Origin of the sequence: Marinobacter sp., assembly GCF_046484525.1 — a bacterium.
Lineage (GTDB): Bacteria > Pseudomonadota > Gammaproteobacteria > Pseudomonadales > Oleiphilaceae > Marinobacter.
In genome coordinates, this window is the sequence record NZ_JAWOIS010000016.1 from 56,825 (window position 1) to 113,645 (window position 56,821).

52 protein-coding genes and 1 pseudogene (2 of these 53 cut by a window edge) are annotated in these 56,821 nt (G+C 58.4%); 38 read left to right on the forward strand and 15 right to left on the reverse strand.

What is annotated here, in order from left to right:
* The 4 genes in view from astA to R6W86_RS03785 are tightly spaced (at most 42 nt apart) and all read right to left on the reverse strand, a layout consistent with a single transcriptional unit that may run on beyond the window.
* On the reverse strand, positions 1-970 hold the 5' portion of the coding sequence (gene astA, locus R6W86_RS03770; RefSeq protein WP_410328052.1) for an arginine N-succinyltransferase. 59 nt of this gene lie to the left of the window's left edge; the window shows 970 of its 1,029 coding nt (coding positions 1-970); the start codon lies at positions 968-970; the stop codon falls past the left edge of the window.
* Positions 971-1,012: 42 nt separating this feature from the next.
* A complete protein-coding gene (locus R6W86_RS03775; RefSeq protein WP_410328053.1) occupies positions 1,013-2,032 on the reverse strand; it encodes an arginine N-succinyltransferase in 1,020 nt (339 codons plus the stop codon).
* A gap of 2 nt (positions 2,033-2,034) precedes the next feature.
* Positions 2,035-3,270 carry a hydrolase gene (locus R6W86_RS03780; RefSeq protein ID WP_410328054.1) on the reverse strand — a complete coding sequence of 412 codons (1,236 nt, stop codon included), beginning with the start codon at positions 3,268-3,270 and terminating at the stop codon, positions 2,035-2,037.
* Positions 3,271-3,272: 2 nt separating this feature from the next.
* The gene (locus tag R6W86_RS03785) at positions 3,273-4,487 is read right to left on the reverse strand and encodes an aspartate aminotransferase family protein (protein ID WP_410328055.1); all 1,215 of its coding nucleotides are present in this window, start codon (positions 4,485-4,487) and stop codon (positions 3,273-3,275) included.
* A 235-nt stretch (positions 4,488-4,722) separates the two neighbouring features.
* Here R6W86_RS03785 and R6W86_RS03790 point away from each other — a divergent pair, with 235 nt between their 5' ends.
* The 3 genes and pseudogenes from R6W86_RS03790 to R6W86_RS03800 all read left to right on the forward strand — a co-directional run.
* On the forward strand, positions 4,723-5,760 hold the full coding sequence (locus tag R6W86_RS03790; protein WP_410328124.1) for a GlxA family transcriptional regulator: 1,038 nt from the start codon (positions 4,723-4,725) through the stop codon (positions 5,758-5,760).
* Between the two features lie 149 nt (positions 5,761-5,909).
* Positions 5,910-10,712 carry an NAD-glutamate dehydrogenase gene (locus tag R6W86_RS03795; RefSeq protein WP_410328056.1) on the forward strand — a complete coding sequence of 1,601 codons (4,803 nt, stop codon included), beginning with the start codon at positions 5,910-5,912 and terminating at the stop codon, positions 10,710-10,712.
* A 109-nt stretch (positions 10,713-10,821) separates the two neighbouring features.
* Positions 10,822-10,977: pseudogene (locus R6W86_RS03800) on the forward strand (transposase); the annotation flags it as partial.
* Between the two features lie 166 nt (positions 10,978-11,143).
* Here the strand turns inward: R6W86_RS03800 and R6W86_RS03805 are convergent.
* Positions 11,144-12,577 carry a gamma-aminobutyraldehyde dehydrogenase gene (locus tag R6W86_RS03805; RefSeq protein WP_410328057.1) on the reverse strand — a complete coding sequence of 478 codons (1,434 nt, stop codon included), beginning with the start codon at positions 12,575-12,577 and terminating at the stop codon, positions 11,144-11,146.
* Positions 12,578-12,588: 11 nt separating this feature from the next.
* The gene (locus R6W86_RS03810; RefSeq protein WP_410328058.1) at positions 12,589-13,509 is read right to left on the reverse strand and encodes a LysR family transcriptional regulator; all 921 of its coding nucleotides are present in this window, start codon (positions 13,507-13,509) and stop codon (positions 12,589-12,591) included.
* Between the two features lie 241 nt (positions 13,510-13,750).
* Here R6W86_RS03810 and R6W86_RS03815 point away from each other — a divergent pair, with 241 nt between their 5' ends.
* From R6W86_RS03815 to nuoN, 19 genes are all read left to right on the forward strand, one after another.
* Positions 13,751-14,887 carry an ABC transporter substrate-binding protein gene (locus R6W86_RS03815; RefSeq protein ID WP_410328059.1) on the forward strand — a complete coding sequence of 379 codons (1,137 nt, stop codon included), beginning with the start codon at positions 13,751-13,753 and terminating at the stop codon, positions 14,885-14,887.
* 85 nt (positions 14,888-14,972) lie between these two features.
* A complete protein-coding gene (locus R6W86_RS03820) occupies positions 14,973-15,974 on the forward strand; it encodes an ABC transporter ATP-binding protein (protein ID WP_410328060.1) in 1,002 nt (333 codons plus the stop codon).
* Positions 15,971-16,903 (forward strand): ABC transporter permease, encoded by a 933-nt coding sequence (locus R6W86_RS03825; protein WP_410328061.1) that lies wholly within the window; start codon positions 15,971-15,973, stop codon positions 16,901-16,903. Before R6W86_RS03820 ends, R6W86_RS03825 begins: the two co-directional genes overlap by 4 nt.
* A complete protein-coding gene (locus tag R6W86_RS03830) occupies positions 16,893-17,675 on the forward strand; it encodes an ABC transporter permease (RefSeq protein ID WP_410328062.1) in 783 nt (260 codons plus the stop codon). The genes R6W86_RS03825 and R6W86_RS03830 overlap by 11 nt, the downstream gene beginning before the upstream one ends.
* A 31-nt stretch (positions 17,676-17,706) precedes the next feature.
* Positions 17,707-19,134: a gamma-aminobutyraldehyde dehydrogenase gene (locus R6W86_RS03835; RefSeq protein WP_410328125.1), complete on the forward strand. Its 1,428-nt coding sequence runs from the start codon at positions 17,707-17,709 to the stop codon at positions 19,132-19,134.
* 295 nt (positions 19,135-19,429) lie between these two features.
* The gene (locus tag R6W86_RS03840) at positions 19,430-19,669 is read left to right on the forward strand and encodes a hypothetical protein (protein WP_410328063.1); all 240 of its coding nucleotides are present in this window, start codon (positions 19,430-19,432) and stop codon (positions 19,667-19,669) included.
* Between the two features lie 68 nt (positions 19,670-19,737).
* Positions 19,738-20,148, forward strand: a complete 411-nt coding sequence (ndhC, locus tag R6W86_RS03845; protein ID WP_410328064.1) for an NADH-quinone oxidoreductase subunit A — start codon at positions 19,738-19,740, stop codon at positions 20,146-20,148.
* An 80-nt stretch (positions 20,149-20,228) separates the two neighbouring features.
* Complete coding sequence (locus R6W86_RS03850) at positions 20,229-20,906, forward strand: NuoB/complex I 20 kDa subunit family protein (protein WP_410328065.1); 678 nt, start codon at positions 20,229-20,231, stop codon at positions 20,904-20,906.
* Between the two features lie 49 nt (positions 20,907-20,955).
* Complete coding sequence (gene nuoC, locus R6W86_RS03855) at positions 20,956-22,716, forward strand: NADH-quinone oxidoreductase subunit C/D (RefSeq protein ID WP_410328066.1); 1,761 nt, start codon at positions 20,956-20,958, stop codon at positions 22,714-22,716.
* A complete protein-coding gene (gene nuoE, locus R6W86_RS03860) occupies positions 22,716-23,234 on the forward strand; it encodes an NADH-quinone oxidoreductase subunit NuoE (RefSeq protein ID WP_410328067.1) in 519 nt (172 codons plus the stop codon). Before nuoC ends, nuoE begins: the two co-directional genes overlap by 1 nt.
* Positions 23,231-24,601, forward strand: coding sequence for an NADH-quinone oxidoreductase subunit NuoF (nuoF, locus tag R6W86_RS03865; protein WP_410328068.1), 1,371 nt, complete (start codon positions 23,231-23,233; stop codon positions 24,599-24,601). Before nuoE ends, nuoF begins: the two co-directional genes overlap by 4 nt.
* A gap of 38 nt (positions 24,602-24,639) precedes the next feature.
* Positions 24,640-27,402 (forward strand): NADH-quinone oxidoreductase subunit NuoG, encoded by a 2,763-nt coding sequence (gene nuoG / locus R6W86_RS03870; RefSeq protein ID WP_410328069.1) that lies wholly within the window; start codon positions 24,640-24,642, stop codon positions 27,400-27,402.
* Positions 27,399-28,376, forward strand: a complete 978-nt coding sequence (gene nuoH, locus R6W86_RS03875) for an NADH-quinone oxidoreductase subunit NuoH (protein WP_410328070.1) — start codon at positions 27,399-27,401, stop codon at positions 28,374-28,376. The genes nuoG and nuoH overlap by 4 nt, the downstream gene beginning before the upstream one ends.
* A 19-nt stretch (positions 28,377-28,395) precedes the next feature.
* On the forward strand, positions 28,396-28,965 hold the full coding sequence (gene nuoI, locus R6W86_RS03880) for an NADH-quinone oxidoreductase subunit NuoI (protein ID WP_136630944.1): 570 nt from the start codon (positions 28,396-28,398) through the stop codon (positions 28,963-28,965).
* Between the two features lie 18 nt (positions 28,966-28,983).
* Complete coding sequence (gene nuoJ / locus R6W86_RS03885; RefSeq protein WP_410328071.1) at positions 28,984-29,502, forward strand: NADH-quinone oxidoreductase subunit J; 519 nt, start codon at positions 28,984-28,986, stop codon at positions 29,500-29,502.
* Entirely contained in the window at positions 29,502-29,810 is a 309-nt protein-coding gene (gene nuoK / locus R6W86_RS03890; RefSeq protein WP_410328072.1) for an NADH-quinone oxidoreductase subunit NuoK, read from the forward strand. The genes nuoJ and nuoK overlap by 1 nt, the downstream gene beginning before the upstream one ends.
* Positions 29,807-31,681: an NADH-quinone oxidoreductase subunit L gene (gene nuoL, locus R6W86_RS03895; RefSeq protein WP_410328073.1), complete on the forward strand. Its 1,875-nt coding sequence runs from the start codon at positions 29,807-29,809 to the stop codon at positions 31,679-31,681. Before nuoK ends, nuoL begins: the two co-directional genes overlap by 4 nt.
* The gene (nuoM, locus tag R6W86_RS03900) at positions 31,678-33,213 is read left to right on the forward strand and encodes an NADH-quinone oxidoreductase subunit M (RefSeq protein ID WP_410328074.1); all 1,536 of its coding nucleotides are present in this window, start codon (positions 31,678-31,680) and stop codon (positions 33,211-33,213) included. The genes nuoL and nuoM overlap by 4 nt, the downstream gene beginning before the upstream one ends.
* Positions 33,210-34,640, forward strand: a complete 1,431-nt coding sequence (gene nuoN, locus R6W86_RS03905; protein ID WP_410328126.1) for an NADH-quinone oxidoreductase subunit NuoN — start codon at positions 33,210-33,212, stop codon at positions 34,638-34,640. Before nuoM ends, nuoN begins: the two co-directional genes overlap by 4 nt.
* Here nuoN and R6W86_RS03910 read toward each other — a convergent pair.
* Complete coding sequence (locus tag R6W86_RS03910; RefSeq protein ID WP_410328075.1) at positions 34,637-35,947, reverse strand: NAD(P)/FAD-dependent oxidoreductase; 1,311 nt, start codon at positions 35,945-35,947, stop codon at positions 34,637-34,639. The two genes, nuoN and R6W86_RS03910, sit on opposite strands and share 4 nt — an antisense overlap.
* A gap of 240 nt (positions 35,948-36,187) precedes the next feature.
* Here R6W86_RS03910 and R6W86_RS03915 point away from each other — a divergent pair, with 240 nt between their 5' ends.
* Positions 36,188-36,748, forward strand: coding sequence for a TIGR00730 family Rossman fold protein (locus R6W86_RS03915; RefSeq protein ID WP_410328076.1), 561 nt, complete (start codon positions 36,188-36,190; stop codon positions 36,746-36,748).
* A 33-nt stretch (positions 36,749-36,781) separates the two neighbouring features.
* On the opposite strand, the gene R6W86_RS03920 is transcribed toward R6W86_RS03915, so the two are convergent.
* Together R6W86_RS03920 and R6W86_RS03925 are read right to left on the reverse strand one after the other, a co-directional pair.
* Positions 36,782-36,964, reverse strand: a complete 183-nt coding sequence (locus R6W86_RS03920; protein ID WP_410328077.1) for a hypothetical protein — start codon at positions 36,962-36,964, stop codon at positions 36,782-36,784.
* A gap of 90 nt (positions 36,965-37,054) precedes the next feature.
* Positions 37,055-37,549, reverse strand: a complete 495-nt coding sequence (locus tag R6W86_RS03925) for an ankyrin repeat domain-containing protein (protein WP_410328078.1) — start codon at positions 37,547-37,549, stop codon at positions 37,055-37,057.
* Between the two features lie 125 nt (positions 37,550-37,674).
* On the opposite strand from R6W86_RS03925, the gene R6W86_RS03930 reads away from it, so the two are divergent.
* Positions 37,675-38,298 (forward strand): YbhB/YbcL family Raf kinase inhibitor-like protein, encoded by a 624-nt coding sequence (locus R6W86_RS03930; RefSeq protein ID WP_410328079.1) that lies wholly within the window; start codon positions 37,675-37,677, stop codon positions 38,296-38,298.
* 185 nt (positions 38,299-38,483) lie between these two features.
* Here the strand turns inward: R6W86_RS03930 and R6W86_RS03935 are convergent, their stop codons facing one another.
* On the reverse strand, positions 38,484-39,086 hold the full coding sequence (locus R6W86_RS03935) for a TetR/AcrR family transcriptional regulator (protein WP_410328080.1): 603 nt from the start codon (positions 39,084-39,086) through the stop codon (positions 38,484-38,486).
* Positions 39,087-39,199: 113 nt separating this feature from the next.
* Between R6W86_RS03935 and R6W86_RS03940 the strand changes: the two genes are divergently transcribed.
* Positions 39,200-39,754, forward strand: a complete 555-nt coding sequence (locus tag R6W86_RS03940) for a carboxymuconolactone decarboxylase family protein (protein ID WP_410328081.1) — start codon at positions 39,200-39,202, stop codon at positions 39,752-39,754.
* A gap of 91 nt (positions 39,755-39,845) precedes the next feature.
* Complete coding sequence (locus tag R6W86_RS03945; protein ID WP_410328082.1) at positions 39,846-40,538, forward strand: TVP38/TMEM64 family protein; 693 nt, start codon at positions 39,846-39,848, stop codon at positions 40,536-40,538.
* A 53-nt stretch (positions 40,539-40,591) separates the two neighbouring features.
* On the opposite strand, the gene R6W86_RS03950 is transcribed toward R6W86_RS03945, so the two are convergent.
* Positions 40,592-40,750, reverse strand: a complete 159-nt coding sequence (locus R6W86_RS03950) for a hypothetical protein (RefSeq protein WP_410328083.1) — start codon at positions 40,748-40,750, stop codon at positions 40,592-40,594.
* A gap of 226 nt (positions 40,751-40,976) precedes the next feature.
* On the opposite strand from R6W86_RS03950, the gene R6W86_RS03955 reads away from it, so the two are divergent.
* From R6W86_RS03955 to R6W86_RS03965, 3 genes are all read left to right on the forward strand, one after another.
* Positions 40,977-41,936, forward strand: coding sequence for a sulfurtransferase (locus tag R6W86_RS03955; protein WP_410328084.1), 960 nt, complete (start codon positions 40,977-40,979; stop codon positions 41,934-41,936).
* A 23-nt stretch (positions 41,937-41,959) separates the two neighbouring features.
* Positions 41,960-43,174 carry a YeeE/YedE family protein gene (locus R6W86_RS03960; protein ID WP_410328085.1) on the forward strand — a complete coding sequence of 405 codons (1,215 nt, stop codon included), beginning with the start codon at positions 41,960-41,962 and terminating at the stop codon, positions 43,172-43,174.
* A 253-nt stretch (positions 43,175-43,427) separates the two neighbouring features.
* Positions 43,428-44,129: an SDR family NAD(P)-dependent oxidoreductase gene (locus R6W86_RS03965; RefSeq protein WP_410328086.1), complete on the forward strand. Its 702-nt coding sequence runs from the start codon at positions 43,428-43,430 to the stop codon at positions 44,127-44,129.
* A gap of 7 nt (positions 44,130-44,136) precedes the next feature.
* Here R6W86_RS03965 and R6W86_RS03970 read toward each other — a convergent pair whose 3' ends face one another.
* On the reverse strand, positions 44,137-45,312 hold the full coding sequence (locus R6W86_RS03970) for an ADP-ribosylglycohydrolase family protein (RefSeq protein WP_410328087.1): 1,176 nt from the start codon (positions 45,310-45,312) through the stop codon (positions 44,137-44,139).
* Between the two features lie 58 nt (positions 45,313-45,370).
* Complete coding sequence (locus tag R6W86_RS03975) at positions 45,371-46,123, reverse strand: YiiX/YebB-like N1pC/P60 family cysteine hydrolase (RefSeq protein ID WP_410328088.1); 753 nt, start codon at positions 46,121-46,123, stop codon at positions 45,371-45,373.
* 175 nt (positions 46,124-46,298) lie between these two features.
* Here R6W86_RS03975 and R6W86_RS03980 point away from each other — a divergent pair, with 175 nt between their 5' ends.
* Together R6W86_RS03980 and R6W86_RS03985 are read left to right on the forward strand one after the other, a co-directional pair.
* The gene (locus tag R6W86_RS03980; RefSeq protein ID WP_410328089.1) at positions 46,299-47,147 is read left to right on the forward strand and encodes a cytochrome c peroxidase; all 849 of its coding nucleotides are present in this window, start codon (positions 46,299-46,301) and stop codon (positions 47,145-47,147) included.
* Between the two features lie 120 nt (positions 47,148-47,267).
* Complete coding sequence (locus tag R6W86_RS03985; protein WP_410328127.1) at positions 47,268-47,645, forward strand: DUF6969 family protein; 378 nt, start codon at positions 47,268-47,270, stop codon at positions 47,643-47,645.
* Here the strand turns inward: R6W86_RS03985 and R6W86_RS03990 are convergent.
* Both R6W86_RS03990 and R6W86_RS03995 read right to left on the reverse strand, forming a co-directional pair.
* Positions 47,608-47,868 carry an anti-sigma factor family protein gene (locus tag R6W86_RS03990; RefSeq protein WP_410328090.1) on the reverse strand — a complete coding sequence of 87 codons (261 nt, stop codon included), beginning with the start codon at positions 47,866-47,868 and terminating at the stop codon, positions 47,608-47,610. The two genes, R6W86_RS03985 and R6W86_RS03990, sit on opposite strands and share 38 nt — an antisense overlap.
* Entirely contained in the window at positions 47,862-48,482 is a 621-nt protein-coding gene (locus R6W86_RS03995; protein ID WP_410328091.1) for an RNA polymerase sigma factor, read from the reverse strand. The genes R6W86_RS03990 and R6W86_RS03995 overlap by 7 nt, the downstream gene beginning before the upstream one ends.
* Before the next feature lie 188 nt (positions 48,483-48,670).
* Between R6W86_RS03995 and R6W86_RS04000 the strand changes: the two genes are divergently transcribed.
* The 7 genes from R6W86_RS04000 to R6W86_RS04030 form a co-directional block, all read left to right on the forward strand.
* Positions 48,671-50,869 (forward strand): FAD-dependent oxidoreductase, encoded by a 2,199-nt coding sequence (locus R6W86_RS04000; protein ID WP_410328092.1) that lies wholly within the window; start codon positions 48,671-48,673, stop codon positions 50,867-50,869.
* Between the two features lie 77 nt (positions 50,870-50,946).
* Entirely contained in the window at positions 50,947-51,918 is a 972-nt protein-coding gene (locus tag R6W86_RS04005) for a radical SAM protein (protein WP_410328093.1), read from the forward strand.
* 310 nt (positions 51,919-52,228) lie between these two features.
* A complete protein-coding gene (locus R6W86_RS04010; protein WP_410328094.1) occupies positions 52,229-53,632 on the forward strand; it encodes a sodium:solute symporter family transporter in 1,404 nt (467 codons plus the stop codon).
* Positions 53,633-53,635: 3 nt separating this feature from the next.
* Complete coding sequence (locus R6W86_RS04015; RefSeq protein ID WP_410328095.1) at positions 53,636-54,589, forward strand: hypothetical protein; 954 nt, start codon at positions 53,636-53,638, stop codon at positions 54,587-54,589.
* 149 nt (positions 54,590-54,738) lie between these two features.
* The gene (ectA, locus tag R6W86_RS04020; protein ID WP_091998752.1) at positions 54,739-55,254 is read left to right on the forward strand and encodes a diaminobutyrate acetyltransferase; all 516 of its coding nucleotides are present in this window, start codon (positions 54,739-54,741) and stop codon (positions 55,252-55,254) included.
* A 187-nt stretch (positions 55,255-55,441) separates the two neighbouring features.
* Positions 55,442-56,710, forward strand: a complete 1,269-nt coding sequence (gene ectB / locus R6W86_RS04025) for a diaminobutyrate--2-oxoglutarate transaminase (protein WP_410328096.1) — start codon at positions 55,442-55,444, stop codon at positions 56,708-56,710.
* A gap of 51 nt (positions 56,711-56,761) precedes the next feature.
* Positions 56,762-56,821: the start of an aspartate kinase gene (locus R6W86_RS04030; protein WP_410328097.1), read on the forward strand. The gene runs 1,392 nt beyond the window's last position; only the first 60 of its 1,452 coding nucleotides appear in the window; its start codon is at positions 56,762-56,764; the stop codon falls past the right edge of the window.

Below are 56,821 nucleotides of genomic sequence, written 5' to 3' on the forward strand. Positions count from 1 at the left end.
TCAACGCATCCAGCACGTCCTGAGGCAGGCCCACCAAATCATCGTCAAGGACAGCAATCTGGCTCAGGCAGCAGCGGAAATTCAGAAATTCGGTGTTGCTCACCAGGTAGAGCTCACCCTCCGGATCAACCTCGCTCAACCTGGCCCGTCGATGGCTGCTGTCGTTGATGGCCCTGATGTCATCCATTCTGGCAACCAGAGTTGGTCCGCCATCAAAAATGTCGATATATCCGGTGTAACGCAGGCCTTCTGCTTCCAGCAGCTTCCGGGCAGGCGTCGTTTCCGGATGGGTCTGCCCCATGGCATCCTGCGCCGCCTGTGGCAGCAAATTGGTGTAGATAGGGTTTTTGGGCATCAACTCGGCAATAAACACCTTGTCCATAGACGAAAGCTGATCCGCCTGAGCGAACTCCAGGGAGAAAAAGTGTTTTCCCAGGCCTTCCCAAAAGGGCGGCACACCCTGCTCGTCAGCATAGCCACGCATTTCAGCCAACATGAATTCGTTGAACCGTTCGGGGAACTCCGCCATGAACAGAAATCGGGATTTGGAAAGCAGCGCGCCGTTCTTGCCGTAGCGCCCCTCCGGAGCCAGGAACAGTGTGCACAGTTCCGAGTAGCCGGTGTGGTCGTTGCTCAGGGTGAGCGTGTTCACCAGATTCCGCACGCCTAGTTCACGGGACGAATGCAGCAAAGTGCCCATGTGGTAGTTGTACCAGGGCTCACTCACACCCACGGCGGCCTCGACCGCGCAAATGCCCTCAACCTTGCCGGTGGCGGTATCTTCCATAACAAACAGATAAAAAGCTTCGTCGGGAACCTCTCCCTCTTTCCAGGCCTCCAGGGCCGCTTCCATCTTGCGGGCCACTTGGGTGTCGTCATCCTGAAGGGACGTAAAGCCTTTACCGGTTTTACGGGCGAGTTCTCTCAGAGACGGATGATCTTCCGCTCTAATGGGGCGTACTGCCATCATATTGTTGTTACTCCAGATGTTCAGATAATAGAAGGCGTGGCCTTAATCAAGCCAATAGACCCGGGCCCTGCTGCCATCGGTAAGCCCCAGGGCTTCGGCTGCCGGGCGGTTCAATGTGGGCTCAGCCGGATTCAGCATCACTTTCAGGCAGCAGTAATCCTGCAGGCCATCATTGCTTACCAGTGCCGGCCGGCCATCCTCGGCGGTCATCGCCTCCTCGCGGACTGCCAGCGGCATCAGCCGGCTTTGCGTCATCACCTTCAGCATATGGGTGGGTGCTTCAAGGGTTGGGCCGGCATCGAAAATGTCGACGTAGTTACGGTAGGTAAAGCCCTGCTCCTCAAGCAGCTCCAATACTTCGGCCGCGTCTTTTCTCGGGCGCCCCAGAGCAGCCCTGGCGGTTTTTCCCAGTAATGGCAGATACACCGGATGCTGGGGCAACAGGTCTGCGATAAAGCTCTTGGAGTCGATACCGGTAAGATAAACCGCTTTACGTAACTCCATACTGAAGAAGTGACGCCCCAGGTTTTCCCAGAACGGAGACTTACCCTGGCCGTCCGTCACGCCCTGCAACTCGGCAATGAGTCGGGAAGCAAAACGTTCCGGGTGAGCTGCCATAAACATCAGGCGCGAAAGCGACAGCAACCTGAGGTTATCCGGGCTGCGGAAATCATCTTCAAGGAACAGGGTATAGAGCCGGGATGCACCGATGTAATCCTGGCAAAGGTGCAGTGCCGGAATGCGGTTGTGAATTTGCAGTTCGGCGGACGCCTGAACCACATCGCTGATGCGATAACTGTAGAACGGAGAACCTAATCCCACGGCCGCTTCGATACCAGCAATACCGACGATCGAGTGGGCCACCGTGTCTTCCAGCACGAAGTGGTAGCTCTCACTGCCAGGCTTTTCGACAGAGGCTTCCACCGAGCGGGTACTGCGACTGATCAACTCGCTCAGATGGTCGCGATTGGCGGGCAGCGTTGTCAGCCGGCCACCACAAACAACCGCCAGTCGTTCTATGCCCTGAAGGTCTGAGAAATTTACAGGCCTGAGTATCAACATGATCAATCCACTCCCAGCCAGTCCAGATCCGGGCTGGTTGCCAGTTCCATAAGCATAAGGGCACTCAGTTTGGCCCTCTGCACCAGGCTATCCACCTTCATGTATTCGTCTGAAGAGTGGATAGCGCCCCCTTGCACGCCAAGGGTGTCTATGTTCGGAATTCCGGCGGCCGCCAGATTATTGCCATCACAACAGCCGCCGGTGGGTTTGTGTTCAATACGCATACCCAGGCTGTCTCCGCATTGCCTGGCAAGTTCGAACAGCCGCAGATTGGCCTGGCTGAGTTGCTTGGGTTTGCGACCAAAACCTCCGTGCAGTTCGATGGAAAAACCGTCTTTTTCCGCAGTGGCGGCCAGCAGATGATCAAGCTGTGCCTGGCACCAGGCCTCATCTTCAGCGCGCTCCAACCGGATATTGAAACGGAACACACACAGATCCGGCACGATGTTCACTGGCCCGCCCCCTTCAATGTAGCCCGGATTGATGGTTACTCCATCTCTCTGGCCGTTCAGGCTGTCCAGGGCCGAGACAAAGTCTGCCATGGCCCGAATCGCATTGCGCCCGAAGTGATGCTCACGACCCGCGTGAGCCGCTCTGCCACGTACCACCACGCTGAAGTTGCCGCTGCCCTTGCGCTGCCCGGCCAGATTTCCGTCCGGAAAACTCGGCTCGTAGATCATGCCGAGGTGTACCCGTTCCGCTGCTTCGGTAATCAGCTTCGCTGATGATGGCGAGCCAATCTCTTCATCCGGGTTGAACAGGATTTCCCAGCCGATACGGTCGCTGAAGCTGCTTCGCTCCAGAGCCTCAAGAGCTGTCAGCATAACCACCAACCCACCTTTAAGATCAGCAACGCCCGGGCCATTCAGTGTGTTGTCATCCAGCCAGCTTACCTTCTGAAAACTGTGATCCTTCGGAAACACCGTATCCAGGTGGCCACACAGAAAGATCTGGAGCGGAGCCTCCGGGCGTTTGCGCACCCGGATCGCATTACCCAGCGGAAATTCTTCCACCTTTCCCTGGCCGGACACATGGCGATAAGACGCCACCGGCACCACTTCAACTTGCCCGCCCAGATGCTGGCAGTGTTCCGCCAGCATCTGGCCTACACGGTTTACGCCCTCGGCATTCAGTGAACCGGAATTGACCTCAGCCAGCGCAATCGTTTGCTGCAGCATGGCATCTTGCCTGGAGTCAATCCAATCGAGGCCTGGCTGGAACTTCGGATCAAAAACCATGTTCACTCCGACAGTTTCTTTTCAATGGCGGCATCAAGGCGTGCCATGGCCTGGCGAATTTCGTCTTCCGGAATGTTCAGTGCCGGTGCCATGCGCAACACGTCGGGGCCAGCCACCAGCACCAGAACACCCTCGCCCCGGGCCGCCGCCAGAAACTCGCCGGCTTTGCCGTGCCAGGCGTCAACCAGCTCAGCGCCAATCAGCAAGCCCTTGCCACGAATCTCTTTGAAGATATGGTGGCGAGCATTGATTTGTGCCAGCCCTTCTTCAAACAGTGCACGTTTACGCAAAACACCTTCCAGAACATCCGGACGGTTTACCTGATCAAGCACTGCTCCGGCGACCGCGCAGGCGAGCGGGTTACCACCGTAGGTGCTGCCGTGGGTTCCAATACCAAGACTGTCTGCAATCTTGCTGGTTGTCAGCATCGCACCTATCGGGAAACCACCGCCCAGAGCCTTGGCTGACGTGAGAATGTCAGGTACCATCGGCGTATCCATATAGGCGAACAGGTGGCCGGTTCGGCCAACGCCGGTTTGCACTTCATCAAACACCAGCAATGCGTTGTGCTGATCACAGAGTTCACGCACACCTTTCAGGAACTCGGGGTCGGCGGGAATAACACCACCCTCGCCCTGGATCGGCTCCAGAACCACGGCACAGGTATTGTCCGAAATCAGAGCCTTCAGTGAATCGAGGTTGTTGTATTCTGCATGGGTGATGCCGGCCGGCACCGGCTCAAAGCCCTGGCGGTACTTTGGCTGGCCGCCAACTGAAACCGTGAACAGAGTGCGACCGTGGAATGACTGGCGGAACGAGATGATTTCGTTCTTATGTTCGCCGTAGTGGTCGAAAGCGTATTTACGCACCAGCTTGAATGCGGCCTCGTTGGCTTCACCTCCTGAGTTACAGAAAAACACCCGCTCGGCAAAGGTGGCCTCAGTCAGTTGACGTGCCAGTTTCAACGCCGGCTCGTTGGTGAAGACATTGCTCAGATGCCAGAGATTGTCTGCCTGATTTTTGAGAGCATCGACCAAAGCAGGGTGACAATGCCCCAGCACGTTCACCGCAATACCGCCGGTTACATCCACATATTCCCGGCCGTCCTGATCCCAGATTCGGCTGCCCTCACCGCGAACCGGAATAATCGGCTGAGGATTGTAATTAGGTACCATTACGTCGTTAAAAAGTGCACGGGATAAGGGATTATTGTTCATACGTTTTTTCAACCTCTGTTCAATCCGGTTTGAGCCCGGCGTTGGGCTTCATTGTCTTCTTCAGTATCTGGGATAACCCGTTCGGGTAATTTCGAAAGTGCGACACCAAATTGCACTAAGCTGACCTGAGGGAGGTAAGAGAGGGGTGAAAATTTAAAAAAGCGTTTAGTCTTGCCGGTAACTTAAATAACCCGTGATGCCACCGTGAAAATGGATAGCTGAGCCAGTGAAGCTCATGGAAATTACCGGAAAATGCCAGAAAATCGGTTTTCTGCTAATGCCAAACTTCTCGCTGATTGCCTTTTCATCGGCGATTGAACCGCTGCGCATGGCAAACTGGATTACCGGCGCAGATCTCTACTCCAGCTGCCTGATCAGTCAGGATGGCAACGCAGTTATCAGCAGTGCCGGAGTATGTACCGAGGTTGAATACAGCCTGGAACAACTTCCCGTGCTGGATATTTTATTTGTCTGCGGGGCCAGCCCGATAGCGCGCACAGGAAACGAGACCATCATTGCCTGGCTGAGAAAGGAAAAGCGCTCCAGCCTTGCCATTGGCGGAATCGGCACAGGCTCTTATGTTCTTGCATGTGCAGGGCTTCTTAATAACCACCGGGCCACTATTCACTGGTGGGATATGGATAGCCTCAGAGAAGACTTCCCCCATATCCAGGTGACCAACAACCTGTTCGAAATTGATAACTCACGCTTTACCTGCAGTGGCGGCACTGCTGCCATGGATATGCTGCTATTCCTTATCGGCCAGCAGCAGGGTGCGGATCTGGCTGCAGCCATTTCCGAACAGTTTGTCTGCGAGCGTATACGTACCAGTCAGGATCAGCAGCGAGTACCGTTACGGGCCCGGATAGGTGCCAACCAACCCAAGCTCATTGAGGCGGTGCAGCTGATCGAGGCGAACATTGAAGAGCCTCTTTCCACCAGCGACCTGGCCCATCACGTTGGTGTTTCCCGGCGCCAACTGGAGCGACTATTCCGGCAACACCTGCAAACCATGCCCTCCCGATATTATCTTCAGGTGCGACTGGAAAAAGCCCGGCAGATTCTTCACCGCACCGACAAGCCGATTTTGCAGGTAGGCATAGAGTGTGGCTTTGCCAGTGCGTCCTACTTCAGCACCGCTTACCGTAACCATTACGGTATTACCCCCCGTGAAGAGCGCAAGCGCATGGTCGAAGATCCGCAGGAAACAAACGCCGGATCAGGTGCCCTGCTCCACCATTCACGACTGATGACGCCAGACGCCGACTTATAATCGCTGCAAAGGCGATGAACGCATTTTCAAAATTCAAGGTCGACTCTTTGCAATATTGTTTTCTGTCGCCGGCCTACATTATGGCGCTATAAGCCAACACCCGGCTTGCAGGGTGCCCCGCACAAAATACAGTTGGAGACACAAAGCAGATGACCATCCGCACCACCAAAAACAACATTCTCTCGCAACTCAAAGACCGCCTGTTCAGCGAGCTTGATCAGGACACGGCGGTCCGGATAAACGATTTCGCCCATAGCTTTTTCCATACATCACCGGCTTCCGATCTGGTGCAAACGCCTCTGGAGAGCCTTTACGGGATTACGTTATCCAGCTGGGAGTTTCTGCAAAGCTTTGATGGCACGACACCCAAGGTGAGGGTCTTCAACCCCAATCCGGAACAGCATGGCTGGCACAGCAACCACACGGTTATTCAGGTTCTCTTCAACGACATGCCGTTTTTGGTGGACTCTGTGCGGATGGAGCTTAACCGCCAGCAAGCCGGCATTCACGTAATTCACAGCGCGGTGCTCCGGAACCAACGGGAGAACGGCAAGCTTCAGGCCGCCGGCGGTGAGAAAAAGGCGGAATCGTGCATGTATGTCGAAATTGACCGCCACACCGATGACGACTGGATGAAACAGCAGGTCCGTTCACTGGCAGACGTACAGCTGCTGGTGGCTGCTGCCGTCAGCGACTACCCGGCCATGACCGATCGCACCGGTGAGCTTCAGGCCAGGTTAGCGAACCAGAAAGGACAGCAAGCGCAGGAGGCCGCCCGGTTTCTGGGCTGGCTTCTGGAGGACAACTTCACCTTTCTGGCCGCAGACGAGCTGGAATTCGATGATGTCAACGGGCAACTTACGGCACGCCGTATTCCCGGCCGCGAACTGGGCACCCTGAAGCGGGAATCATCAGCCATCCGCAAACAGGTTTTCAATGACCTGACTGAAAACGAACAGAGCGCCATGCGCGATACCAGCCCGCTGCAACTGGTCAAATACAGTAAAGCGGCCCGGGTACACCGCCCTGCTTACCTCGACACGGTGGTCGTCAAAAAATTCGATGCCGAAGGTCGGGTATGCGGCGAGCACCGGCTCTTTGGGCTCTACACAGCTCCGGTGTACACATCCGCACTGGATCGCATTCCGATGGTGAGCACCAAGTTCGGAAATGTGGTGGCCAACAGTGGCTTCAGCCGCCATGGTCACGCCGGCAAAGCCCTGATTCAGGTCCTTCATGAATTGCCCAGGGATGAAGTATTTCTGTCCAGCGAAAGCGAATTACTCGATCTGGCTTTAGGGGTCTTCAATCTTCAGGAGCGCCGGATGCCCAGTTTGCTGACCCGCAAGGACTCCTGTGGCAAGTTCCTGACCTTTCTGTATTTTCTACCCAGAGATAGTTTCAATACCGAGCAAAGGCTGCGGGTTCAGCGGTTGCTGGCAAAACACCTGAAGACTCAGGAAATCGAGTTTACGACGCATTACAGTGAATCAATTCTTACCCGCGTGTACTTTGTTGCCCGGGTAGACAGCCAGGTCATCAATCAAGTGGACTTCCAGGCCCTTGAGGACGAAGTTATCGCCATTTCCCGGTCCTGGAATGATGACCTGGCTCAGGCTTTGGTCACCACCTGTGGTGAAGAACACGGAAGCTCCCTGGCCAACCGGTTTCGCAACTCGTTTCCATCCGCCTACCAGCAGCACTTCACCCCAATGAGGGCTGTTGGCGATGTCCAGCGACTGGCAGAGCTGACAGACACCAATCCCATCGGCATCAGCTTCTATCATCTACTGGAAGAGCCAGGGAACATCCTGCATTTCAAACTCTTCAATGCCGGCGCACCACTGGTACTGTCAGATATAATCCCGGTTCTGGAACAGTTGGGCATGTGCGTTCTGGGTGAATACCCCTACCGGGTGCAGGATGAACACGGCAAGCAATACTGGATTCACGATTTCAATCTCCGCTATCAACATGCCGAAAACGTAGACCTGGACCAGGTCAGAACCCTGTTTCAGGACGCATTTACCGCCGTCTGGAATGGTCAGGCCGAGAGCGACTCCTTCAATCAGCTAGTGATCGGCGCCGGCCTGGATTGGCGGGAAATTGCTATGCTGCGCGGATATTCCCGTTATAATCAGCAGATCCGTTTCGGGTTCAGTCAATCCTTCATTGCCTCGGCTTTGGCCCGACACCTTCAGGTTACCCGCCTACTGGTAGCGTTGTTCCGTGCCCGCTTTGAACCCTCCCGGCAGAAACGCAAAGCCGCAGCGGTGTCGGAGCGCATAGAGGCCAGCATTCTTGAAGCGCTGGATAAAATCGAAAACCTCAACGACGATCAGGTGCTTCGGCGTTATCTGGAACTGATTCTGGCCACACTGCGAACCAGCTATTTCCAGCGGGATAAGCAGGGCTACCTGAAAGACTACGTGTCTTACAAGATCAATCCCCACGCCATCGCCGACATACCGCTGCCAAGGCCCATGTTTGAGGTATTCGTTTACTCTCCCCGGGTGGAAGGCGTGCATCTGCGCGGTGGCAAAGTGGCTCGCGGCGGCCTGCGCTGGTCTGACCGCCTGGAAGACTATCGCACCGAAGTTCTTGGCCTGGTGAAAGCCCAACAGGTCAAGAATGCCGTGATTGTTCCGGTTGGTGCCAAGGGCGGTTTTGTTGCCAAGCAACTGCCGGAAGGCGGCTCCCGTGAAGACATTCAGGCCGAGGGCATTGCCAGCTACAAGGTGTTTATTTCGGCATTGCTGGACATCACTGATAACCTTCAGGGTGGTGATGTGATTCCCCCGAAAGAGGTGGTACGCCATGACGGTGATGACCCCTATTTCGTTGTGGCCGCAGACAAAGGCACGGCTACCTTTTCGGACATTGCCAACAGCATTGCCGAAGAGCGCGGCTTCTGGCTGGGTGATGCCTTTGCATCCGGCGGTTCCCAGGGCTATGACCACAAGGGTATGGGCATCACGGCTCGTGGTGCCTGGGAATCGGTGAAACAACACTTCCGGGAGCTGGGCCTGAACACCCAGACCGAAGACTTCACGGTTGTAGGTATAGGCGATATGGCCGGCGATGTCTTTGGCAACGGTATGTTGCTGTCTGAGCATATCTGCCTGGTGGGTGCCTTCAATCACCTGCATATTTTGGTTGACCCCACGCCGGACGCCGCCGCCAGCTATCAGGAGCGAAAGCGCCTGTTCAGCCTGACCCGGTCCAGCTGGGAGGATTATAACCGCGAGCTGATTTCCAAAGGCGGTGGTATTTTCTCCCGCGCGGCCAAGTGGATAGAGCTGACACCGGAAATGCAGCACTGCTTCGAGATCAAGGCGGACCGGCTCTCGCCGAACGAACTGATTCAGGCGATGCTGAAAGCAAAAGTAGACCTGATCTGGAACGGCGGCATTGGCACCTACGTAAAAGCCTCTTCGGAAACCCATGCCGATGTGGGGGACAAGGCCAATGACAGCCTGCGCATTAATGGCTGTGAACTGCGCTGCCGGGTGCTGGGTGAAGGTGGCAACCTGGGCTTTACCCAGCTCGGCCGTATCGAATTCTGTCAGGCTGGCGGCAAAGCCAACACAGACTTCATCGATAACGCCGGTGGTGTGGACTGCTCGGATCACGAAGTAAACATCAAAATCCTGCTCAACGAGCTTGTTGCCCAGGGCGACATGACCATGAAGCAACGCAACAAGTTGCTGCGGAATATGACCGACAGTGTGGCGAAACTGGTACTGGCCAATAATTATGATCAGGCCCTGGCGATCAGCCTTGCCGAAAGCCATGCCCGTCGTGCCCCCAATGAATATGCCCGGCTAATCCAGCGCCTTGAACAGCAAGGCCGGCTGAACCGTTCTCTGGAATTCCTGCCGGACGATGAAGCCCTTACGGAACTTGAGGCAAAGGGCGCCAGCCTGACACGGCCGGAGCTGTCGGTGCTGATTTCCTATGCGAAAGCTGAAATCAAAGAGTCACTGATCGATTCCGACTTGATCAACGACCCGTATCTGCGACTGCAGATCGATATGGCCTTCCCGCAACAGCTCACCGGTCTTTACCAGAGCCAGGCCCACGACCACCGCTTGCGTCGTGAAATACTGGCTACGCAGTTGGCAAACGGACTGGTCAATCATGTCGGAATTACATTTTTCGACCAGATCATCCGCTCCACCGGAGCCGCCGCAACGGAGGTTGTTCGGGCTTACATACTGGCTCGTGACGTGTTCAGCATGGCGGACACACGGGCCGCCATTAAAGCACTCGACAATCAGGTAGACACAGCGGTTCAGCAGCAAATGCTGGCCGACTTCAACCGTCTGATGCGTCGCGCCACCCGCTGGTTTATCCGAAATGCTGGAGAACAACAGGATCTCGGAGCCTTGATCGAGCAATACCAGCAACCTGTATCCGGCCTGATCAGCGCCCTGCCGGGCCTGCTGTGCGGTAGTGCCCGTGAGCCGACCGACCGCCGACTGGCCGCCCTGACCGAGGCGGGTATTCCGGAGGAACTGGCCAATCGGGTTGCCGCTATTGACAGCTTATACGCCCTGCTTGGCATCGTGCGCTCGGCCATCGGCAGCGAGCAGTCACCTCTGAAAACCTCCGAGGTTTATTTCGCCATTGGCGAAACTCTGAAGTTGCAGGACTTTGATGAGCGAATCCGCGGCATGGAGGTAGACACCCATTGGCAGGCGGTCGCCCGTGAAGGGATTAGGGAAGAGTTAACCCGCTTGCAACAGACGATCACCGAAACGGTACTGTCTGAACCGGCCGGGGTAAGCTCCAACGGTCCAGACGCCGTGAGTGCATGGCTCAAACGCCAGAATGGCAATCTGTCCCGCTGGCATGCTATGTCTGGCGAGATTGTCTCTCAACTGGCCCTGGACGTATCCATGGCGAGTGTTGCAGTGCGGGAACTGCGTGACCTGAGCAACCGGCTATAAGGTTTGACGACCGGGGACGACACTGACCAACTTAATTCAAAGTGTAGTGGTTCAATGATTCCGGACACCAACGTAGGTGGTAAGATCACCACCATAAACGAGGTGTCTGATGATCAGAAAGCGACGTTCTTTTTCTCCTGAGTTCAAACAGGAAGCAGCCAGCCTGGTGCTGGATCAAGGCTATACGATACCTCGGGCCAGTGTGTCCCTGGGGGTCGGTGAAAGTGCTATCCGGCGCTGGGTTAATCAACTGACCGAGGAGCGTGAATGTAAACTTTACCGGATAAGGGATGATTCGAACCAGTTGTATATTGATGTTTGTCCCAATCGATATGAATCCGGGAACGTTCGCCTGAGCTGGTTGGGCAAAAAAAATAGAGCTGGAGGGAGCTACCCACCAAGAATCAATTATATTTCCCATAAATCGTCTATTAGTGCGAAACCATGATATGCCGCATAACAGAGTAATCATCTAAGGCAAACGCCGAGAGATCGTTACCGTATCCAGACGCCCTTAATCCACCGTGCGGCATTTCGCTGGCGAGGAGGAAGTGGCTGTTAATCCAGGTCGCACCGTATTCCAGCTCCGAAGCTACGCGCATCGCCCGACCGATATCGGCTGACCAGACTGAAGACGCGAGACCGTATTCGGAGGCATTCGCCCAGCTAACAGCTTGCTGCTCGTCGTCACAGCAGGTGACCGATACCACTGGCCCAAAGACCTCGGCCTGAACAATCTCATCGGAGTGTTGAGCTCCGACAATCAGCGTTGGAGCATAAAAATATCCCTCCAGATCAGGAATATAACCACCCACTGCCACATCGATATGAGACTGCTCCCTGGCTCGCTCCACAAAACTGGCAATACTATTGCGCTGGCGATCACTGATCAGCGGTCCAACATCATCCTGCTGCCGTGACACCCCGAACCGGAGCCCGCGAACCCGCTCCGACAGCATTTCAACAAACTGGTCGTAGATCCCTTTCTGAACGAAAATGCGACACGCGGCCGTGCAATCCTGCCCCGCATTGTAATAGCCATAGCGCGCAACGCCGGCCACGGTCTTTTCAACATCGGCATCGTCAAGGACAAGCACCGGCGCTTTGCCGCCGAGTTCAAGGTGTGTTCGTTTAACACATTTATGGGCTGCCTGAAGGATCTTCTGGCCCGTTGGAATGCCGCCTGTGAGAGAAATCATACGGACCCGGGGGTTTGCGATGAGCTGGCGACCCACGCTCTCACCCCGCCCGGTGACAATGTTCAAAACACCCGGGGGCAGCACCGACGCAATCAGGCGGGCGAGCGCAAGCGCCGTGTAAGGCGTCAGCTCGGATGGTTTGAAAACGACGGTATTACCCGCCGCAAGAGCTGGAGCAATTTTCCAGGCCGCCATCATGACGGGATAGTTCCATGGTGCGATGGCGACAACGACGCCGACGGCTGATCGCCGCACAAAGCTGGTCTGCCCCGGGCAGTACTCTTGGGCCACGGGGGCCGCCTGATTACGAATCAGGCCCGCGTAATATCGAAAGGTGTCCGCGGCGGCCGGGACCTCTTCATCCAGCGCCTGACCGGGATTTTTGCCACAGTTGATCGTCTCCAGGCCGGCAAGCCATGGCTTCGTCCGCTCTATCGTTTCGGCAATCGACAGTAGCAGCCTGGAGCGCTGGTTAATGGACATTCGCGACCAGGCATGAAAAGCGGTGCTGGCCTGTGCTATAGCGTCATCGACCTGATTGGCCGAGGCCTCAGGTACCGCGCCGAGCGATTGGGCGGTCCTCGGGTCATAGATGGTTTCGGCTGCGCCCAAGCCAGTGCAAAGCTGGCCGCCGATCAGTAACTCTGTGGGCCAATCATCAATCATTATGCATAACTCTATATAGGCAGGGCGGATCCTGAAGCCGATGGCAGTTGCTCCCGTGCCACCGACACAAAATATTCAACCAGTGCGTTGCGACGACCACCCCGACGCCAGGCCAGTCCGATGTCCAGCGTGTCGGAGAGATCAATGATCTGCCGCGCTTCAACACGATCACCTTCCAGTGACCAGGGGCGGTAGGTCATATCCGGCATCAGAGCCACTCCCATTCCAGCATAAACCAGGCTTCGCACCGCCTCTACAGAACCACTCTGAATGGCGATTTCCGGTTCCTGCGAAAAGCCGCGCCACAGACTTCGGATCTGATCGCTGAGATCATCAACTCTGAGCAGAATCTGGGGTTCCCGCAACAACTGGTCCATGCTGATGGACTCTTCCAGCAACAGAGGGTGGTGCGGCGGTAACCACGCCCGGTAACGGGAATAGGTCAGAACTTCGGTATTGAGCGCTTTGTGGTTCTCGATACTGGAAAGAAGAAGCACCCCCACGTCCAGTTCACCATTGACCAGCAAATGTTCGATGTAGGAACGGTCGTCCTCGAAAACACGCAGTTCCACGTTGCCATAAATTTTCTTGAAACCGGAGAGCAGGTCAGCGAGATAGTAACCTGAGACCAGGCTTGTCACACCAATGTTGAGGGCACCAATGACTTCATCGGTTGCCTCGGTCAGGCTTCGTTTTGCGTTGTCGACGGCCGACATTATCTGGTAAGCCTGACGCAGAAACTGATGGCCGGAATGGGTCAGCTCCATGCCCTTGGAATGCCGAGCGAACAGACTGACGCAGACATCGTCCTCAAGCTGTTTGATGGCGGTTGTGAGCGTCGACTGGGAAATATGTACGGCATTGGCCGCCGATGACACCGAGCCAGTCTCTGCAACCGCAATGAAGTATTGAATCTGCCTGAACGAAAACATGTCGCCATGCTCCTGCAGGGTATCCGTTATGCCGGGCCCGAAATCCGATGATTCGTTACGGGAAGCTCATTATTCAACGAGATATCGATTTTTTCAATGGCAGGCTTCTTTATTTTGTATTGGCTATGCCCCGCGATTGCTGAATAAGCTCTAGGAAAGAACTCATAAAAAAAGAATCTTCAACAACAAGTAAAATACGTTGTGCTAACAACGCGGCTCACTCAGACGACAGGTATCGGCCATGAAAATAATTAATCTGAAACTAGCGGCGCTTTCGCTCACCCTTATTTGCACCAGCGCTTATGCTGCCGAGGGCTTGGAAGGTCAGGTCAACATCGTGGCCTGGCCGGGGTACATCGAACGCGGGGACACTGATCCCAATTACGACTGGGTGACCCAGTTTGAACAAAATACCGGCTGCTCGGTTAACGTTAAGACTGCAGCGACCTCGGATGAGATGGTCAGTTTGATGGCCAAAGGCGGTTATGATCTGGTCACCGCGTCGGGTGACGCCTCGCTTCGCCTGATTTTTGGCAAGCGCGTTCAGCCTATCGATATCAGCAGAATAAAGGCCTGGGACTCGATAGATCCCCGCTTGCAGGATGGTGCCTGGTTTACCATCAACGGCGAGCACTACGGCGTGCCTTTCCAGTGGGGCCCCAACCTCTTGATGTACAATGCCGATGTATTTCCTACTCCGCCTGACAGTTGGGATGTGGTCTTTGAAGCCATGACACTCCCGGACGGCAAATCCAATGAGGGCAGGGTTCAGGCATACGATGGACCGATCTATATCGCTGACGCTGCGCTTTACCTCAAAGACAAGCGGCCTGAACTCGGCATCACCGATCCTTACGAACTGAATGAAGATCAGTATCAGGCTGTCCTGGCCGTGCTGCGTAAACAGCATGACGTGCTGCATCGTTACTGGCACGACTACAACGTGCAAATGAGTGATTTCAAGAATGAAGGCGTTGTTGCGTCCAGCGCCTGGCCCTTCCAGGCCAATGCCCTGAAGGCGGAAGGTCAGCCCATTGCAACAACCTTCCCCAAAGAAGGCGTTACGGGATGGGCAGATACCACCATGCTGGCTACAAATGCTGAAAACCAGGAGTGCGCCTATGCCTGGCTGAACTGGTCAATCACGCCCAAGCTGCAGGGTGACCTGGCGTCCTGGTTTGGTTCCGTACCCGCCGTACCCGCAGCCTGTGAAGGCAACGATTTGCTGGGCGAAGATGGCTGCAAGGCCAATGGTGCAGACCATTTCGAACAGGTCTCGTTCTGGAAGACTCCGAGAGCTCAGTGTGACGGCGACAAGGGCTGCGTGTCATACAGTCGCTGGACGCAGGATTACATCGCCATCATGGGTGGCCGCTAGCCCCCCCCCCGCCTGCCGGGAGCCTGTTCCTGTGCGTAACGGGGACAGGCTCGATTGCCGTCAATTTCAGGAATCCGCGTCATTTATGTCAGTGATCTTTGAGAATGTGAAACGTCACTTTGGCGATGTTAAGGCTGTCGATGATGTGTCTATTACAGTCAATGAAGGTGAGTTCTTTTCCATGCTCGGACCTTCCGGGTCGGGCAAGACCACCTGCCTTCGCCTGATGGCGGGATTTGAGCAGCCAACGTCTGGCACCATCTACATTAACGGTGAAGATGCCACATGGCTTCCTCCCTACAAACGCAACGTGAATACGGTCTTCCAGGACTATGCCCTGTTTCCTCATATGACCATCGAAGACAACGTCGGTTACGGGTTGATGGTCAAAGGGGTTCGGCGCAAAGACCGTGCAATCCGGGTCAAGGATGCGCTGAAACTGGTGGATCTGGCGCACGTCGCTAATCGCAGACCCAACCAGTTGTCCGGTGGGCAACAGCAGCGCGTGGCACTGGCGCGGGCACTGGTGAACCAGCCCCGGGTGTTACTGCTGGATGAACCGCTGGGCGCACTGGATCTGAAGCTTCGCGAACAGATGCAGGGTGAACTCAAGGCCCTGCAGAAACAGCTGGGCATCACTTTCGTCTTCGTCACACATGATCAGGGCGAAGCCTTGTCCATGTCCGACCGGATAGCAGTATTCAACCAGGGCCGCATTGAGCAGATCAGCACCCCCGAAACACTCTACGAGTCGCCGAAAACCCGCTTTGTTGCCGACTTTATGGGAACGGCAAACATCATTGATAACAGCCTGCTTCCCGACTTCATCGACCGCCCTCAGGTTTTCGCACTGCGCCCGGAAAAAATCCGACTCAACAGCGGCCAAGGCGATATGACATTGCAGGGCCAGGTGTCCGAAATTTTCTACCAGGGCGCGGTAACCAAAATTGAAGTCCGGCTGCCCAACCATCGGACGTTACTGGTCCAGCCTCCCTATGTCTTTGATCGCAGCTCGCTGGGCGACCAGCCCGTCAGTATCAGCTGGGACCGCGCGGACATGGTGAGGCTGGAGGAACCGGTGTCATGATGCCTGCTATCACGGAAAACCGTGCCACCGCCAGCAACTCGAGATCTCTGTTCAACCGGCCACGCCTGAAGCTGATACTGCTACTCGGCCTGCCCGCCGTCTGGTTTCTGGTGATTTATATCTATCCACTGCTGCATCTGCTGAGCCAGTCCTTCTATACCTTCGATGACTTCACCATGACTGTGGTCAGGGATTTCAGTCTCGAGAACATCAGGAATCTGTTCACACCCGCCAACGCCGACATCATTATCAGAACAGCCACCATGGCACTGGCGGTGTCGGTATTCAGCGCGGTTATCGCCTTTCCTGTGGCCTACTACATGACGCGTCATGCCTCGGGGAAGATGCAGGCGTTTCTGTATATCTCCGTCATCCTGCCCATGTGGACCAGCTATATCGTCAAGGCGTATTCCTGGACCCTTATCCTCTCGCAGGAAGGTGTGGCTTACTGGATCATTGATGGACTGGGCCTGACCAGCGTACTGCATGCGATCCTTGATATACCGTCCATTGGTGGCAATACCCTGTCCACCTCCAATGTGGGACGTTTTCTGGTATTCACCTATATCTGGTTGCCGTTCATGATATTGCCGATACAGGCGGCTCTGCAGCGGCTGTCGACGAGTTTGCTGGATGCGTCGAATGACCTTGGCGCACGCCCTTTCCAGACGTTTCGCCATGTCATTCTGCCACTCTGCATTCCCGGTGTTATTGCCGGCTCCATCTTCACCTTTTCTCTGACGCTTGGTGACTACATCGTTCCGCAGCTAGTGGGTCCGCCCGGCCTGTTTATTGGCAACATGGTCTACATCCAGCAGGGTTCGATCGGCAATATGCCAATGGCGGCGGCTTTCACTCTGGCACCGATCCTGATAATCGCGGTCTATCTCTACTTTGCCAAAAGGGCGGGGGCGTTCGATGCACTCTGATAAATCGACCTGGCTGCTGAAAGGGCTTGCGCTGGCGGGTATCTGCTTTCTATATTTCCCGATACTGATCATTCTGATCTATGCCTTCAATACCGAGGAATCGGCGTTCTCGTTCCCGCCCAAAGGGTTCACGGTCGAGTGGTTCTTCAAGGCCGCCGAGCGTGATGACATCTTTCAGGCGGTCGGCTTTTCCCTACAGATTGCGGCGATATCCACGCTGATCGCACTGTTATTGGGATCACTGGCAGCGCTGGCACTCTACCGGAACAATTTCCCTGGCAAAAATGCCTTCACGCTGATTATGATCCTGCCTATCGCACTGCCCGGCATTGTCACCGGCCTCTCGCTGCTGAGCACATTCAAGTCAGCCGGCATCACCCCGGGTATGGCGACCATCACCATCGGGCACGCAACCTTCTGTGTGGTGATCGTCTACAACAATGTTGTCGCCCGGCTGCGCCGCATTTCATTCAACATCGTCGAAGCTTCCTATGACCTGGGAGCAAGCGCCTGGCAGACTTTCTGGCACATCATCCTGCCCAACCTGGGAGCATCCCTGTTTGCGGGGGGCCTACTGGCATTCGCGCTGTCTTTCGATGAGTTGATTGTGACGATTTTTACCGCGGGTCATGAGCCGACCCTTCCGTTGTGGTTGCTCAACCAGCTATCCCGGCCGCGTGATGTGCCCATCACCAATGTAGTGGCACTGCTGGTCATGATGATGACCATGCTTCCCGTACTGCTTTCCTACTGGCTCACCAAAGACCGATAAGGACCAAGCCATGAACCAAATGATCAAAGATATTGAACACCAGATGCTAATCAACGGGGTGCTTGTGGCTGGACAGGGCGAGTCCGTTGATATCATGTCCCCTCATAGCGACGAACGCGTTCTGGGCATCAGCGAAGCAACCGAATCGCAGGTGGATGAGGCGGTCAAAGCCGCACGTGCTGCATTTGCTGGCTGGTCGGAATTGACCCCCAAGGATCGTTCACTCCATATGCTGTGCATTGCAGACCTGATCGAAGACAATGCCGAGTTATTCGCAAAGTTGGAATGTCTGGACACGGGAAAGCCGTACCACCTGATGCTGGACGAAGAGATTCCTGCTGTCGTTGATATTTTTCGATTTTTTGCCGGTGCTGCCCGTTGCATGAACGGCTCTGCCGGCGGCGAATACCTGCCTGGCTTCACCTCCATGGTTCGCCGCGACGCGATTGGCGTTGTTGCCTCAATTGCCCCATGGAATTATCCGTTGATGATGGCCGCCTGGAAGCTGGGGCCTGCACTTGCAGCCGGGAACACCGTCGTTCTCAAACCGTCTGAACTAACACCACTGACAACCCTGCAGCTTGCAGCCATGCTCAAGGACAAGCTGCCGGCCGGCGTTCTCAATATCGTTTTTGGTCGTGGACAGACAGTCGGCGCGCCACTGACATCACATCCGGACGTCGACATGGTGTCACTGACAGGATCAATCCCTACCGGTCAAGCCATCGTCAGTGGTGGGGCTGCCACGATGAAGCGGACACACATGGAACTGGGCGGTAAAGCCCCGGTTATCGTTTTTGAGGACGCGGATTTCGATAAAGCCGTTGATGGCGTGAAGAATTTCGCGTTCACCAATGCGGGGCAGGACTGCACAGCAGCATCCCGAGTCTATGTCCATGAATCCATATACGACCGGTTTGTCGACGCATTGACCGACGCCGTGCGCACCATCCGGGTGGGAAAGCCATTTGAGGAAGATAGTGAAATTGGGCCGGTAGTCAGCAAGGCACATCTTGAGCGAATCGAGGGCTTTGTAAAACGTGCCGCGGCATTGGAGCATATCAGGATTACCACCGGGGGTGGCAGGCTGGACCAACCCGGTAACTTCTTTGCGCCAACCGTGATTGCAGACGCCAGGCAGGCTGATGAAATTGTCCAGAAAGAAGTCTTCGGCCCTGTCGTTTCCGTGACATCATTCGCGACTGAATCCCAGGTGCTCGATTTCGCCAATGACTCCATTTACGGCCTGGCATCTTCAGTCTGGACAAGGGACACCTCCCGAGCCGCTCGTCTGGCGGCAAAACTCCGCTATGGTTGCACCTGGATCAATACCCATATGCTGCTGGCCTCGGAAATGCCCCATGGAGGAGTGAAAATGTCGGGCTATGGCAAAGATATGTCCATGTACAGCCTTGAGGACTACACCGTTGTGCGACATATCATGATCAGCCACGACTAACCCCATAGGCGACTTTTAATGCCGCCACTTCCTGTTACCTGGGCCGCGCGCCAGATGCTGAGTTGCATCTGGCCGAGCCCGACCGTAGCACTCTCCCCTTGAGCCTTGATACAAGCTTTACCGGATTAGGATTGGCCGGAACCAGTTCAATGTTTTGGTTTTATCGGTGGGAACCGGTGTTTACGGGAATAAAGGCGTTGCCTGATATTCCCGGAACTATTGACTTGTGAGTAGCTGACAGCTGAGTCCCCGGTTTGAGTTCCACAACGTCGACACGGGGATGGTGGTTCAACTCGTGGATGAAATCTTCCATGAGCTCACTACTGATCTGACGCAGGAACGCCGATGGCCGATTGAGGAACATGACCCCAATGAAATGCTCGGCAACCTTCTGGACAATGCGGGTAGATGGTCTGAGCCGTGCGTGGAATTGTCGTTACTGGAAACCCGTGAACAGACGCAGCTTGTCGTGAACGATGACGGCCTGGAGGCGAACGTCGTGTTTCCCCTGTTAGCGACGCCATTTGCTCAATAGGCAAGACGTTGCTAGGTTTTGTGTAGGTGTTTGAAAGCAACCGCCGTCAGCAGTTTAGAGGAACCCCCATGTCGCAAACTGTGGCGAATGGCATTGCCGAGTACTGGGCCACTGGCTTTTTTATCTTTGCCGTGGCTGGTCTGTGCGCCGTCATGGTGGGCGTGTCGAGCCTGCTTGGCGGGCACAGCCACGGTATCAGCAAGTCCCTTCCTTTTGAATCCGGCATTGTCGGTGCCGGCAGTGCGCGCCAGCGCTTTTCCGTCAAGTTCTACCTGGTGGCTATGCTGTTCGTGATCTTTGACCTCGAGGCGGTATTCCTGTTTGCCTGGGCTATCGTCATCCGAGAAGTCGGCTGGACCGGGTTCTGGGGCGCTGCTGTGTTTATTTTTATCCTGCTGGCTGGCCTCATATACGACACCCGCACCGGTGCGCTGGACTGGGCGCCGAAAAGCCGGCCAGCAGGCAAAAACGGTTCTTAGCAACGCTTTCACCGGGTGTCCCGGACCCCTTTTGGAGGATCGGGCTTGCGAGGAGGCGTGAGCATCAATGGAGGCATTCCATGGCCTATAACCTGACCCGGGCCGAGGGTTCAGCGGGAGGGAGCGCCCGTTATCCGGTTGATCGTCGGGAGAAAACTGAGGATCCGGTGAAACAGCAGCTTGAGCGCAATGTCTTTACCGGCAAGCTCAGCGAGGTTCTTAATTCGGTGGTGAACTGGGGCCGGAAAAACTCCCTCTGGCCCTATAACTTCGGGCTCTCCTGTTGTTACGTGGAAATGACCACCGCCTTTACCTCGCCCCACGACATTGCCCGGTTCGGCTCGGAGGTGATCCGGGCCTCGCCCAGACAGGCGGATTTCATGGTGATTGCCGGCACCTGTTTCATCAAGATGGCCCCGGTTATCCAGCAACTGTACGACCAGATGCTAGAGCCGAAATGGGTTATTTCCATGGGCTCCTGTGCCAATTCCGGAGGTATGTATGACATCTACTCGGTGGTTCAGGGCGTGGACAAATTTTTGCCGGTGGATGTCTACGTGCCCGGATGCCCCCCCCGCCCGGAGGCGTTCCTGCAGGGTCTGCAACTGCTGCAGGACTCCATCCAGGAGGAGCGTCGGCCATTGTCCTGGGTGGTGGGTGACCAGGGCGTTTACCGGGCCGAGATGCCCTCGCAGCGGGTGAAATGGCGGGATCAGCGAATCCAGGCCACGGAATTGAGGAGCCCCGACGACCTCTAAAGCCGCTTGCCGTCGTTTCCAACGGATTGCCAGGAGTCAAACCACGAGCATGAGCAGTAGCGCAGAAAACGCCGACGTTGAACTGGTCGAAGCCCTGCAACGGGACTTTGGCGAGGCTGTGCTGTGCTGGCAGCAGACCCGCACCGGCATGCCCGTGCTCTGGGTGTTGCGGACGGAACTGACCAATATCCTGGGCTATCTGAAGATCCTGGATGCGCCCTTCGATCTGCTGTACGACCTGTCGGCGATAGACGAGCGGCTGCGCGGCCATCGCCAGGGCCTGCCCGATTCGGATTTCACCGTCTTCTATCAGCTGATGTCCATTGCCCGTAATCGCGACATCATGCTCAAAGTTGGTCTGGCCGAGGAAGACCTGAGCGTCCCTACCGCCACCGGCGTTTTCCCGGCAGCCAACTGGTATGAGCGGGAGGTGTGGGACATGTTCGGCATCCGCTTTCCCGGACACCCGCATCTGGAACGCATCCTGATGCCACCCACCTGGACGGGGCACCCCCTGCGCAAGGATTACCCCGCCCGGGCGACGGAATTCGACCCCTACACCCTGACGGTGGAAGGCCAGAGGGCCGAACAGGACGCCCTCCAGTTTGTGCCCGAAGCCTGGGGCATGGCCAGAGAACGGGACGGCGCGGAGTTCATGTTCCTGAACCTGGGGCCCAATCACCCTTCCGCCCACGGTGCCTTTCGTATTGTGCTGCAACTCGATGGTGAGGAAATCATCGACTGTGTGCCAGACATTGGCTACCACCATCGGGGCGCGGAAAAAATGGCTGAGCGCCAGTCCTGGCACAGTTTCATTCCCTACACCGATCGTATTGACTACACCGGCGGGGTGATGAATAACCTGCCCTACGTGCTGGCGGTGGAAAAGCTGGCCGGCATTGAGGTGCCCGAGCGGGTGAAAACCATCCGGGTGATGATGGCCGAGATGTTCCGTATTACCAGCCACCTGCTGTTTCTCGGCACTTACCTGCAGGACCTCGGGGCCATGACGCCGGTGTTCTTTACCTTCAGCGACCGCCAACGGGGCTACAAGGTGATTGAGGGCATCACCGGTTTTCGAATGCATCCGGCCTGGTATCGTATTGGCGGTGTTATGCAGGATTTGCCCCGGGGCTGGGAAAAACTGGTCCAGGAGTTTCTGGACTGGATGCCGGCCCGCCTGAGGGAATACGAGCGGGCCATGATGGAAAACACGATGGTTCGGGACAGGACCCGAGACGTGGCCGCCTTTGATACCGCCCAGGCGCTGGCATGGGGCGTTACCGGCCCCAACCTCCGGGCCACCGGCTGCAACTTCGATCTGCGCAAACAACGCCCCTATTCCGGCTATGACAACTTCGAGTTCGAGGTGCCCCTGGGTCACCGGGGCGATGTCTTCGACCGTGGCCAGCTCCGGATCGACGAAATGCGCCAGAGCCTGCGGATCATCCAGCAGTGCGTGGATCACATGCCGGCGGGGGACTTCAAGGCGGACCACCCGCTGACCACACCGCCGCCCCGTGAGCGCATGCTGGAACATATTGAAACCCTGATCACCCACTTTCTGCAGGTGTCCTGGGGGCCGGTGCTCAAACCCCAGGAATCGATGCAGATGGTAGAGGCCACCAAGGGCATCAACAGCTATTACCTGACCAGTGATGGCAACACCATGAGTTACCGGACCCGGATCCGAACGCCCAGTTTCCCGCACCTTCAGCAGATTCCCAGTGTGATACGCGGCGGCTTCGTCCCGGACCTGATTGCCCACCTGGGCAGTATCGATTTTGTAATGGCCGACGTGGACCGCTAATGATGGAACCGACACCCGTACCTGATCTGAAAACCATAGCCACCGATGGCTTCCGGCTGCACCCGGACGACGAGGCGGCCATGCGTGAGGAGGTGGGCCATTTCGAGCAGCCCCAGGCGGCCTGCATCGAAGCGCTGAAGATTGTCCAGCGTCGCCATGGCTGGGTGCCGGATGACGCCATTCCGGCCATTGCCCGGGTATTGAATGTGGGGCCGGCCAGTGTCGAAGGCGTGGCCACCTTCTACAGCCTGATTTTCCGGAAGCCCGTGGGACGCCATGTGATTCTGGTGTGTGACAGCAGTTCCTGCTTCCTGACCGGCTCCGACCAGCTCCGGGAGAACCTGGCGGGCAGGCTCGGTATTGGCCTGGGCGAAACCACCGCCGATGGCCGCTTCACCCTGCTGCCGGTGTGTTGTCTGGGCGCCTGCGACGGCGGGCCAGCCATGATGATCGGCGACGACGTTTACGGGCCGGTGGGCGCGGACGATCTACCGGACATTCTGGAGGGCTACCCGTGAACGGCCAGCGCCAGTCACTGATCTATAAAAGCCATCTGCTGCAGCCGGCTGCCGAGCGCTTGCCGGAGACCCATCCGCTGACCTGGCGGCTGCGAGAGGATGGCCAGGTGGTGGGCCTGATGGAGTACGAATCGAAAGAAGGCTATCAGACGGTCTCGCAGATTCTGAAAGGGCACAATCCCGGCGCCGTCATTGCTGCCATGAAAGAGGCCAATGTTCGCGGACGCGGCGGCGCGGGGTTTTCCGCCGGTTTGAAATGGAGCCTCACCCTGCAGGGAGGCGACATGCCCCGCGGGTACATCGTCTGCAACGCCGATGAGATGGAGCCGGGTACCTTCAAGGATCGCCTGCTGATGGAACAGCAGCCCCATCTGCTGATTGAAGGCATGATTCTGGCGGGCTTTGCCAACAACGCCCGCTACGGCTACATCTTTTTGCGCGGGGAGTACGTGGAATCGGCCCGGGTTCTCACGGCGGCCCTTGCTGAAGCCCGGGAAGCCGGCTGGCTGGGTCCGGATATCGCCGGCAGCGGCTTTGAGTTTGACATTGCCCTGCACACCGGGGCCGGGCGCTACATCTGCGGTGAGGAAACCGCCCTGCTCAACTCCCTGGAAGGCAAACGGGCCAATCCGCGGGCCAAGCCTCCGTTTCCCGGACAGTCCGGGGCCTGGGGCAAACCCACGGTGGTGAACAACGTGGAAACCCTGTGCAACGTGCCGGCAGTGTTGTTGAGGGGAGCGGATTGGTACCAGGCACTGTCCGGGGATCGCACCGATGACGGCGGCACCAAGCTGTACGGCGCCTCCGGGCTGGTGAATCGCCCGGGCCTCTGGGAATTGCCCATCGGCACCACCGGTCGGGAGCTTCTGGAGCTGGCCGGAGGTTTGCGGGACGACAGGAAGCTCAAGGCCTGGCTGCCCGGAGGGGCCAGTACCGGGTTCCTGTTGCCGGAGCACCTGGACCTGCCCCTGGATTTCGACACCGTGGGCAAGGAGGGCAGCCGTCTCGGCACCGGCCTGATCACGGTGGTGACCGAGGATCAGAGCATGGTCGCGCTGATGCGCAATCTGGAAGAGTTCTTTGCCCGAGAGTCCTGCGGCTGGTGCACGCCCTGCCGGGATGGGCTGCCCTGGACCGTGAAGCTGTTGCTGGCGCTGGAGCGCGGCGAGGGTGAAGTCGGCGATGTGGAACTGCTGGATAAACTGGCGGCCGACTGCGGCCCAGGCCTGACCTTCTGTGCCCATGCGCCGGGTGCGGCCATGCCCCTTCAGACCGCGCTACGGCATTTCCGGCACGAATTCGAGCAGGGCGTGCGCTCTTCGAAGGGCAAGCCCCATGCCGATCCCATACCGGCGGGGGAAGTATGAAACGATCACTGACGGCCAACAGGGAGTAAACCGGCACCATGGCAACCATTCATGTGGACGGCCAGAGCTACGAGGTGAACGGGGCAGACAACCTGCTTCAGGCCTGCCTGTCCCTGGGTCTGGACATTCCCTACTTCTGCTGGCACCCCGCCATGGGCAGCGTCGGTGCCTGCCGTCAGTGTGCCGTCCGTCAGTACAAGGACAACGAGGACGACAGGGGCATGTTGGTGATGTCCTGTATGACCCCGGCCGACGACGGCACCCGCATCGATATTGAAGACGAAGAAGCCCGGGCTTTCCGCGCCAGCGTGGTGGAATGGCTGATGATCAACCATCCTCACGATTGCCCGGTGTGCGAGGAAGGCGGCCACTGCCACCTTCAGGACATGACCGTGATGACCGGTCACGACCGGCGCCGCTACCGGTTCCGCAAGCGCACCCGTCGCAACCAGTATCTGGGCCCGTTCATCGCCCACGAGATGAACCGCTGCATCACCTGCTACCGCTGCGTGCGCTTCTACAACGACTATGCTGGCGGGACGGACCTGGGCGCTTTCGGGGCCAAGGACAACATCTATTTCGGTCGCCATGAGGAAGGCACTCTGGAAAGCCGCTTTGCCGGCAACCTGACCGAAGTCTGTCCCACCGGTGTCTTCACCGACCAGAGCCATTCCGATCACTACACCCGCAAGTGGGACCTGCAGTTCGCGCCGGGTATCTGCCACCAGTGCGCGGTAGGGTGCAACATCAGCCCCGGTGAACGCTATGGTGATATCCGGCGAATCGAGAACCGCTATCACGGAGAGGTAAATGGTTTTTTCCTGTGCGACCTGGGCCGCTTCGGCTACGGCTATGTGAACCGGCAGGACCGGCCCAGAGTGCCGGAATTCCGGCCAGCCCGGGAGCGGGAACAGGAGCCAGAGGCGCTGGGCGTGGATACGGCCCTGGCCCGGATCACGGAGGCCCTGCGCCATGCCGGTCAGATTATTGGTATTGGCTCCCCCAGGGCCAGCCTGGAAAGCAATCACCAGCTGCGGGAACTGGTGGGTGAAGCGAACTTTTCCACGGGCATTAATTCGAGGGAGCAGTCCTGCCTCAAGCTGATGGATGAACTGGGCCGCAGTTGCGGATTGCCGACGCCCACACTACGAGAGGTTGAAGAACACGATGCTGTCCTCCTGCTTGGGGAGGATCCCATGGAGAGCGCGGCTCGGCTTGGTCTTGCCATCCGCCAGGCGATCACAGCGCCATCGGCGGAGTACGCGGCAAAATTGGGTATCCCACACTGGAATGCCGAAGCCATGAAAACTCTGGCCCAGGACCACCGCCAGCCCCTGTTCATTGCCTACCCGGCCGAAACCGAACTGGACGGGCTTGCCCGCAAGCGACTGGCGCTCGCGCCCGACGACATCGCCCGGCTCGGATTTGCGGTGGCCCACGCCATTGATCCGGCAGCCCCCGGTGTGGCTGATCTTGATGAAGACCTCCAGTCGCGGGCTACCGAGATTGCCCGGGCGCTGATGGCCGCGGAACGGCCGCTGGTGGTCAGCGGCAGTGCTCTGGATACCCCGGTCATTATCAAGGCGGCTGGTAACATTGCCCGGGCCTTGGCCCGTCGGGCCCGTCGGGGCGGACTGTTGCTTGTGCGCCGGGAAGTGAATAGCACCGGTTTGTCCCTGTTGGGCGGCCAGCCCCTGGAATGGGCTCTGGAACAGTTGGCAGACGGAAGCGCCGAGGCGGCGGTTATCCTGGAGAATGACCTGTATCAGCGCCTGCCGGAAACCCGGGTTGATGCCGCCCTGACCAGGGTCCAGACGCTGGTGGTGCTGGATCATCAGCGCACTCCCACGCTGAATCGGGCAACCTTCTCACTGCCGGCGGCCAGCTTTGCCGAGGGCGATGGTACTCTGGTCAGTCTGGAGGGTCGGGCCCAGCGCTTCTTCCAGGTCTATGAGCCCGGCTATTTCCGCCCGGAAACGACCATCCATGAGAGCTGGCGCTGGCTGCACGGGCTCTCGGCCAGCTTGAGCGGCGATACGCCCGGGGATATTACCCTCGACGAAGTGACGGCGGCCTGCAGTCGTGCCTGTCCTGACCTTGCAATGATTACCGCTGCGGCACCAGGCGCTGATTTCCGGATCGAGGGGCTTCGCCTTGCTCGGGAACCACACCGTTACAGTGGTCGCACCTCCATGCGTGCAAACCGAAGCGTCAGCGAACCTCGGGTGCCCCAGGATCCGGACACGGCTTTCGCCTTTTCCATGGAAGGCTACAGCGGCTTCCGGCACCCTCACCAGCAGGTCCCTTTCGCCTGGGCGCCAGGCTGGAATTCGCCCCAGGCCTGGAACAAGTTTACCGACGAAGTAGGCGGCCATTTGCGCGGAGGCGACCCGGGTATTCGGTTACTGGAGCCGCGGCCCGGCCACTACAGTTACGAATCGGATATTCCGGCCGCCTTTCAGCCGTCTGATACGGATTTTCGGCCTGTCGTGCTGTCGCGCCTGTTTGGCGGCGAGGAAACCTCTGCCCGGGCGGAGCCCATTCGCCAACGGGTGGAGTCGCCTGTGCTGCTGATGTCAGAAGCTGATGCCACAGCGCTGGGTGCCGAGCTGGGTGGGCTGGTTATGGTCACCGGTGGTCAGGCCTGCGTGACACTGCCGGCCCGGGTACAGGCAGACTGGCCCCGGGGCCTGGTGGGCCTGCCGGCGGGTCGCGTTCCGGCGGGTGTCACCGATGGACCGGTCAGGCTGACCGCGGGCCCGGGTTATACGCCGGCAGGCGGAAGGGAGAGACGCCCATGACCTGGCTGACACCGGAATGGCAGGCCATTCTCTGGGCCATGTTCCAGGCCCTGGTGATTCTGCTGGGCGCGGTCGTGCTGGGCGCCGCCCTGACCATTGTCGAGCGTCGTCTCCTGGGCCTCTGGCAGGACCGCTACGGCCCCAACCGGGTCGGGCCGTTCGGGCTCCTCCAGCTGGTCGCGGACATGATCAAGATCTTTTTCAAGGAAGACTGGATTCCGCCGTTTGCGGACCGGCCGCTGTTCATGCTGGCGCCGGTGATTGCCTTTGCCTCCCTGCTGCTCTCGTTCATCGTGATCCCGATAACGCCGGGATGGGGCATTGCTGATCTACACATCGGGTTGCTGTTTTTCCTGGCGATGGCGGGCATCAATGTGTACGCGGTTCTGCTCGGGGGCTGGGCCAGTGGCAACAAGTACGCGTTGCTGGGTGCCATGCGCTCCTCGGCCCAGACGGTGTCCTACGAGGTATTCATGGGGCTGTCGCTGATGGGCGTCGTGGCCCTTGCCGGCTCCTTCAACCTGCGAGAGATCGTCGCGGCCCAGGAAGGGTTGTGGTTCGTGGTACCTCAGTTCTTTGGCTTCTGTACCTTCCTGATTGCCGGTATTGCGGTAACCCATCGCCATCCCTTCGATCAGCCGGAGGCCGAGCAGGAGCTGGCGGACGGCTATCACATCGAATACTCGGGCATGAAATTCGGGCTGTTTTTCATTGGCGAGTACGTGGGCATGGTGCTGGTGTCTGCGCTGATCGTCACGTTGTTCTTTGGTGGCTGGCATGGTCCCTGGTTGCCGTCGGTGCTCTGGTTCGCAATCAAGACCGGCTTCTTCCTGCTGCTGTTCATCCTTCTGCGGGCCTCGCTGCCCAGGCCCCGTTATGACCGGGTGATGAGCTTTGGCTGGAAGGTGTGCCTGCCCCTGACCCTGATCAATCTGCTGGCCACCGGCGCGGTGATGCTGCTGGTTGCCCCGTAAGGCTGAGGAGGACCCGTTTATGGATAAGGAAAAGGTCCCGTTCATAAAGTCCGTGTTGTGGCTGGTGCCTGCGACATGGAGCCAGCTGCGAACCCTCGGCATGGTTTTCATGCACAGTTTCCGCAAGCGGGAGACGGTGAATTACCCGGACGAGGAGGTCTACCTGCCGCCGCGTTACCGGGGCCGCATCGTGCTGACCCGCGACCCCGACGGGGAAGAACGCTGTGTGGCCTGCAACCTGTGCGCGGTGGCCTGCCCGGTCGACTGCATTTCCCTGCAGAAGGGCGAGCAGGAAGACGGGCGCTGGTACCCGGAGTTCTTCCGGATCAACTTCTCCCGCTGCATTTTCTGCGGTATGTGTGAGGAGGCCTGTCCCACCTCGGCGATCCAGTTGACGCCGGACTTCGAGATGGGTGAATACGACCGGCAGCAGCTTGTTTACGAGAAGGAAGACCTACTGATTAACGGCCCGGGCAAGGATCACGATTATCACTTCTACAAGGTGGCCGGTATGGCCATCGGCGGCAAGGACAAGGGCCAGGCTCTGAACGAGGAGGAGCCGGTGGACGTGCGTTCCCTGTTGCCCTAAAGCGGGAGGTAAAGACCCATGGAATTGGCCTTTTATCTGAGTGGCCTGGTGGCGGTACTGGCGACGGTCGGTGTGATTACCGGCAGCCATCCGGTGCATGCCGTGGTGTATCTGATTGTCTCGCTGATTGCCGTTGCCCTGGTGTTCTTCGCCCTCGGGGCGCCCTTTGCCGGCGCGCTGGAAATCATCGTTTACGCCGGTGCCATCATGGTCCTGTTCGTGTTTGTGGTGATGATGCTGAACCTCGGCACGGACCAGGACGGCTACGACGCAGGCTGGCGCCATCCCCGGCAGTGGCTGGGCCCGTCGGTGTTGGCCCTGGTGCTGCTGGGCGTGCTTTTCCACCTGATTGCCGGGGGCGATATGGCGAGGGTCATTGATGGCGAACTGCTGACCGCGCGGGCAGTTGGGCTGACCCTGTTCGGCCCCTGGCTGATGGTGGTGGAGCTGGCGGGCCTGCTGTTGCTGGGGGCGCTGGTAGCCGCCTCCCATGTCGGGCGGCGGACGAATCCGTTGCAACGGAGGAGGAGGCCCTGATGGCGGGTATTCCCATAGAGCATGGCCTGATCCTGGCTGCCATCCTGTTTGTGCTGGGTCTGGCGGGCCTGATGCTGCGTCGTAACATGTTGTTTGTACTGATGAGCCTTGAGGTGATGCTGAACGCCGCGGCGCTGGCATTCGTGGTTGGTGCCACGGCCTGGAATCAGCCCGACGGCCAGGCGATGTTTCTGCTGGTGATTACCCTGGCGGCCGCCGAAGCGGCCGTGGGTCTGGCGTTGATGATCCAGCTCTTTCAGCGGGTCAGGTCCCTTAATCTCGATCTGGTCAGCAGGATGCGCGGATGATGGAGCTGGCGGTCACCCTCTCATTTGTCATGCCCCTGGTCGGTACCCTGGTGCTTGCCCTCTCCGGTGGTCGCCTGGGGCCACAGGCCGGCGCTGTTATCGGTGTTGCCAGTGTCGGGGTCGCTGCCCTGGCGACGGCTTGGGCCATTGCGCTTTATGCCGGTGGTGATGGTGCCGTGCGTTTCACGCTCTGGACCTGGATCCAGGTGGGGACCTTCCAGCCAACGATCGGGCTGGCGGTGGATGCCCTGGCCCTGGTGATGATGGCCGTGATTACCGGCGTCGGTTTCTTCATCCATCTGTTTGCGGTCTGGTATATGGGTGGTGACGCCGGCGTTTCCCGCTTCTTCGCCTGGATGAACCTGTTCGTATTCAGCATGCTGATGCTGGTACTCGGGGACAACCTGTTGCTGTTGTTCCTTGGCTGGGAAGGGGTTGGACTATGCAGCTACCTGCTGATCGGCTACTACTACCAGGACAGTGCCAATGGTCGGGCTGCGTTCAAGGCTTTTGTGGTCACGCGGATCGGCGACGTGTTCCTGGCCCTCGGGCTGTTCCTGATCTTCCGGGATCTGGGAACCCTGGATATCCAGCAGGTTATGGTTCGGGCTGCCGAGGTCTGGTCAGTGGGTGATCCCACGGCGACCCTCGTTGCGTTGCTGGTGCTGGGCGGAGCCCTGGGAAAATCGGCGCAGGTACCGCTGCACACCTGGTTGCCGGACGCCATGGCGGGGCCGACTCCGGTATCGGCGCTGATCCACGCTGCCACCATGGTCACAGCCGGGGTTTACCTGATCGCCCGGCTCAACGGTGTATTCCTGCTTGCGCCGGACGTCTTGTGGCTGGTAGGGGTCATCGGGGCGGTGTCGCTGCTCCTGGCGGCGTTCGCGGCCCTGGCCCAGACCGATATCAAACGGGTGCTGGCCTATTCCACCATGAGCCAAATCGGCTATATGTTCCTGGCCCTCGGGGTGGGCGCCTTCGACGCCGCCATATTCCACCTGGTTACCCACGCGTTTTTCAAGGCGTTGCTGTTCCTGTCGGCCGGGGCGGTGATTACCAGTTGCCACCACGAACAGGACATGGCGAATCTGGGCGGCTTGAGAAAGCGGCTGCCGGTGGCTTACGCTGGCTTTCTTGTGGGTGGTGCGGCGTTGGTGGCATTGCCGCTGGTGACGGCCGGTTTCTACAGTAAGGATGAAATCCTTTGGCAGGCGTTGGCGGCGGACCAACAGGGGCTTCTCCTGGCAGGCCTCTTGGGTGCGTTTCTGACCTGCCTGTACACCGTGCGGTTGATCCTCGGCACTTTCCACGGAGAGTGCGGCAGCGACAAGGCCAGGAACGCCGAACCCGGTACCCGTCTTCTGACACACCACCTGCCCCTCGGGGTGCTGGCGGTGCTGTCCACATTCGTGGGCGCCTTGCTGTATCCGCACCTTAGCGGTCTGTTCCCGGTGGCCCCCGGGGCTCGCACCGACGCGGGCCATACTCTTTTGCAGCTGCTGGCCAGTGGCACCGTCATTGCCGGTCTGGCGGTGGCGGGCTGGCTGTTCCTGGCGCGGCGCTACTGGCTCCGCCGGCAGGTCAGCGGTGGCGCGGGAGCCTTCCTCTGGACACTCTGGCACCGGGCCTGGGGGTGCGATGCGCTGTATGACCGGCTGCTGGTTCGGCCCTGGCAGTTCCTGGTGCGCATGCTGCGCCATGACCTGATCAATCTCACCATCAACCTGTTGGCTGTGCTCGCCCGATTGCTCAATAGCGGGCTGGTACGGGCCCAGAATGGCCGGATTCGGAGCTATGCAACGGCCATGATCCTGGGTGCGACCCTGATTCTGCTGGCTCTGGCCATCGGCCCCGGAGGTGTTGTGTGATCCTGGTGTGGCTGATCGTGATTCCGTTTCTGGGCGGGCTGCTGTGCTGGCAGGCGGATCGCTGGGGCGAACAGGCGCCCCGCTGGATCGCTCTGGCCACCATGCTGTTTGTTCTGGTGATCAGCCTCGGGCTCTGGGTGACCGGAGATTTCGCGTTGCCCTCGGGCACTAAAACGCCCTGGTTGCTGGAATGGCGGGCCGACTGGATTCCCCGTTTCGGCATCAGAATCCACCTGGCGATGGACGGCCTCTCACTCATTCTGGTCGCACTTACGGGCTTTCTCGGTGCCTTGGCGGTGCTGTGCTCCTGGCATGAAATCAGTCATCGCATCGGTTTTTTCCACCTCAACCTGCTGTGGATCCTTGGCGGCGTCGTGGGCGTGTTCCTGGCCCTGGATCTGTTCCTGTTCTTCCTGTTCTGGGAAATGATGCTGGTGCCCATGTACTTCCTGATTGCGCTCTGGGGGCACAGCGGCTCGGCAGGCCAGACCCGCATCCGCGCTGCCACGCGTTTCTTTATCTACACCCAGGCCAGTGGCCTGCTGATGCTGGTGGCCATCCTGGCGCTGGTATTTATCCATTTCGGCAACACGGGCGAGCTGTCGTTCAGCTACGAGGTCCTGCTGCGTACAGACGTTCCGGATGCCATCGCCCCCTGGTTGATGCTGGGCTTTTTCGTGGCGTTTGCGGTGAAACTGCCGGTGGTGCCTTTCCACGGTTGGCTGCCCGATGCCCATGCCCAGGCTCCCACGGCTGGTAGCGTGGATCTGGCGGGAATCCTGCTGAAAACCGCCGCCTACGGCATGTTGCGTTTCGCCCTGCCGCTGTTTCCGGCCGAATCGGCGGCCTTCGCGCCGGTGGCCATGACCCTGGGGCTGGTCGGCATTGTCTACGGGGCCGTGGTCGCCTGCGGCCAGCAGGACATCAAGCGACTCATTGCCTATACCAGCATTTCCCACATGGGCTTTGTGCTGATCGCCATCTATTCCGGTTCGGAGCTTGCCATCCAGGGGGCGGTGGTTCTGATGGTGGCCCACGCGTTTTCCTCCGCTGGACTGTTCATCCTCAGCGGTCAGCTTTACGAGCGTATCCATACCCGGGACATGCGCATCATGGGCGGGCTCTGGGGCAGGATACCGACGTTGCCCGGGTTTACGCTGTGCTTTGTGGCCGCATCGCTGGGTATGCCGGCCACTGCCAACTTTGTTGGTGAGTTCATGATTTTGTTTGGCACCTTCCCGACCGCGCCGGTGGTGGTGGTTATTGCCAGTACGGGGCTGGTCATGGCCGCCATTTATTCACTGATCCTGATGCAGCGCGTGCATTTTGGCCCGGCATACCGTGAGGGCACGCTCGCCGGCGCGGACTGGCGGGAATACGGCATGATGCTGGCGTTGCTGGCACTGGTTCTGCTCATCGGACTTTACCCGCAACCGCTGCTGGACACCACGGCCGGCATGTCCGGTAGGGTGGCAGAACTGTTTGTCGAAGGTGTTCAGAGCCTGGCGGAGACCGCCGGAGAGGTGCGCTGATGCTCACGGCGGCGGACCTTTTGACACTGCTGCCATTGATCATCGTGGGTACGACCGCGGTGGTTGCCTTGCTGGCTATCGCCTGGCGGCGCCATCACGCGGGTACGGCCCTGATAGCCGGCGCCGGCCTCGTACTTGCGCTTCTGGTGTTGCCCATGGCATCCACGGGATCCCCCCCGCTTATGGAGCTGGATGGGCTGGCCCTGATGGCGTCGACACTGATTCTGCTGTCGGCGCTGGTCACCGTGATCCTGAGTCATCACTACCTGACCGGTTACATCGGCCCGAAGGAGGAGTTCTACCTGCTGGTGCTGTGTGCCACGGCGGGCGCCCTGGGACTGGCGGCAAGTGACCATCTCGCCATGCTGTTCATCAGCTTGGAACTCCTGTCGATGCCCCTGTATGGCATGCTTGCCTACAGCTTTCGGGCGGAGCGCTCCCTGGAAGCGGGTATCAAGTATCTGCTGCTGTCGGCTGCCGCCACCGCCTTCCTACTCTTTGGTATGGCGCTGATTTATGCCCGCACCGGGTACCTTGATTTGGCGAGGATCGCGGGTGCCCTGGCTGAGGGACCTGATGTATGGATGCTGGCGGGTGCCATACTGATGATCGTGGGCCTGGGTTTCAAACTCTCGGTGGTGCCATTTCATCTGTGGACGCCGGACGTTTATCAGGGCGGTCCGGCGCCGGCCACGATTTTTCTGGCGACGGTCAGCAAGCTGGCAGTCTTCGTGGTGTTGTTGCGGCTGGTGCTGGCGGCGCCGGTTTTCCAGAGCGACTGGCTGCAGACGGTGATCACGGTGCTGGCCTTGTTGACCATGCTGGGCGGGAATCTGTTGGCTCTGTTCCAGCCAAACCTCAAGCGGCTGCTGGGCTATTCGTCCATTGCCCACTTCGGTTACCTGCTGGTGGCGATTGCCGTCGGCAACGCGCTGGCGGTCGAAACCACCGGCGTTTACCTGGTGACCTATCTGGTGACCACGCTGGCAGCTTTCGGTGTGGTGACCCTGGTTTCCAGCCCGTTCGGAGGCGAGGACGCAGATGGCTTGCCCCTCTATCGCGGCCTGTTCTGGCGGCGACCCTATCTGGCGGCAGTGATGACGGTCAGCTTCCTGTCGCTGGCGGGTATTCCGCTGACCGCCGGGTTCATCGGTAAGTTCTATGTCATCGCCCTGGGTGTCGCCGACAGCCGCTGGTGGCTGGTGGGCGGTGTTGTTACCGGCAGTGCCATTGGTCTGTATTACTATCTGCGGGTGATGGTGACCCTGTATCTGCCGGAACCGGGGATACGACGCCGGGATGTCACCAACGACTGGGGTAGCCGTCTTGGCGGCATCACCCTGATAACCCTGGCAGTCGCGATTCTGCTGCTTGGCATCTACCCCGCCCCGATGATCGACTGGGTGCAGGCACTGAGTGTCGGCTAGTGCAGTTTCAGCCTTGGATGCATGGCGCGGCTGATCCGGTCCATGAGCCAGATAATCCCGGTACGAACCATGCCGTGCAGAGCGACCTGATGCATCCGGTACAGGGACAGATAGAACAGGCGGGCCACCTTGCCCTCAATGTACATGCTGTGGCCGGACAGGTTACCCATCAGGTTGCCCACGGTGGTGTAGCGGCTGAAATTGATCAGTGAGCCGTGGTCGTTATACACAAAAGGCACATCTTCTTTACCTTCCAGACGGTTGCACAGGGTCCTGAACAGGGCGCCGGCCTGTTGATGTGCAGCCTGGGCCCGGGGTGGGACCGGTCGATCAGAGTCCGGTTGCGGGCAGGCGGCGCAATCACCCAGGGCGAAGACATCGACATCCTGGGTGGTGTGAAGGGTCTGCTCCACCACCAGTTGGTTGCCCCGGTTGACCTCCAGTCCGTCCAGCTCGGCCAGGAAGGCGGGCGCCTTGATTCCGGCGGCCCAGATGGTCATTTCCGACGGCAGTTCGGTGCCGTCCTTCATGATGATGCCGTGTTCCCGGACTTCGCTCACCGGCTGCCCGGTCAGCACCTTCACATGCTGGCGTTCCAGTTCCCGCGTGGCTGCCGCGGAGAGCCTGCCGGGCAGGGCGGGCAGGATCCGGTCGGCGGCTTCGATCACGGAAATGGAGACGTCCGAGGGCTGGAGGTGGTTCATGCCGTATACCGGCAGTTCCCGGGACGCCAGTCGCAGCTCGGCGGCCAGTTCCACCCCGGTGGCCCCGGCCCCGATGATGCTGATGTTGAGGGTGTGTTCGTGGCCCTGCAGTGCTTCGTGATTCTTGCGTAGAAACGCATTCAGCATCAGGTTGTGGAACCGTCGAGCCTGTTTCAGGCTGTCCAGGAACAGGCAGTGCTCCTGGGCCCCGGGAGTGCCAAAATCATTGGCGGTGCTGCCAACGGCAATCACCAGGGTGTCGTAGCTGATCGTGCGGGCCGGTACCACTTCCTGGCCCTCCTCGTCATGAAACGGGGCAATGACCAGTTCCTTCGCCTTGCGGTCGAGCCCGTTCATGCGTCCGAGCTGGAATTCGTAATGGTGTTTCCGGGCGTGGGCGCGGTAATTGATCTCGTTGGTGTTGGCGTCCAGGGAGCCAGAAGCGACTTCGTGCAGCAAGGGTTTCCAAACGTGGGTCAGACCGGCATCGACCAGTGTAATCCGGGCCTTGCGTTTTTTGCCCAGCTTGTTGCCGAGGCTGGTGACCAGCTCCAGACCGCCGGCACCACCGCCGACCACCACAATATGAGGAAGGTTATCCATAAAGGTCAGACCTTGAAGTGAAGAGAGCCAAGTACTCTTGCGGCCAAAAGTACTTGGCTGTCCTCACTGGGAAAGGCATCGTTAAAGGTAGGGTGCTAATGCTGCTGAAGTAATCCTAACGCGGAGCCGATAGCCGGCACAATTCCACGGAAGGCGGGTTTACCCCACCGAAACGTTTAACTGCTTTGCTTGAACGCCCATAATGTCGACTATCCGAACAGTCAGGGAGCGGGAGAAACGATGAAAGTGGCAGTCTATTGCGGGTCCAAAACCGGTAACAATCCGGTGTTTGTGGAAAAGGCCAGAGAGCTTGGTACCTGGTTCGGCCGCAGTGGCATTGATGTGGTCTTTGGTGGCGGACACGTTGGTTTGATGGGCATTGTTGCCGACTCGACCCTGGCTGCCGGTGGCCGGGTCTATGGCGTGATTCCAGAGACCCTGAGGGACCGGGAGCTGGCTCATGACCGCCTGACCGAACTGCATGTGGTCAAAGATATGCACCAGCGCAAGGCCCGGATGGCGGAACTGGCGGATGGCTTTCTTGCCTTGCCGGGCGGTATCGGCACCCTGGAGGAGCTGTTCGAGGCATGGACCTGGGGGCAGCTGGGTTTTCACCAGAAGCCTTGCGGTCTGTACAACATCAACGGCTTCTATGACCCGCTGCTGGCCATGGTGCAGACCATGCAGGAAAACGGCTTCCTGAACCAGGAATACATTGACATGATCATCCGGGCCGAAACCCCGGCGGCGGTGATTGAAGCCTTTGGCAACTACCGGCCGCCGCATGAGAAATGGACTTGAGGATGGCTGCCAGAGTGCCGGTAACGGGCTGGGTCAGCTACCTTCTACGCCCCGGGCTTTCTTCAGTTCTTCGAGTTTTTCGTGGAGTAGTTTCTCTAGCTTGATCAGCTGCTCACGATTCTTCTCGTTGGGCCTGTTGGTGTACAGATCCACGTAGGTCTGGGTCACCGAACTCAGAATCGGATGCAGTTTTTTGTAGTCCTCTTCTTCACTCATACTCGCTCTCCTTGGTTTGGGCTTTCTGATAGTAACTATGGTTGATCTGGTGCCATGATCAAGGGCAACTTTCCGAAGCCTTGAGCCGGGTCATCCGTCGTTTCGGGCAGCCAATCGCTGCGCCGCGTCGGTGGCGGCATGAGCTTTTGCCAGGTCCAAAGCACTGGCGCCGTCGGTATCGGTAGCCCGGGGGTCGGCTCCGGCCTCCAGCAGAAGCTCCACTATGCCCACCTCATTGGTCATCGCTGCAGACATCAGCGGCGTACGCAGCTGGCTGTTGGCCAGGTTGGGGTTGGCACCCTTCTCCAGCAGGAAGCGAACTGTGTCGGTTTGGCTATGACCGGTGGCCAGCATCAGCAGACTGTCGCCGTCACTGGTCCGTATATCCACAGGCACGCCAGCCTCCAGGAGCGGCCGGAGCATGCGGGTGCCGCCGTTGCGGGCAAGATCGAACAGGCCCTGGGCAAGGGCGATGGCATCCTCATCCTTCTGGCTTTCGGGCTTCCGTGGACTGCCTGGGTTCTGGTCGCTCATGGTGACCTGGTTCTCCGTTGGTTGGGGCATGGCCATGGCCAAACGTGGCATGCGTCGTTGTCTGCTAATCTGGACATAGGGTCGATACCACCGTTAAAACCGTTGGTATCAAAGATCTGGTCGCCGACTGCCAAAATCAACCAGGTCAACGTCAATTATCAACAGGAGACATTGCCGTGAAACTGCAGGTCCGAGGCATTGAAGAAGGTCAGCCGATTCCCGAGAAGTTCGCGTTCGGCGTCTACAGCGAAGAGGATCACATGAGCTTTGGTCCGAACAGGAACCCGGAGATAACCTGGGAGGGTGTCCCCGAAGTGACCAAAAGCGTTGTGGTGATTATGTTTGATCCGGATGTGCCAAGCGTGGCGGATGACGTGAACCAGGAAGGCAAGACTGTCTCGAAGGACCTGCCCCGGGTGGACTTCTTCCACTGGCTGCTGGTGGACATTCCCGCCAACGTGAACCGGATTCCGGAGGGCGAGGATAGCGATGGTGTGAGTCCGAAGGGCAAGGACCATGGCTCCGGTCCGATTGGTGTGCGGGGCATCAATAACTACACCCAATTCCTGGCAGGCAATCCGGACATGGCCGGTACCTACGCCGGCTACGACGGCCCTTGTCCGCCCTGGAATGACGAGATCATCCATCGCTACCATTTCGAGGTTTATGCACTGGATGTGGAAAGCCTGGGCCTCGAGGGTGAGTTTGATGGCAACGATGTCCGGGAAGCCATGAAAGGCCACGTGCTGGACAGTGCCCGGGTAACCGGGACTTACACCCTGAACCCGGACCTCCGGTGAGGCTTGGCCGGTAACCAGACTGTCTTGTGGGCGTCACCCGATTGTGCCCCGTCCGCAGGTTTGCGGGGACGCCCGGCCAGTGCTGGAGCGCCTGCCAACCGGGTTTGTGGGACACTAGGCACACCAGAGCAGGGAGCGTTACAGAACTCTTCAAAAATTGTCTTCTTATTCTCCAGGGGCCGGGGTCAGTCCGCACGATAGGCTTCGAGAATCCGCGCCATATCATCACCCAGGGCTTCCAGTTCGGCATGAGGGAGGTTGCGCTCGGCGATGGAGCGTAACCCCATGATCTGGCTTTGCAGCAGCCGGGCAAGGCGCCCGGGATCGACGGATTCCTTCAGTTCACCGTGTTCCCTGGCCTGCTCAAGCAAGTCTGTGAAGGACTGCTCTATCGCGCCGAGAATTGCCTGCGCCTGTTCGGACAAGCCCGCGTGGGTATTGCTGGATTCAAGCAGGGTTTTGACGATGAGGCAGGCACGGGAGGGGGTGATGCCTTTATTGGTGCAACCCAGGGCAATCCGGCGGAGATAATCCTGCAGCCCTTCGAGGATGGAATCGTAACCGGCCATGTGTTCGGCGAGCTCCGCGCCGCCCGCTTCGGCATAGCGGGTCAGGGCTTCCGAATACAGCCCATCCTTGCTGCCAAAGGTGGCGTAGATACTGCCGGGCCGCATATCCAGGGCCTGCTCGATCTGCTTCATCGAACTGCCGTGGTAGCCCTTTTTCCAAAACAGGCTGACGGCCCTCGCGAGGGCGGATTCCCGATCATAACTTGGAGGTCTGGGCATACCGATACCCTCTGTCGTCACTTTGAATGTTCGCTCAATTATATCTTGAATGATTGCTCAATAACAGTTAGCCTCAATGTTGTTGAGTAAACATTCAAGAACGGAGATAAACCATGGCTGATTTCAAGTTGCATGACATCGAATCTGCCCCGGAAGGCGCCAAGCCACTTCTGGAGAAGTCGCAAAAAGGTTTCGGCATGATTCCGAGCCTGCACGCAGTAATGGCGGAATCCCCCCAAGTGCTGGAGGCCTACCAGAAACTGCACCAGCTGGTGCTGGACAGCAGTTTCGATAATGAAGAGAAAACCGTGGTCTGGCAGACCATCAATGTCGAGAATGCCTGCCATTACTGCGTGCCGGCACATACTGGCATCGCCAAGATGATGGAAGTCTCCGATGACATCATTGAGCCGCTGCGTAACGAAACGCCGCTTCCGAACGAAAAGCTTGAAGCGCTTCGCGACTTCACCCTGGCGGTGATGCGCAAGCAGGGGAACGTCAGTCAGGAAGACCTGGATGCTTTCTTCAAGGCAGGCTACGGTCACAGGCAGGTGCTGGACGTTATTCTGACCCTGTCCCAGAAGACCATGAGCAACTACATCAACCACATTGCCCAAACGCCGGTTGATGAGCCGTTCCAGAAGTTTGCCTGGAGCAAGAACCAGTAAATCCGCCAGTTCAGGTCGTGTGGTTGGTTCCACGCGGCCCGCCCGCGTTCTTTTACCTTCCCGATGCCCCTGTGACGGGTAGAATACTCCAATGATCCGTTCACAGTGGCTGTTCCGTCTTTCCTTCCTGGCCATCGTCGCGTTGCTGATGGCCGCTATCTGGTTGCTGCTTCGGCAGCTGGGCATGCCTTCCAGCCTGGCGCCCGCGGCCCTGTCATACTGGCTGATGCACCAGGGTATGCTCGGCCCTGTGTTCCTGATGCTGATGATGATCCTTGCCGTCGTCGTCGGGCCGATTCCCACGCTACCCATCAGCGCCGCCGCCGGTCTGGTCTATGGCATGTTCACCGGTACGGCCATTGCCGTGGCTGGGGCGCTTGCCGGCTCCCTCATCGCCTTTTACCTGGCGCGGATCCTCGGGCGGGAGGCGGTACAACGCAAACTGGACCACAACCCGGTATTTTCGGCGCGGGGATCCCAGCGTTTTCTGTTCGTTGCGGTGCTGTTGACCCGCCTGATTCCCCTGTTCTCCTTCGCCCTGATCAGTTACGCCGCCGGGGTTACGGCCATCCAGGTCTGGCGCTATGCGCTGGCGACCGCTCTGGGAATGTTGCCGATGACCTTCGTTTTTGCCGGACTTGGCCACGGTTTCGAGCTCAACCCGGTGCTGACGGTCATCGCCGCAGCCACCATCCTGTTGGTCATGAGCACCTTGCCTTTGTATCTAGGCCGTCGCCCGCATTCCCGCCTTGCCCGTTGGCTGCATCTGGATGGCAGGGTTTGATTGCAGGGTGGAGGCAAGGCTGAGCGAGGCAAACTGCCTCGCCGTGAAAGTGGTTATTTTGCGGATACCCGCACATCCGCGACAGAGTCAGCGGTTTTGTTGGGGTAGCTGCGGGCCTCGTTGATGTCGTCCGCTTTTCCATTCATGGCCAGCGCTGTGGTGGCAGACAAGGCCAGAACAAAAGAAGCCAGAATCAGGGTGATTCTTTTCATGATCCATACTCCATTGCCGTTTCAGAGATGGCAGCGTCTTTCGCGAAGTCGTTGCCGTTAGCTCATAGACACTGGAATCATGGGGGGCGTTACACCGGAGCGAGCTTTTGAGTGGAAATTTTTCTCATTTGCATAGATTAAAAGGATATAAATTAATCTATTTTAATAACGCAGGCTGCGATTCATAATGGTCATTCAAAATCAAACTCCCTTCGGAGGTGCGCCCATGATTCGTTTGGCGACATTATCAGTTCTATTCCTGTTCAGCGCCTTTTGCTTCGGGGCCAAGGCCGAGGTGCCGGCCCTGGTAGACGCTGCCTGGTTGAATAACCGCTTGGGTGATGACCAACTGGTGGTTCTGGATGTTCGCTCCGGCATTGATAACGGTGGTGATCGGAGCAGCTTCCAGCAAGGCCATATTCCCGGCTCAGTTTATAGCAGTTACACCAACGATGGCTGGCGGGAAAGCCGGGACGGAGTAACCGGGCTAATACCCCCGGTGCGTTCCCTGGAGCGCCTTATTGGTGGTTTGGGTATTACCAATGACGCGACCGTGGTTGTTGTGTCGGCTGGAACAGGAGTAACCGATTTCGGCAGTGCGGCCCGGGTCTACTGGACGTTCCGGGTGTTGGGCCATGACGCGGTAACGATCCTCAACGGGGGTTTTGCCGGCTGGAAAGCTGCGGGCTATGACGTTGCCACGGGCGATGGCGCACGCTTGCCGGTGGCACAGTTCAAGGGCGACTTTCAGGAACCTCTCCTGGCCAGCCTCGAGGAGGTCCAGCAGGCCCGTGAAACCCAGGCACAGTTGGTAGACGCCCGCCCGGCGGATTATTTCCGGGGTGAGACCAAGTCGCCGGCGGCCAAAGCACCCGGCACCATTCCCGGTTCCCGGAACCTGCCCCATGACTCGTTCATCAACCAGCAGGACCAGGTGTTCTATCTGAACCGGGATGCGATTACCGAAAAGGTAAACATAGCCGAGCTGGATCCCCGGGCCCGTACCATCGCCTTCTGCAACACCGGACACTGGGCCGCGACCGACTGGTTCGTGCTGAGCGAGCTGGCGGGTTTCGACGAAGTGGCGCTGTACGACGGCTCCATGGCGGAATGGTCCCAGGACAGTGACCGCCCGATGCAGGTGGCGAAGAAAGGCCTCAGCAAACTGCTGGACCTGTTTAACTGATTGCCTGATTGAATGGAAACGTGATGACTGATTCCGCAGTTCTTCAGCCGGATCTCCAGCAACCACCCTGGCAGGTGGACCGGTTTATTGTCTCGACCGCGCTGGCGGGCTTCGCCCTGCTGGGTGGGTTGATCTGGCTGGAAACGGCCCCCTTCATGGTGGTGCTGTTTGTGGTGGGCACCGTGCTGGGTATGGCCCTCTATCACGGTGCCTTCGGCTTTACCGCCGGCTGGCGCAACCTGGTGGTCAAGAGGCGCGGCGCCGGCATGCGCGCCCAGTTATTGTTGTTCGCGGTGAGCTCCCTGGTCATGGTGCCCATGCTCCATAGTGGTCAGGAAGGCCTGGTGGGTGCGGTGGCGCCGGTGGGCACTTCCTTGGTGGTTGGCTCATTCCTTTTCGGCATCGGTATGCAGCTGGGGGGTGGTTGTGGTTCCGGCACCCTGTTTACCGTGGGCGCTGGCAACATTCGGATGGTGGTCACGTTGGTGTTCTTCATTGCCGGTGCGGTGCTCGGCTCCATCCACCTGCCCTGGTGGCTGAATCAGCCCGGGTTCGATCCGGTACCGCTGGTGAACAGCTTTGGTGTCGTCGGGGCCATTCTGGTCCAGTTTGTTGGTCTAGGTTTGATCGCGTGGTGGGTCAACCGGATCGAACGCAAGGCTCATGGTTCGATTGAGCGGGATGAACTGCTGTGGAAAGGTCAGAGCCACGGTGTGCTGAGAACCCTGCTCAGCGGCCGCTGGCCGTTTACCTGGGCCATACTGATTCTTGCGGTCGGCAATGCCCTGACCCTGGCCATCGGTGGTGCGCCCTGGAGTATCACGTTTGCCTTTAACGTCTGGGGCGCGAAGGTTCTGGAAGTGGTAGGCGTTAACATGGCCCAGTTCGAGTTCTGGACCTGGGATTACCCCGCCATGGCCCTGAAGGATTCGGTGCTGACCAACATCCCCTCGGTGATGAATTTCGGGATACTGCTGGGCGCGATGCTGGCGGCGGGTCTGGCCAACCGTTTTAATGAAGCCAGCCGCAACCGTCCGGAAGGGCGCCAGTTCCTGGCTGCCGTGGTGGGTGGCTTGTTGCTCGGCTACGGTGCCCGTCTGGGCTTTGGCTGCAATATCGGAGCGCTGTTTTCCGGTATTGCCTCGGCCAGCTTGCATGCCTGGGTATGGTTTGCCTGCGCTTTCGCTGGTTCACTGATCGGAATCCGGCTGCGGCCCTGGTTCCGTCTGCCAAACTGATGCGAGAGGAGACGATGGACAGACCGTATAGCCGTACTCGCATTCTGGTAATGCTTACCATCATTCTGGTGCTGATTATGGCGGACCACCTGAGAAGCCCCACCTTTGCCTTCAATTCGGGCCAGGGGAATGTGGAAACGGCCTTGATGCAGCGAGACGACAGGGCCTGTGCCCCTTGTGGGGCGCCCTGTCCTTCAACACGAGACTGACCATTTCCTGACAGACGAGCCGGTACACCCGGCAGGAGAGACGGATGATGAGCAAGGTATGCGTGGTAATGGGTGTTGGCCCGGGTAATGGCGAGGCCTTTGTAAAACGCTTCTGCAACGAGGGTTATCAGGTGGCGATGCTGGCCCGTAGTGAAGACTACCTGAAGCAGCTTGAACAGTCGGTGGACAGCGCCCATGCGTTCCCCTGCGACATGATGCAGCCTGAGCGGATTGGCTCGGTGCTGGCGGCAATCGAGAGCAAGCTCGGGCCGGTTTCGGTGATGTTGTATAACGCCGGGGGCGGTGTGTTCAAAAGCGTGGAAGAAGCCAGTCTGGAAGACTTCGAGGCCAACTGGCGCCTGAACGTGCAGGGCCTGGTGGCCGCTACCAAAGCGGCATTGCCACAGCTTCGCCAGCACGACACTGCCAGCATTGTCGTCACCAGCGCGTCGGCAGCGACCCGGGGACGGGCCAATACCGCACCCTTTGCATCGGCTAAGGCCGCACAGCGCAGCCTGGCCCAGTCACTGGCGCGACAGCTGGGGCCGGAGAAGATTCACGTGGCCAATGTGGTGATTGATGGCGTGGTGGATTTACCGCGCACGCGCGAGATGCTTCCGGACAAGCCGGACGATTTTTTTGTCCAGCCCTCTGCGGTGGCGGACGCGGTCTGGGACCTTTGCCAGCAGAATCCTTCCGCCTGGACGTTTGAGCTGGATATCCGGCCGTTCGGGGAAAGCTGGTAGCGAAATCTCATGAACCATACACCAGTGATTCAATATCCCGGTAAACAGTTGCTGCATCGGTTACCCGTGCCAACCAGCTCAGAGGGATACCGTGTTCCGTGCCAACGCCATGAACAGACGCCATGGCCGGGCCGATAATCCAGGCCCGGCCACAGGAATCGCCGCCGCAATGAATATTGGCGCGAATTGCCTCTGTATAACTATTGGCATGGCTCAGGATATGAAAGATCACCGGCATGGCTTCATGCAGATAGCAGGTGCGGCCGAAGGTGTCGCCGGCAGCTGCCGCATCCAGTCGATCACCGCACCGTGCCTTATTCAGATTGTCCGGGTCCTCCGCTTCGGCCGTGGCGGAGTCCAGAGCGTCTGATATCGGTTTGCCCTGATAAAGACCCTCCAGAAGTCTTGCTGCGCACTTCGCCCAGGCAACGGCCTCATCGTTGTGGTTGGTCACCTGCACCGCCCCTTCCGTTTTTTTCAGAAGGTCATCGCTACCGCAATAACAGGCCACCAGCGGTGGCAGTTTGGAGACAGCCGGCAGTTGCATGTCATTGGCGCCGCTCTCAGGCAGCAGGTGCTGGTCGATGGTTTCAGCAATATAAACCCCCGCTTCCTGGACTGCGGTTTCCTGATAGGTCAGGTCGATGGCCCGGCGAACCGGGTCTGCCAGCTGCTTGCCACTCAGGCGGCGGGAGTAGGGCAGCACTTTCTGCACCAGTATGCGCTTCTGCTGGTCAGTCAGGTCGGCCGTGGTCGTTGAGAGAGCCTGTTCAATGGCGTTCTGTTCAATGGTGTTCAGGTTATTTAGGGTGACCCGCGTGGGGTTGTCGATGTAGCCCTGCCACTGACCACCCGGCCCAAAGTACGCACGAAAGCGGCGTTGGTAATCGCGGATATCCAGCCTGCCCTCGTTTGCCAGCAGGCTGTCGGTGATCACACCTGTGGCAGCACCATAATGACTGACATCGCCAACCTGTTTGCCCTCATGGGCAAAGTAACCGAATACGCCTTTGAAATAGTCGCCATCCGGCGGCAGGAATTCCGGTGATTCACCGCCTACTTCCAGAATGCGCGGGCTGTCATACAGCCAGTGCAGACCAAGGCTCGCTGCATCCCCAACCCAGCCTCCGGCCAGGGCGGCGATAACACCAGGTTTTCTGTCGTTGGGCAGGAGGCTGTTCATTGGAAATCCTCTCTGGTCGGTTTCAGGGTCTGGTTGATTTCCGCACAGGAAAGATGGCTCAATCCGCCCATTGAAATTGTCGGTAATCAAATCCCTGCTCGACAGTGGGTTTGATGACGTCAAAGTAGGGAGAGGCATCGAAATCCCGGGGGGCGAACAAGGAGTGATGACGAATGCGGAAGTGTTCGCGCGACTGGGCATTCGAATCGTAGTCATCATCTGGTGTATCCAACCTTACAGGTAGTATTGGATACCGGATCGACTGAAAGCCCTGGGCGATAAACGTGGAACAAATCGCCCTGGTGGGGTCCCCGCTGCCTAGCGCCAGCATGGAACGCCGGTAGCGAGTAGGTACCGGGGGTGTAGGGCAAAGATAGCGCGCCAGGTCCCAGACGTTTTTCAGGTCATATTGGTGCCCGAGTCGGCTTTTCGAGTAGCTGACCAGCTTGCTGATGTCTTCGTCACACAATCCTATGGGACGGCAGATGCGGGTGTGAAAGTGCCGGTAGAAGGATAGCGGAAGTGAGCGGATACCTTCCTCGAGATCCGCTTCGACCAATACCTGAGGCTCGCCGTCTTCCATTATTGCCAGGGATGCGTTCGGGCCCAGGTAGAGGGCGGCATGGGACCAGGTAGACTGGGTCAGGTACTTGATGGCGGTACTGATTCGCGTATTACCTTCGACCAGAAGCACATCGCCGGGCTTGATAGAGCACTGCATGGCCTCCCAGCTGGAGGTTCGAACGGAGTGGCATTTGATCTGTTTGGAAAGATAGGCGGCCAGGCGCCGCGACAGCCAGTCAAGCAGCATGTGATACCCCGGTTGCGCGTTCGCAGTCATTTATAGGACTGACAAACCACTGACAAAATTGTTACAGATCGGTGTAATAGTTCCGGAACTCATGTGTCTCTTTCCTGACCGCCCCTTCGGGCGGTGACGGGCTCCGAAGGCCCAAACCATAACTCCATGATCAGGGAGAGAGACAATGTCCACAATACATCCTCTGAGAAATGCGATTCGTACTTCGTTCGAACATCACCGCGCCACCTGGTGGTCTGCGGCCCTGGTGACGGCCATGCTGGGCACCGGCGGGCTCGCAGCTGCAGCCTGTAGCCCCTGTTCTCCTTGCAAGAACAAGTGCAAGGCAGAACAGTACTGCAAGGCCGGGTGTAACCCTTGCGCAGCCAAAAATCCTTGTGCCACCAATAATCCCTGCGCCGCAAAGAACCCCTGTGCCAGCAAGGGCTGTAATCCCTGTGCCACAAAGACCTGTAACCCCTGTGCGGCTTCGGGGAAGTGTGGCGCCAAACCCAACCCCTGTGCCGCGAAAAAGGTCTCCAGGCCGGCCAACTATCAGCCCTATGAGGGGAATCCCTGCAAGCTGATGGCGCTGGGGGAGAAGCTGTTCAACGATACCTCCCTGAGTGGCAATGGCCTGTCCTGCGCGACCTGCCATAACGATGGCGCCGGCTACAACGCCACTTTTGCAAAGGCCTATCCGCACTCCGTGGCCATGGCTCGCGATATGTTTGGTATGGATTCGGTGCATCTGGATGAGATGGTCCAGATCTGCATGGTCCAGCCCATGGCAGCCGAGCCTCTGGACTGGAGTGGCGAACAGCTGGCGGCACTTACCACCTATATGGGTAAGGTCCAGGAGCAACTGGCCGTGAATCCATGTGCCCTGAAGGGTGGTAAATGCGGTGCCCGCAATCCATGTGCCGGTAAAAACCCCTGCGCCACGAAGAATCCGTGTGCGACCAAAAATCCCTGTGCGGCGAAGAACCCCTGTTCCGCCAGCGCCCGGAGACCACTGGCAGATGCCGCTGCCTGAGGTTGCTGCAAATGTTCATGGGCGCGACTTCCGGGAATTTCCCGAAGTCGCGCCGACAGGAGGTGAAAGGTTATGACAGAACTTCGTATTCCCGGCTTGGCGAACCTGGTCGCCATTTCCATGGACGCCTGGGGCTATCCCACCGACCTGTTCACGGTAAATCGCTGGGTGACCGATGAGAGCTGGCTACCGGCCTCAACGACTGCGACCGTGCTTGATCAATTCACCATTGACCACGCTTACCCCAGCTGGCCACTGAACCGGTGGTTGACGGCCATGGTGCGTGGTTTCCGGCCCCAGATCGAAGCGTTGTTGCGTCACCGGGACCATTCCGATCGATGTAGAGAGTTGGGCGGACAGGCTCGAGGCCGAACGGCAAAGACGAGTTCAGGCGGTTGGTCCGAGAGAAAACAGGGGCATGCAAAAAATCCCGGGAGTGTGAGACCGACGCCGGGAGTATTCATTCGTCGTCTTTGTCCCGGGTTCTTCGCGTCTTGAGTGCTTCGGAGACCCGTTCGTCGATCCGGCGCAGGAGTTCCTCATCCGGATGGCCGGCGGAGTGCGCCCGCATAAGGTCGGTACTGGCGCGCAGGTTGCCGATAAAGGTCCGGCAGTCCTTGCACATCATCAGGTGCATTTTCACGGACAGATTCCGCCGGCCGTTCAGTTCGCCATCGATGTAGTCGCTGGCTATTTCGGCCAGGTCCCTGCACATTAACATTCGCCCGTCTCCTGGAAGTTCTCCACCATGAGGAAGATCTTCTGCCTCGCTCGGTGTAAAAGTACCCGAAGGTTAGAGGCACTGACATCCAGAATGTTACAGACATCCTCGGATTTGTGCTGGTGGGCTTCGTAGAGAATCAGGGCGGAGCGCTGGGACTCCGGCAGAGCGGACAAGTGTTTGTTGAGACAATCGCTGAGTGCGCCATTTTCCATCAGGGTATCGGCGGATTCGTGGAACTGCAGCTTTGGCGGCACATCCCATCGGCCAGTGGCGTTGAAGCGTTCGGCCAGCTCCGGTTCGAGACCCTCGGAAAAGTCGGTAGCCACCTCCCGTTTGCTGGCGCGGAGCTTGTTCTTGCACCGGTTTGCGACGATCCGGTGCAGCCAGGTTTTCAGACCGGAACGGCCTTCAAATTTGTGTATGGCATCAATTACCGTAACCCAGCAATCCTGGACAATTTCTTCGGCACTGGAGTGGTCGAGATAGAACCGGGCGACCGCCAGCATACCCGGGGAGTACTCGCGCACCGCTTGCTTGTAGGCGCTCGAATCACCTTGTTTAAGTGCTTCGATCAGTGAAGTTTCAGCTTCCGGATGCACCGCTGTGTTCATGGGTTTCCGTCCCTTGTCAGTCTGCCTTGGATCTGTGTGTCTTTATAGTGTTTCGGATTCCGGAAAAGTTCCGCTATTCTGTAGCGATTGCTCAAAAATATCAATTCAGGGACGATGTAACATCCTGCCGGTGATCGTGTCTCAGCAATAACAGCGTACTGGTTTATAAATTTTTTGCAGGTATGGACATGAATCGAAGCAAGCTATTACTCATTCTGGCTATCGCCACCATCGTGGCTGTTTTTATTGGCCTGGACGGCCACAAGCTGTTGACCCTGGAAAACCTGCAGTCGCATCAGGCTGCCTTGGGGCAATGGATTGACCGACACCTGCTGGTCGCGGTGATCGGTTATGGGTTGATTTATGTGGTCGTGACGGCCCTGTCTCTGCCTGGCGCAACCATCATGACCCTGGCCGGCGGTGCCTTCTTCGGAAATCTCTATGGCTTGGCTGCGGTATCCATTGCTTCGACCGTGGGTGCTTCCCTGGCCTTTCTGGTGGCAAGATTCCTGTTAAGGGATACCCTGCGGGAGCGCTACAAGGACACCATTGCAAAGATCGACAGAGGCATTGAAAAGGACGGTGCCTTCTACCTGGCAACCCTGCGCCTGGTGCCGGTTTTTCCGTTCTTCCTGATCAACCTGGCCATGGGCCTGACCGGTATGAAGTTGCGCACTTATGCCTTGGTTAGCTGGATTGCCATGCTGCCGGGGACCTTTGTCTACGTGAATGCCGGCACCCAGCTGGGTCAGATCCAGTCCACTGGCGACATCGTGTCCGCCGACCTGCTCCTGTCCTTCGCCCTGCTCGGGCTGTTCCCCCTCATCGCCAAGTTTGTGGTGGGTTTCATCCGTCGCCGCCGGGTGTATGCCGGCTGGAAAAAACCCGAGCATTTTGACTACAACCTGCTGGTCATTGGCGGTGGTTCTGCAGGCCTGGTCTCGGCCTACATTGCTGCGGCCGTCAAGGCGAAAGTAGCCCTGATCGAGAAGCACAAAATGGGCGGTGACTGTCTCAACACCGGCTGCGTACCCTCCAAGGCCCTGATTCGCAGCGCCAAGGCGGCCGACACCTTGCGTCACGCCAATCGCTACGGCCTGGAGTCGGTGCCGGTGAAGGGCTCATTCAAGACCATCATGAATCGGGTCAGGGACGTGATCGCGCGGGTGGAACCCCACGATTCCCCCGAGCGCTACCGCAAGTTGGGTGTGGACTGCATCTCCGGCGAGGCGAGCTTCGTATCTCCCTGGGAGCTGGAGGTTCGGCACAACGATGGTCACGCCGAACGGCTGACGGCGCGCAGCATCGTCGTGGCCACCGGTGGCAGGCCAGCCATGCCGCCAATTCCGGGGCTTGAAGACATGGAGCCGCTGACTTCCGAGAACCTGTGGGAACTGCAGGAACAACCGCGGCGCTTGCTGGTGCTGGGCGGTGGTCCGATCGGTTCCGAGCTGGCCCACGCCTTTGCCCGTCTGGGCAGTAAAGTAACCCAGTTGGAGGGGGGCGAACGTCTGCTGTCGAAGGAAGATCCCGATGTTGCCTTGGTGGTGCTGAAACAGTTCGAGGCCGATGGCATAGACGTCCGGCTCAAGCATTCTGCGGCCGAGTTCCACATTGAGAACGGCGAGAAGGTCGCTTACTGCGAGCATGAGGGTGAACGCGTGAGAATTCCGTTCGATCAGGTGCTGGTAGCGGTCGGCCGTGCAGCCAACACCTCCGGCCTGAACCTGGAGCGGATAGGCGTGGACACCCTGCCCAACGGTACCGTGCCGGTTGAAGAGGATATGAGCGTACGTTACCCGAACGTGTTTGCCTGTGGAGATGTGGCCGGTCCTTACCAGTTCACTCACGCCGCCGCCCATCAGGCATGGTACGCGGCGGTGAACGGCCTGTTTGGCCAGTTCAAACGTTTCCGGGTGGACTACCGGGTGATGCCTTGGGTGACCTTTACCTCGCCGGAGGTGGCGCGGGTTGGCCTCAGTGAAGCCGAAGCGAAGGATAAGGGAATTGCCTACGAAGTCACCCGCTATGGCCTGGATGATCTGGACCGGGCGATAGCCGAGAGCGAGGACTATGGCTTCATCAAGGTGCTGACACCTCCGGGCAAGGACAAGATTCTGGGCGCGGTTGTAGTAGGCACCCACGCCGGTGAAATCCTTGCGGAATTCACTCTGGCGATGAAACATGGCCTGGGCCTGAACAAGATCCTCGGTACCATCCACCCCTACCCAACCTGGAACGAGTCCGCCAAGTACGCGGCCGGCGAATGGAAACGCGCCCACGCGCCGGAAGGCATCCTCAAGCTTCTTGAGAAACTTCACGGTTGGCGCCGCGGTAAAAAAGGCCAGAGCCAGCAGGAAAAACGTAAAGAGGTGACGACGGGCTAAAAAGTCGGGCGGTTGCTGTAACAGAACTGCCTAACCCGTGTCTTTGCCCAATAACATTGAATGATCGAGGAGCATCTATGCCCCTGACCGAAACCCGACCGGCCCGCAGTAAACGCATTCCGGCCGTGGAAGTCCTCGAACCCCGGGCGTTCGACAGCTGGACCCACACCCGCAACGGTGACCCCCGGGGTTACATCGATTCGGACAAGCTCAAGGAACTGTGGATTCACACGGGCACCGCCTGCAACCTGGCCTGCCCGTTCTGCCTCGAGGGTTCCCACCCTGGCGACGGCCGCATCCCCGGCATGAAACTCAGCGATGTGAAGCCATTTATCCACGAAGCCATCGACATGGGTGTGGAACAGTTTTCGTTCACCGGTGGCGAACCGTTTGTCATCCGGGATTTCGTCAACATCCTCGATTACGCCAGCCAGCACCGGCCCTGCTTTGTGCTCACCAATGGCACCGGGCCCTTGCTGAAGCGTCGGCAACAGGTGCTGCCGCTGTTGGACAATCCCTTTCCGATCCATTTCCGGGTCAGTCTCGATTTCCCGGACCGGGCGCGTCACGACAAGGACCGGGGCGAAGGCAGCTTCGACCAGGCGCTGGAGGGCATTCGCTGGTTGATCGAGCAGGGCTTCAAGGTGTCCATTGCCCGCCAGACCGACCCGGAAGAGATTCCCTCAGACGTCGAGGCGGCGTTCCGTGACATTTTCCGTGAGTGGAATATCCCGGAGGACCTGGCCTTTACCGCGTTCCCGGATCTGGGCACACCGGGTTCCGAGGATGGCAGTCCGGAGATTACCGAGACCTGCATGGATACGTATCCGACCAAGGAATCGCGGGCGCATTTCATGTGTACCTATACCCGGATGCTGGTGAAGAAGGGCGATGCGGTGCGGGTCTATGCCTGCACGCTGGTGGATGATGATCCGCAGTATGACCTGGGCGGGTCGTTGGCCGAGAGCATGGATGAGCGGATTATGTTGCGGCATCACCGGTGTTTTTCCTGTTATCGGTTTGGGGCTAGTTGTTCGGCTCCTGGGTAGTTGGTGTTTCAGGACTGATAGTTGGGAGTTGGCGGCCTGGGGGGTGGGGATCGTTTCTCCTTGGAAAAAAGAACTCGCTGCGCTCAGACAATTTTTCCGGCAGAGAAACGATCCCCACCCCCCAGGCCGCGGAAACGATTTTGCTATTCGTTAGAAAAAGAAAAGATAAGAAACAAAGAAATTTGAGTTTTCGTGGTGACCAGCAGCTCTGATCGGGGAATTCACGACCCTGTCCCTGTCATCGCCGGCACCACTCAAGCCAAGAAACCCCGGGAAGAGCCCCGGACAAAACAACAGACCGGAAAGAAAGATGAACTTTACTGAAGCCTCCCTGTTCTGGGGATTTCTGCTGGTATACGGCGTCGTGATGTATGTGCTGTCGCCAAAGAGCAAGAACGCGAATTCGTTCTATAAAGGCGCCGATGATCAGGGGAATCCGGTTGGTCAGTGGTCACTGACGGCCAGTATTTTTATCAGCTGGATCTTCGCCAAGTCGGTGACCAATGCGGCCAACCTGGGGGCGGCCTACGGCGTTGTCGGTGGTCTGGCCTATGCCAGTTACTGGTTGTCGATTCCGGTGGCCGGTTATGTGATCTACCTGATTCGGACCCAGACCGGGGCAAGGAGCCTGCAGGATTTTCTGACCTCCCGGTTTGGCCGGCTGGCCAGTCTGGCGTTTGCGGCGGCGATTCTGATCCGGCTTTATAACGAGGTGTGGAGTAACACCGCGGTCGTGGGTGGTTACTTCGGACTGCCCGGGGAGTGGGAGTTTTACGCGGCGGCGATGGTCTTTACCGTGTTTACCCTGGCCTACAGCCTGAAAGGCGGGCTGCGTTCGTCGATCTTTACCGATGTGATCCAGGCCTTCGTGTTTGTGTTCTTTGTCGGGGCAGTGCTGTTCCTCATCGTTCCGGCCAATGATACCAGTGCCCTGCTTTCCAATGGTGAGTTCCGGCTGGATGCCGGCTTTGATCTGCTGCTCGTGGCCCTTCTTCAGCTGTTCAGTTATCCGTTTCACGATCCGGTGCTGACCGACCGGGGATTCGTGAACAAGGAAAAGACCATGCTCAGGAGTTTTGTGGTCGCCGGTCTGCTGGGCTTTGTTGCGGTGTTCATTTTCAGCCTCGTGGGTGTCCATGCGCGCCTGAACGGTATCGAAGCCATGGGCAATGCGCCGGCGGCTGTGGGTCAGTCGCTCGGGCTGGCGGCGTTGTTCTTCATGAGTGTGGTGATGATGACCTCTGCCGGCTCCACCCTGGATTCCACGTTTACCTCGCTGGCGAAATCCTTGGCGGTAGACCTGCCACGACTTGCCGGGCGTGCAAAAGACCGTTTGCCCAGCATACGGGTTGGCGCTGTGGTGATGGTCGTGTTTGCCTTTGCTGGAAACCTCCCGATGTTTGCCGGCACCGACATCCTGAAGGCCACGACCATCTCCGGCACTATGGTGATGGGCCTTGCGCCGGTGTTCCTGTTCTACGGCTTCACCCGCTGGTCGCCCTGGAGTTTTCACCTGAGTTTCTGGACCGGCCTGGGGCTGGGTGCCTTGCTGGCCGTGGGCCTGATTCCCCCAAGCTGGGCCATTGGTGAGGGCAAGTACGCCATGCTGCTGGGCGTGAATGCCTGGGGCTTCCTGATCTGTTCCGCCGGGTTCTTTATGCCTCTGGTGCTAAGGCGCCTGGCGGGGCGCTCCCTGGCCGCCGGGGAGGCCTGATTCATGGCGGAGAAAGGTCGCATTTGTCCCCTGGCTTACCGCTATGCTCCCGTTGACCTGTGCCGGCAGGTCAGCGAGGGTTCCGCCGATGTGCTGTATGTGATCGGCGGTCTCTACGGCAATATCCTTGCGCTGGATGAAATCGAGCGTATGGCCAAGGCGGAAGAGCGGGAGGGCCGGCGCGTCCAGCTGGTGTTCAACGGCGACTTCAACTGGTTCAACGCCAGTGACGAGCTGTTCCGGGCCGTCAATGAACGGGTGCTCGGGCATACCGTCAGCCTGGGTAATGTGGAGTATGAGGTGGCCAATCCGAGCCCCGGCGCCGGCTGCGGTTGCGTCTATCCCGAGTTTGTCGATCAGGGCGTGGTGGATCGCTCCAACCGGATCATTGAACGGCTGCAGGGTGTGGCCTCAGTTCACCCGGATATCCGGAAGCAACTGGCTGATCTGCCCCGGTATCGCTGCCTTATGTTTGGAGGCCTAAAGATTTTGGTGCTACATGGCGATCCCGAATCCCTGGCGGGTTGGGGCCTGGCTCACGAAGCCTTTTCTGAAGGTAACGAAGCCACCCTGGTGGATTGGTTCAGGCTGACCGGGGCCGATGCCATGGTCTGCACCCATACCTGCCTGCCGGTGCTGTGGTCGGGGATGGTGGCAAGGCAGGCCCGGCTGGTGGTCAATAATGGCTCGGCCGGAATGGGCAACTTGCACCGCGACCCCCGGGGGCTGATTACCCGCATCAGCGTATCCGGACCCTCTGTTGAGCCCGTGGCAGCGCTGGAGTGCCGCGATCTGAACTTTTCGCTGGTGCCCGTGGCCTTTGATCACCGGGCCTGGCTGACCCGGTTTGACGCACTCTGGCCCTCCGGTTCCGATGCCGAAGTGTCCTATCGGAATCGGCTTCTCAACGGTACTTCCCTGGCGCCGGAAGATGTCGTTTTTCCTTCCGGTTTTTAATCCGATTGTCACTGGCGATTGCTTCGATTCGGTCTATTCTTAAAGCGTGAGGACGGGCGTCTTGCCGTGGACAAATGGACCGCAACTTGAAATATATTTTGTGGTCTATATAATTCAGCACTAATTTTTAGAAGCGAATTGATCACGTTATGACATCAGAAGGTTCGAATACCACCGCCATCAGTCTTCGTACACCCACGAAGGATGATGGCTACAGGCTCCACCAGCTGGTGGCCGAGTGCCCGCCGCTGGACCCCAACTCGATTTACTGCAACCTGTTGCAGTGCAGCCACTTTGCCGAGACCGGCGTGGCCGCGGAGAAGGAAGGCGATCTGGTCGGCTTTATCTCCGGATACATCCCTCCCCAACAGCCCGAGACCGTGTTTGTCTGGCAGGTGGCGGTTCACGAGAAAGGTCGTGGACAGGGCCTCGCCAAACGGATGCTAAAAGAGATCGTTTCCCGTGATGCGTGCAAAGACGTCACCCATATGGAGACGACCATCACCGAGGACAACGAGGCCTCCTGGGCGCTGTTCCGTTCATTTGCCCGTGATATGGGAGCCGAGCTCACCTACCACGAGCACTTCGAGAAAGAGAAACACTTCGGTGGCAAGCACGATTCCGAATTCCTGCTGCGCATCGGACCTTTCACGAAGCCTGTCTGAGAGCCCTGGTCTCACGATCTCTGATCGTGAATGACTGACTGTGAATTGGACTAGCCGGCAGACCACCCGAGGTAGGTCTGCCACCAAGGCTTAAACCAACGCACGGAGGGCTTGTCGCGACCGACATGTATTAACCGACAGGTCCCCGCGCATCTACCTCGAACCTGAAATGCTAAGAGGCAAGACAATGGAAATTTTCAAGTCGACCGAATCAGAAGTACGCGTTTATTCCCGTGCCTTTCCGGTGATTTTTAACCGTGCCAAGAACGCACATCTTTACACCGAAGACGGCAAGGAATACCTGGATTTTCTGGCCGGCGCCGGTTCCCTGAACTACGGCCACAACAACGACATCCTGAAGAAAGCCCTGCTCGAGTACATCGAGGCAGACGGCGTGAGCCAGGGCCTGGACCTGTTTACCACCGCGAAGCACGACTTCATGGAGTCGTACAAGAAGTACATCCTTGACCCCCGTGGCCTGGACTACAAGATGCAGTTCACCGGCCCCACCGGTACCAACTGTGTGGAAGCGGCCATGAAGCTGGCCCGCAAGGTGAAAGGTCGTACCAACATCATTTCCTTCACCAACGGTTTCCACGGCGTAACTGCCGGCGCCGTTGCCGCCACCGGTAACGAGCATCACCGCGGTGGTGTGGGTGTCCCCCTGGGCCACGTGGACTTCATGTTCTATGACGGCTACCTGGGTGAGGACGTGGATACCCTGGATATCATGGACAAGGTGCTGTCTGACAGCTCCTCCGGTGTTGAACTGCCGGCCGCTGTGATCGTTGAGGCGGTCCAGGGTGAAGGTGGTCTGAACGCCGCCCGTGCCGAGTGGCTAAAAGGCCTGTCCGAGCTGTGCAAGAAACACGATATCCTGATGATCCTGGACGACATCCAGGCCGGTAACGGCCGGACCGGTGAGTTCTTCAGCTTTGAGTTTGCGGGTATCAAGCCGGACATCGTGACCGTGTCCAAGTCCCTCAGTGGCTACGGCCTGCCGATGGCACTGGTGCTGTTCAAGCCGGAGCTGGATGTCTGGGATCCGGGCGAGCACAACGGTACCTTCCGTGGTAACAACATGGCGTTCATCACCGCCCGTACCGCGATCGAGACCTACTGGAAGGACGACGCCTTTGCTAACGAAGTGAAGGCCAAGACCAAGGTTCTGGGCGATGCCCTGCAGGCCATCTGCGACAAGTACCCGGGCGAGTTCAAGATTAAGGGCCGGGGCCTGATGCGTGGTATCGAAGCGAAGGACGCGGATCTGACCGGTCCGATCACCAAGCGTGCCTTCGAGCGCGGCCTGATCATCGAGACCAGTGGTCCGAACGATGAAGTCATCAAATGCCTGATGCCGCTGACCACCAGTGAGGATGACCTCCGTAAGGGTGCCTCCCTGCTGGCGGAAAGTGTCGACGAGATCATGCAGGAAGGAGTCAGCGAGGCGTCGTAAGGCGCCCGCACTTCCGGGACATTCATTCTGCAGGATAGCGAAGGCAACTATATGACTACTGCACAGCATACCGTCGAGAAGATCGGCGGTACTTCCATGAGCAACTACGAG

What these genes read in the sequence shown, in the direction of transcription:
- R6W86_RS03960 (WP_410328085.1), top strand. Translation starts at nt 41,960, where the DNA reads ATGACTGATTCCGCAGTTCTTCAGCCGGATCTCCAGCAACCACCCTGG.
- R6W86_RS03780 (WP_410328054.1), bottom strand. Translation starts at nt 3,270, where the DNA reads ATGGTTTTTGATCCGAAGTTCCAGCCAGGCCTCGATTGGATTGACTCC.
- R6W86_RS04005 (WP_410328093.1), top strand. Translation starts at nt 50,947, where the DNA reads ATGCCCCTGACCGAAACCCGACCGGCCCGCAGTAAACGCATTCCGGCC.
- R6W86_RS04000 (WP_410328092.1), top strand. Translation starts at nt 48,671, where the DNA reads ATGAATCGAAGCAAGCTATTACTCATTCTGGCTATCGCCACCATCGTG.
- R6W86_RS03980 (WP_410328089.1), top strand. Translation starts at nt 46,299, where the DNA reads ATGTCCACAATACATCCTCTGAGAAATGCGATTCGTACTTCGTTCGAA.
- nuoK (WP_410328072.1), top strand. Translation starts at nt 29,502, where the DNA reads ATGGCGGGTATTCCCATAGAGCATGGCCTGATCCTGGCTGCCATCCTG.
- ectA (WP_091998752.1), top strand. Translation starts at nt 54,739, where the DNA reads ATGACATCAGAAGGTTCGAATACCACCGCCATCAGTCTTCGTACACCC.
- R6W86_RS03775 (WP_410328053.1), bottom strand. Translation starts at nt 2,032, where the DNA reads ATGTTGATACTCAGGCCTGTAAATTTCTCAGACCTTCAGGGCATAGAA.
- R6W86_RS03955 (WP_410328084.1), top strand. Translation starts at nt 40,977, where the DNA reads ATGATTCGTTTGGCGACATTATCAGTTCTATTCCTGTTCAGCGCCTTT.
- R6W86_RS03990 (WP_410328090.1), bottom strand. Translation starts at nt 47,868, where the DNA reads ATGTTAATGTGCAGGGACCTGGCCGAAATAGCCAGCGACTACATCGAT.
- R6W86_RS03820 (WP_410328060.1), top strand. Translation starts at nt 14,973, where the DNA reads ATGTCAGTGATCTTTGAGAATGTGAAACGTCACTTTGGCGATGTTAAG.
- R6W86_RS03850 (WP_410328065.1), top strand. Translation starts at nt 20,229, where the DNA reads ATGGCCTATAACCTGACCCGGGCCGAGGGTTCAGCGGGAGGGAGCGCC.
- R6W86_RS03915 (WP_410328076.1), top strand. Translation starts at nt 36,188, where the DNA reads ATGAAAGTGGCAGTCTATTGCGGGTCCAAAACCGGTAACAATCCGGTG.
- R6W86_RS03815 (WP_410328059.1), top strand. Translation starts at nt 13,751, where the DNA reads ATGAAAATAATTAATCTGAAACTAGCGGCGCTTTCGCTCACCCTTATT.
- nuoH (WP_410328070.1), top strand. Translation starts at nt 27,399, where the DNA reads ATGACCTGGCTGACACCGGAATGGCAGGCCATTCTCTGGGCCATGTTC.
- R6W86_RS03965 (WP_410328086.1), top strand. Translation starts at nt 43,428, where the DNA reads ATGATGAGCAAGGTATGCGTGGTAATGGGTGTTGGCCCGGGTAATGGC.
- R6W86_RS03970 (WP_410328087.1), bottom strand. Translation starts at nt 45,312, where the DNA reads ATGAACAGCCTCCTGCCCAACGACAGAAAACCTGGTGTTATCGCCGCC.
- R6W86_RS03825 (WP_410328061.1), top strand. Translation starts at nt 15,971, where the DNA reads ATGATGCCTGCTATCACGGAAAACCGTGCCACCGCCAGCAACTCGAGA.
- R6W86_RS03995 (WP_410328091.1), bottom strand. Translation starts at nt 48,482, where the DNA reads ATGAACACAGCGGTGCATCCGGAAGCTGAAACTTCACTGATCGAAGCA.
- R6W86_RS03805 (WP_410328057.1), bottom strand. Translation starts at nt 12,577, where the DNA reads ATGATTGATGATTGGCCCACAGAGTTACTGATCGGCGGCCAGCTTTGC.
- R6W86_RS04015 (WP_410328095.1), top strand. Translation starts at nt 53,636, where the DNA reads ATGGCGGAGAAAGGTCGCATTTGTCCCCTGGCTTACCGCTATGCTCCC.
- nuoG (WP_410328069.1), top strand. Translation starts at nt 24,640, where the DNA reads ATGGCAACCATTCATGTGGACGGCCAGAGCTACGAGGTGAACGGGGCA.
- R6W86_RS03950 (WP_410328083.1), bottom strand. Translation starts at nt 40,750, where the DNA reads ATGAAAAGAATCACCCTGATTCTGGCTTCTTTTGTTCTGGCCTTGTCT.
- nuoJ (WP_410328071.1), top strand. Translation starts at nt 28,984, where the DNA reads ATGGAATTGGCCTTTTATCTGAGTGGCCTGGTGGCGGTACTGGCGACG.
- R6W86_RS03830 (WP_410328062.1), top strand. Translation starts at nt 16,893, where the DNA reads ATGCACTCTGATAAATCGACCTGGCTGCTGAAAGGGCTTGCGCTGGCG.
- R6W86_RS04010 (WP_410328094.1), top strand. Translation starts at nt 52,229, where the DNA reads ATGAACTTTACTGAAGCCTCCCTGTTCTGGGGATTTCTGCTGGTATAC.
- R6W86_RS03975 (WP_410328088.1), bottom strand. Translation starts at nt 46,123, where the DNA reads ATGCTGCTTGACTGGCTGTCGCGGCGCCTGGCCGCCTATCTTTCCAAA.
- R6W86_RS03785 (WP_410328055.1), bottom strand. Translation starts at nt 4,487, where the DNA reads ATGAACAATAATCCCTTATCCCGTGCACTTTTTAACGACGTAATGGTA.
- R6W86_RS03985 (WP_410328127.1), top strand. Translation starts at nt 47,268, where the DNA reads ATGGACGCCTGGGGCTATCCCACCGACCTGTTCACGGTAAATCGCTGG.
- ndhC (WP_410328064.1), top strand. Translation starts at nt 19,738, where the DNA reads ATGTCGCAAACTGTGGCGAATGGCATTGCCGAGTACTGGGCCACTGGC.
- nuoE (WP_410328067.1), top strand. Translation starts at nt 22,716, where the DNA reads ATGATGGAACCGACACCCGTACCTGATCTGAAAACCATAGCCACCGAT.
- nuoL (WP_410328073.1), top strand. Translation starts at nt 29,807, where the DNA reads ATGATGGAGCTGGCGGTCACCCTCTCATTTGTCATGCCCCTGGTCGGT.
- R6W86_RS03910 (WP_410328075.1), bottom strand. Translation starts at nt 35,947, where the DNA reads ATGGATAACCTTCCTCATATTGTGGTGGTCGGCGGTGGTGCCGGCGGT.
- nuoI (WP_136630944.1), top strand. Translation starts at nt 28,396, where the DNA reads ATGGATAAGGAAAAGGTCCCGTTCATAAAGTCCGTGTTGTGGCTGGTG.
- R6W86_RS03790 (WP_410328124.1), top strand. Translation starts at nt 4,723, where the DNA reads ATGGAAATTACCGGAAAATGCCAGAAAATCGGTTTTCTGCTAATGCCA.
- R6W86_RS03935 (WP_410328080.1), bottom strand. Translation starts at nt 39,086, where the DNA reads ATGCCCAGACCTCCAAGTTATGATCGGGAATCCGCCCTCGCGAGGGCC.
- R6W86_RS03945 (WP_410328082.1), top strand. Translation starts at nt 39,846, where the DNA reads ATGATCCGTTCACAGTGGCTGTTCCGTCTTTCCTTCCTGGCCATCGTC.
- R6W86_RS03810 (WP_410328058.1), bottom strand. Translation starts at nt 13,509, where the DNA reads ATGTTTTCGTTCAGGCAGATTCAATACTTCATTGCGGTTGCAGAGACT.
- nuoC (WP_410328066.1), top strand. Translation starts at nt 20,956, where the DNA reads ATGAGCAGTAGCGCAGAAAACGCCGACGTTGAACTGGTCGAAGCCCTG.
- R6W86_RS03920 (WP_410328077.1), bottom strand. Translation starts at nt 36,964, where the DNA reads ATGAGTGAAGAAGAGGACTACAAAAAACTGCATCCGATTCTGAGTTCG.
- R6W86_RS03795 (WP_410328056.1), top strand. Translation starts at nt 5,910, where the DNA reads ATGACCATCCGCACCACCAAAAACAACATTCTCTCGCAACTCAAAGAC.
- R6W86_RS03925 (WP_410328078.1), bottom strand. Translation starts at nt 37,549, where the DNA reads ATGCCACGTTTGGCCATGGCCATGCCCCAACCAACGGAGAACCAGGTC.
- R6W86_RS03940 (WP_410328081.1), top strand. Translation starts at nt 39,200, where the DNA reads ATGGCTGATTTCAAGTTGCATGACATCGAATCTGCCCCGGAAGGCGCC.
- ectB (WP_410328096.1), top strand. Translation starts at nt 55,442, where the DNA reads ATGGAAATTTTCAAGTCGACCGAATCAGAAGTACGCGTTTATTCCCGT.